The organism is Pseudomonas sp. 2 (genome assembly GCF_056627435.1).
In genome coordinates this window covers 57,672-112,512 of the sequence record NZ_JBWXNG010000007.1, presented here as the reverse complement: position 1 = coordinate 112,512, position 54,841 = coordinate 57,672, and the positions used below count along the sequence as shown (strand labels likewise).

Sequence of the window (54,841 nt, the reverse complement as noted above, 5' to 3'; positions counted from 1 at the left end):
GCGTGTCGCCGCTCTGTTGGCCGAAAAGCCTTGTCCAGATTGGCCGGGCAGGCATAATTCGGCCTGTCCACGCCCAGCGAGTAACCCGGCCTTGAAACCCTGTTCAGACTTCACCCCGCTGCCCAGCAGTTGCGCCAATGGCTCGGTACGCCGGGCCTCCCGGCGCCTGGGGCAGATCTACGATGAAGCCTTCGTCGAATGCGGCCTGAAAGCCACCCAGTATTCGCTGCTGTCGCATATCGCCCGCAGCGGCCAGCCGAAGATGCGTGAGCTGGCCCAGGCGCTGGTCATGGACCTGTCGGCCCTGGGTCACACCCTAAAACCGCTGGTGCGCGACGGCCTGGTCGACCTGAAAGTGGACGGCCACGACCGCCGCTGCCGCCGTGTGATGCTGACCGCGGCGGGCCAGCAGAAGTATGAAGAGGCGCGCAAGGTGTCCGAGCGTGTGTCGCAGATCTTCGACCAAACCTTCGGCGTGGAAGAAACCCTGAAATTGCGCCAAGCCATGGATTTCATTGCCTCAGAAGGTTTTGCCCGCTCGCTGCTTGAGCAATTGCAGGCGAACGAGGTTTGAAACTGCGCGACATCCTGCAGTATCGCCAGACCCCTGCGTAGAAATACGCATGCAGCAGGTGGATCCAAAGTGATATCATAATAACGTCACATTGTCTGACATCGTACCTTTCTGCCTGCACTATTCCGCACAGCCCTGAATTGGCGCCGCGCGGGTGGAGTTATTCATGTTTTTGGCTTTAAGAGCGATCTTTGGCACCCACACGCCAAACGTCGTCGAACAACAATCATTCGAAGCACACAAGCCCTCCTCTACACCTGACTCACACAAGCCTCGGCGGGATCGCGAAGCCCAGAAGCTCTGGCAGGAATGGCTGGAGGATGATGAATGGCGGATGGGCAAACCGGACTAAGCGCCCACTCGACGAGGATCACGCGCCCTTTTTTGGTCCGGATCCGCTGCCCGGCACAGGAAACAATGTATCGACTCTGTGCCGCGAGCTCGTGCGCACCGGGGCCATGGCGGCCGACTCTGCCAGCTTGGTCGCCATGTCCCAATGCCGGGCCTCCTGCCCTTCAGGCTTGCCTTCGGTTTCCCAGATCAGTTGCGCGAGTTGACGGACGGCCTCCTCGTCGACATTCATGCCTGTTCCCCCATGACTTGCGTGCACAGCCGACCACAATGCCAACGCTGTGCCATCCCCCTTATTCCTGATCACCACAGGTTCGAGGTATTCACCTCTGCGATAAGGGTACGCGACCGTTCTGGCAGAACTGTGAACCTGCCTGAAGCAAGGCGCGAACCGTCCCCCTGCACTTCTGCGCATCGTCGTGATGCCTCGACGGCGTATCACGCTTGCCTGCCTTCAGCGCGGACCGCGAATGAACAGCATGCTGATGATCAGCCCCACGCCCGCCGCCGCTCCAACGGCGGCCCAGGGGTTGGCCTTGACGAAGTTCTGCGTGTCTTCCATCACCCGGGTCAACGGTGGGACCTGCGCCCTAAGTGGCGTGTCCAGCGCCACCTCAAGCTCGGCCCCCTCGAGAAACTCGGCCAACCGCTCGCGCGCCTGCGCGGTCCGGTCTTCATGCAACGCATCACCCGCCGCCAGCAACGCATTGGTCTCTTCGAGAAATGCATTCAATTGGGCACGGGTCTTCTGGTACAGGTCTTCGTTTAACGTTTCGGCGACGTTATTAAGCATCTGGGTCATGGCATACACCGGATCAGGGCTGTTGAAACCGGTTGACCAAGCGTTCACAGAATTCGTTCAGCAGTAAATCCAAGAAAATATGCCAATTGAGAAAATGTTTTACGGTGGGCTTTTTCCCTCAGCGGTTCAGATGACGACGGTCGATGCGAACCTGATCCTGAGCCGCTTTCTGCAGCCGAAAACGATGCACATCCCGTCCAGAACGCTCAGGAATGGATACGTCTGATTCCTGAACATGCTCGCAGTAACCGCAGCTCAGGAGACCGCCAGCGCGTCTGCGGCCCTCTCGATGGCAATAACCGCGTGTGCAACGTCATTTGAGTCATAGACGATGTCGTTGAGCATCGACTCGATAGCCGTTTGACGGAGGACGTCCAGATCGACGCCCTGATCCTGCGCAGACAGCAGCACGGCCTTGAGCGCCATCTTTAATGACTTTTCGGTGTTTTCTCTCATGCTATTGTCCGGTTCATGAATGACGGTCGGCGCGAGAAGCTGACACGCGCAGCCCCATGCGTCGGCGTGCAAGCAACAAGCGTAGGCTATGGACGGCATAAAATCCTGAGCCTTGAGAAGGCAACTACCGATGCAGCCTTCATTTTGACAACGGCAACCTCAGCTCCAACTGCAGGCCCGTCGCGTACCAGGTCTTGACCACCGCCCCGCCTGCCGATGAGACGATCCGGTCGATCAGCTGCGAGCCAAACCCCTGTTTTGATGGCGGACCATCGATGACAGGCCCGCCGGATTCTCGCCATCTGATCTCAAGCCACTGGTCACCGGTTTCCCAGCCGATCTCGATCATGCCTCCTGGCGTGCTGAGCGCTCCATGCTTGGCAGAATTGGTCGCAGATTCGTTGCAGGAACAACGCCAACGTATTGGAAAGCTCGACATCCAGAAACTGCTCGGCACCGACCACCTGGCACTGCTCTCCGAAGGGGCGCAGCACTGAATCGGCCAAGGCGTGAAGATCGAGTTTTTCGAGACCGGATCGGGTGAGCACTGCGTCAGACGCTCGGGACAACGCACCGAGCTTCTCGGTCATGATCCTGCCGATCTGGCTGGGATCACCTGCGGCACGCGCCTCTCTGTCGGCGATCATCACCAGAGCATTCGTGACAGTAAAAACGTTCTTGATCCTGTGCTGCATTTCAAAGGTCAGGATCTGCTCCCGAGCCAGTGAATCTTCCAGCTTTTTTCAAGAAGTGTCTTCTCAGTAACATCCCGCGAAACGCATACGATCGAGTCGACATCGCCATTCGGGCCCAGGACGGGCGTTAGCAAATTATCCCAGAATGTCACGACTCCAGAACCTTCGCTGTACCCCGAAAACCGTGAGGGAGCTCCACCGGCTGCCGCTGCCAGCGCCTGATAAGCGATTTCATGGACTGGCTGGGGTAAACGGGGAATCCAGGCGATACCGCTGATTTCCGATTGCTTCAAACCCAGCGCATGACTCCCCGACTTGCTGAGCGCGATCAACCTTCCCTCGGGTGTCAACACCTTGATGCAGTCAGGTGATGCATCAAGCATTGCCTGATGCAGATCGGAAGATGGATGCGACTCGGCAGCACGGCTTTGCGTGGTTGACTGGCTGTCTATCGAGCTTTCTTCTTGCATGAATCGCCTCTTGCATTGGCCTAGACAGTCAAGGGGCAGATTAAGGTGATGCCGTGGAAGTTACAACTCTGGTACAAGAGGCCGACTGACTTGCAGCGCGCCACGAAACGAACGCATCTGATTTCGTGGCGCTGACCAGCGATGCGCCAAAAGAATCGCAGTCCAGCCCTACTCGGGCATTTTGTCACCGCTCTCCTTGCCCGGAACCGCTTCGCGGGACACGGGGTCGTTGCTTGTCCTGGCAGGATGCAACGGATCTACCTGCGGGTCGCTGACGTCGGGCGAGTCAGGATCAAACCCCAGGTCCTTATCAACGTTGCCATCGGTGTTGGCAGTGCCGTTTTCACGAGGGACCTGTGAGTCCTGATCCGAGCCCGGATTGCCAGGCGGCGGATTCCAATCCGCGGGGCGACCGCCAGTGCCCTGCTTCGGCTCAGAGGGGGCCTGTTCCAGACCCGAGCCATGCCCCTCGCCCGTATCAGGTTTCTTCTCATCCGGGCCGGGATATGCAGCGTGTGGCCCATTGTTGTCGATGCTCATGTCGTTCTCCCGAGTGAGGCGCAGAATCTGCGCGCATACCTGTGGGAAAAGCGGCTTGCCCGGTCGTGCAGTGAGATCGACGAGTGGCCATAAAACAGCTTCGACAGTTGCCGAGGCGGACTGATAGGCGCTCGCGAGCTTGATCGCTTCGCTGACGTAGACATGAACCCGTCGATGCGAGGGCTGGCCCGGTGCTGGATGAGGTCGTGGCGTTCATTCGTGGTCAGGATCTGGTGTCGGAAACGTCTAATGACCGATGAAGCGCTGACGCAATGATTGACGAGGGCTCGAGTCAGAAATCGTACCGCACGTTCATCATCAGATTACGCGGCGCTCCGTAGTGCCCGTAACTGCCCGAGAATCCTGCGTAATATTTCTCGTCCAGCACATTGTTGAGATTCACCGTCGTCGAGAGATGATCGGTCAGACGATAACGCGCCATCAGGTTGACCACGGTGTAATCGTCCTGCCCCACGCGGCTGTTGTAGCGGCTGAAATACAGCGAATTGCTGGAGTTCCAGCTGGCGCCACCGCCCACCGTCAAGCGATTCCACTCGCCGGGCATTTCATAGGTGCTCCACAAACGAAAAGTGTCGAGCGGCAATTGCGTGGTCAGCCGCTCACCGTCGGCGTCTTCGGTGCGAGAATGGCTGAAGCTGGTCTGCAACTGCCAGCCCGGGGTCAACTCACCGGCCAGTTCCAGGTCGATACCTTTGGTCTTGGCACCGCTCACCGCCTTGTAAGCATCGTCATCCGTGCCGGGCACCGTGAAGCCTGCGTCGAGCTCGGCGACGTTGTCGCGCTTGATCAGGTAAGCCGCCACGCTGGCGTTGAGTCGGCCATCGTAGAACGCGCCCTTCCAGCCCAGTTCATAGTTTTTGCCCACCACTGGGTCGAGCACCTTGCCGGTGCGATCCTGGCCCGACTGCGGCTTGAAGATGTCGGTGTAGCTGACGTAGACCGACTGCTCAGGCGTCAGGTCGTAGACCACGCCGGCGTAGGGCGTGACCACGCCACGCTCGGTCATGCTGTAGTCCAGCACGTACCCCGAGGCGATGCTTTTGGAGTAGTAGTGGTAACGGTAGTTGCTGGCCCGAGCGCCGAGAATCAGGTGCAGGCTGTCGGTGAAATTCAGCCGCGTGGCGGCGAAGTAACCGCTTTGCTGGGTGTCCACGTCGTAGTCGAGCGATGGTGCGAAAGTGTCTTTGTCAGGCTTGGGCAGCTCGTTGTTCCAATTGTCGAAATCCACCTGCACGGTCGGCCCGGTCAGCGCGTAATGGTGGTTGACGTAGTCGAGGTAGTTGCCACCGAAAATCAGCTCGTGGGTTTGCCCGAACAGTTCGAAGGGGCCCTGTAGCGTGACATCTACCGCCTTCTGCCGCTGATTGGCTTCTGAGGAGGATTGGCTGATGTTCGCGATGTTAGCGGGCGTGATATAGGAGGCGCCCGTCGAGCTCTGGTAGAACCCGGTGCGCGTGTCTCGATCGACCTCCATGTAGGTCGTTGCCAGCTTCAATTGCCAATCGTTGGCCAACTGGTGCTCGATGCCGAGGGTGTAGTTGTTGGTGTCGAAGCGATCCGAGTTCCAGCGCGCACCGGAGCTGGTGGAACGGGAAAAATCAGTCTGCTGGCCGTTGGTGTAAAGCAAGGGCACGCCCTGCGCCCCCGTAGGCCGGTAGCGCTGATGATCAATACTGAAACGCGCAACGGTGTCCTCGCTCAGATCAGCTTCGAGCACCCCGTACACAATGTCGCGATCCTGCTCGTACCAGTCCATGAAGGTGTTGTTCAGTTGCTTGGCCGCCACCATGCGCCCGCGTACGTTGCCGGTGTCCGTCAATGGGCCGGAGACATCCGCCTCCAGGCGCTTGTAATCCCATGACCCGACACCGCCCTGTACGTGAGCCTGAAAATCCCGGGTGGGCCGTTTGCGTATCACGTTGACGACGCCGCTGGGGTCTCCGGCGCCGGTCATCAGGCCGGTGGCTCCCCGCACGACCTCTACCCGGTCATAGATCGCCATGTCCATCAGGGTACTGGGCATGGTACGCGTCTGGTTTTCCTGGTAGGTGGTGACGCCGTCGTACTGATACGTATTGATGGCGCTGCCGCGCGAGTAAATGTTGAAACGCTCGCCGCCATCCTGAGACATCGTGACGCCCGGCGTCTGGTTCAACACCTCGGAGATGCTCTGCAGATGCTGATCGTCCATGCGCTGGCGAGTGACGACACTGATGGTCTGTGGTGTTTCGCGGATCGACAGGTTCATCTTGGTCGCGGTGCTGGTCGAGCCGGTGGTGTAGGAGCCTGTGCCCTCAGTCGTTTCACCCAGCACGTAGCCCGACACGGACGTGGCGCCCAGTTCCATGGCGCCGTGGGACGGGGCCACCGTCAGCAGGTACACACCGCTGGCTTGCGGCAGCGCCTGCAGGCCGCTACCCGCCAGCAACACGGCAAAGCCCGCGTCAACGCTGTACTGGCCGAAAAGTCCGGCTGACTGCCGCCCCTGGGTCAATGCCGCGTCGAAGCTTAGCGCCACACCTGAAGCGCTGGCGAAGCGGCTCAAGGTTTCGGTCAGCGAACCGGCGGCGATGCTGTAGCTGCGACTTTCACCGACGCTGGTGGACGACGCCAGTGAGCAGGCAGGCCAGGCAATACCCGCTCCCAGCGTCAGATGGATGGCCAAGGCCAGTGCGGTATGCGGTCGTTGGGTAAAACTCACGGTTCCCTCCCCGAGAACACTCGTTGATCACGTTCGGGAGGTAGGCCGAATGAGGCGCACAAAAAGTGCAAAGTGCAGCCCACTATTTTTTCAGCGCTGTGCGGTGCGGGCCGCCACGGTCACCCAGTAGCGGGTACGGCTGATGATCTCGACCGGGAAAGCAGCCTGCAGCGCCAGCAGCGCGTGGTCAGTGTTGTCGATGGGGAATGCGCCTGAAACTTTCATTCCAGCCACTTGCGGGTCGCATCGAAGGATACCCGGGCGATACCGCGACAAACGCTCCAGCAAGCTCGCCAAGGGTTCATCGATCGCAATAAGGCTGCCCTGCTCCCAGGCCGCCACACTGGCATCGGTCGCACGGATCGGCTCAATGCCGCCGGGCCCGAATCGAGCCTGCTGACCGGCATCGAGTCTGATGCCTGGCCCGGAGCCGACAGTCAACTGCACGGCCTTTTCGAGCACCGCCACATTGCTGCCACGGTCATCCACGCTGACGGTAAAGCGGGTGCCCAGCGCCAGCACTCGACCATGGCGCGTCTGAACCATGAAGGGCCGCCGCTGCGGATCTGCCGCAGTCGTCACCAGCACCTCGCCGCCTCGCACGGTCAACAAGCGCTGGCGGGCGTCGAATTGCACATCCACCGACGTGTCGGTATCGAGCATCAGCCGGGTGCCATCTGCCAGCTGGATGGCTCGCCGTTCTCCCACCCCGCTGCGATAGTCGGCCATCCATTCCCGGCGCACATCACTGCGCCAGACACCTGAGCTCAGCGCACCGGCACCGCACAGCCAGGCGAGCCCGTAGAGCACGTGACGTCGAGATCGCGAGACACCCAGCAGCGTTGATGACGCCACGCGTTGTGGCATGTTTCCCATCGACTGGCTGACGCTCTGCATGCGCGCCCAAGCCCATTGATGCACATCGGCAACGTCGTGCCACTGCTGCCATTGCTGACGCTGCGTGTGACTCGCTTCACCCGAGGCCAACAACGCGTACCAGCGCGCCGCTTCCCGGATCGCCTCACGCTGCGCCGCGCCTGGTTGGTCGCTCATTCGGCCCATTCCAACTGCATCAGGCAACAGTGCTCCATCGCCTTGGCCATGTGGTTGTTGACGGTTCGAACCGAAAGCGAGAGCCGCTCGGCGATTTGCCGATAGGTCAGCCCATCGAGCTGAGACAGGATGAACACCTGCCGCACCTTGTTGCCGAGCCCTGTCAGCATCCGGTCGACCTCAAGCAAGGCTTCAAACAGGATGGCTTGTTGCTCCAGACTCGGTGTTTCGGAGGGCGGCAGGCTGGCCAATGTGTCCAGATACACCTGTTCCAGAGAGCGGCGCCGGAACAGGTCGACCATCAAACCTCTGGCGACCGTCGACAGGTACTGCCTGGGCTCGCGGATATCCTGGGCGTTGCTCGCCCGGAGCAGTTTGACGAAGGTGTCCTGGGTGACATCTGCCGCATCGCTGTGGCACCCCATGCGTCTGCGCAACCAGGTTTGAAGCCAGGAATGGTGTTCAACGTACAGCTTGCCAACAGCGTTATGCGAGACAGATAGCACAGCAGTAAAGCCCGACGACCAGATGGGAATGGATTGCATTATTATTTAGTAACACCTGTCAGGCAACAAAACTCTTCGCGTGCCGCTTCAGACAATGGTCGACGTACAGACAAGATCGATGGCGCGTTATGGTTTCTGCTGCCACCGAGGGCTGCATGGCATATCCTTGGGCCACGCAATCAACCTCCAGGCAGTGAATTGAACGATGGGTTTTGAACAACTAGCTGAGTTACGTGACCGCCTTCGCGCTGAAAAAGCGCCGGCAAAGACCGACAAAGCGATACCTCCCAAACGAAAGCCTTCCCCGCCGGCAAAACCTCGAAATCAGGACCCGGCAGTGGAGGCGATCTGGCCACTGCAAAAGCACTTTCCGCAGGCTTTCCCCGTCAATCCGGCACCGAAGGTGCCTCTCAAAGAGGGCATTCTCAAGGACGCTGAACAACATCTTGAGCTGCTCGGCCTGACCCTCGAGCAGCTCAAGCTGGGCATCTCGACCTGGTGCCAGGGAACCCGGTACTGGAAAAGCATGGTGGAAAATGCCCAGCGCCTGGACTTGAACGGTCAACCGGTCGGCGTCGTGACTGCATCTCAGGCACTTCATGCAAAACGGCAGGCTTCACGGCGACATCAGCAAGTCCGACGCGATCGCGCAACGCCACAAGCCAGTGCCCCTGCACCCACTGTCGATGCTGCGGTGCCGCCACCAAAGGGCTGAGGTCGCCGGTGCTCAGCGAACGGCTGACCGTCTATTGAGCACTCAGCCGGGGGAGCCGCTTGCGTCTGGTGTCAAGGTGTCGTATTTCGACGACAGTTCGACGCAAGCAGACTGTCGCCGCCCCGACGAACTTGCCAGGATCAGATACCTGACTGCACCTGCACCGTTCGGACTGGCTTCTTGCGCAAGCCCGTCATGAAGCGTGCCTTCCAAGGATTTTCACAATGGCCCACGTCGTTTCGCTGCACCGCTATCCCATCAAAGGATTCCAGGGCGAAACGCTGGATCGCGTATTGCTGATCTGCGGGGAAGGCGTGCCGGGTGACCGCGCTGCCGGCATCACTCGAGGTGCAGTCGCAAAGAATGCAGCGCCATTCCACCAGCTTACGACTAATGAGAACCTCGTGCATTTTCATCCCGGCGACCACGCAGGTCGATTGACGCTGCGTGCTCGGGACGCGGACGACGGCGACGATCTATTGAATGACTGCGCACGTCTGCGTGAGTGTTTTGGTGAGCAGGCATCCGTCATTCACCGAGCGGATCGCTTGGGGCATTGGGACTTCGATGATTCGATGCTGTCGATCATCAACCTTGCGACGGTCAGGGTTCTGTCGCAGAGGTTGGGCGTGTCGGTAGACCCCATGCGCTTTCGCGGCAACATCTATATTGAAGCTGAGCCGTTCTCGGAGTTCGACTGGCTCGGTCGGGGCGTTCGGTTTGGCGAGGCCTGTCTATCCATCATCCGACCGATCAAACGTTGCAGGGCCACTTCTGTGAACCCCGAAACGGGCGATGTCGACATGAACACCCCTGCGCAGCTGAATCGCCACTTCGGACACATGTATTGCGGTGTGTACGCGCAGGTCGAGCGCGCAGGCACACTGTTTCCAGGCAATCATGTGGCCGCAACCGACGAGCGCTTCCCCGCCAAATTGAGGGTGGCAACCACTGTTCCGAAGGCTCCGCCGATGGTCTCCTGGCCTCGTCCCGCCAGGCTGGTTGAGGTGATCGAGGAAGCAGCTGGTATTCGCTCGCTGTGGCTGGAAGATCCACTCGCCTCGCTGGGTTCGCTTGAACAGATAAAGGCTGGCCAACACGTCGCTCTCCATGGACTTACCACTTCTGGTGTGTGGCGGCGCTATACGATCTCGGGACGGGATGGCGACCGCTTGAGGATTACCGTCAAGCGTGAAGCCGGCGCAGGGTCTCAAGCGATTCATGGGCTTGAGGTTGGGCGGCTGATAAGCATGAGCGGGCCATTCGGCCCAGAGACTCTGGATGTCGATAGCCCGGCCATTCTCGTCTTGAGCGCAGGTATCGGTATCACACCCACCATCACCAAGCTGGCAGCACTCGCAGACGGCGAGTATCAGAAACCTGTGAAGGTTGTGCACAGCGTTCGCTTCAGCCATGAACTGGCCCTCTGGGACGAAGTGGTAGCCATCACTTCACGACTGAGCCATTGCTCCACCTCATTGCATGTCACTCGAGACGCCGTTGGGGTGAAGAACGCCGCCACAAGCCGCCCGGACATCATTGAGCTGATTGCCGAAGCTGCGCGGATGAACGCCGCTATTCACGTCTGTGGCCCCGAACGATTCCAGGCAGAGGTATTGGCCGCTGCGACCGAGGCCGGCGTTGCAGAACACCTGTACATGGACAGTTTCGTTACCCCCGACAGCGCTGTAGAGATGCGAGCGATCCCGCAGAGCGGGCCATTCAATGTGACCTTCAAACGATCAGGGGTCTCGGCCAAGTGGCAGCCTCAGGACGGGCCCTTGTTGAGCTTCGCCGAGTCGAAAGGCCTGGTGATACCGGCCCACTGCCGCGCAGGGTTATGCCAGACGTGTGAGTGTGTTCTGGTGGAAGGTGACATCTTCTCCCTTGCCGAACCTTCTCGGGCCAGAAAGGGGCATGCGCTCTTGTGTGCTGCAGTCCCTGAGAGCGACGTGATCCTGGATTGTTGAAGGCCGCGACATCCGGATCAAACGTTCAAACACCGCCACCAGCAATGAGGGTTGAGTGATTCACAACAAGCGCGATGGGATCGAGCAGGCTTCATATCAGCAGACAAACAGAAAGGCCAGCTGGGCGCTGGCCTGTCCTACCTTCATCGCACGGAAATGCCGAAAGATTGAGTCACTGAAGCATGGCCGCGAATTCTGCTTTGTTTTTTTGGTAATACGCCTCGACCACTGCATCAACACCTTTGTCCCTCGCCTCATTCATCATGTTCTGCAGATCATCTTGCTTGAGTTTGTAGTGACGGAAGAAATTGGCGACTTTGGGATTCTCTTCAGCGAAACCTTTGCGGGCAACGACATGGATGTCCTCAGGCCCGCCGTAGATGCCTTTGGGGTCATCCAGGTAGCGTAGACCAGTCAGCTTGGCGAACATCCAGTGCGGGCTCCAGGCATTGATCGCCGACCACTCGCCACGTTTGGTTCTACGATCTGCTTCTGTGATCATGCCCGTCTCAGAAGAAGCTACGAGCTTCCACCCGTCGAGGCCATATTCCTTGATCGCCTGCTGCCCCAGCTTGTACTGGCCGTTGCCGACCTCCGAGGTCAGCAACTGACTGCCGAATTTTTCTTTCATACCGGGCTTGGCCAGATCGCTGATGCTTTTGATGTCATCCGACACGAGCGCCGGCACTGCAATACCCACCTTGCCCTGGTATTCGATGCCAAGATCGTCAACCTTGTCTTTGTACTTCTTCCAAAGTTCGCCGTGGGAGGTCGGAAGCCAGACCATTGGCACGATATCGATTTTGCCAGCCGAGAGCGCTTCAAACTGGATAGTGATGGCTGCCTGCTGCAGTTTCACTTCCTGGTTGGCCTCTTTTTCCAAGATGACCTTGGCAAGCTTCGCGGCAATCTCTGCGTCGGCCCAGTTAACCCAGCCGATCTTTACTGGCTCAGCTGCCTGAGCAAAAACGCTAATAGTGGCCAAAGCCAGTCCTGCAAGCCAGCCGCTGACTCCCCGTTGGTTTATGTGAAATCTCTGCATGGGTAACCCCTCATTTTTATCGTTCGATTTCTTATGGGCAGACAAAGCGCATCCGGATCGTGTGGTTCAGCGGGACGTGCTCTGAGAAGAGGTTACCGCTTGGGAATCAAGGCGTATAACGAGTTTTACGAGCGGCTAGTGATGAGGTGGGCTCATCGAAGACGAGGCCGATGAGCAGCGCCCGTTGCGCGTTTCGCACCAGGTTCACCCTCCGAATTATTCAGGTTAAACCTCGTACCTGACCTCTTTCGACGGAGGATGGCCTACGAGTGCCAGATAGCAACGGCTGAAGTGACTGGCCGAGACGAAACCACAGGCTAGCGCGACATCTACCATCTTCATCTTGGAGTTTTGAATAAGACGTTGGGCAGCCGAGACCCGCAGATGCAGGTAATGCTTCTGAGGTGTGGTGTTGAGTTCTTCCTTGAACAGTCGCTGGATTTGCCGAGTGGACAGGCCAACTGAAGCAGCGAGTTGAGTGGGCTCCAGAGGCTCCTCAAGGTTGGCCTCCATCAGCATCACGACATTTCGCACAGGGGAACTGATCGGCTGCTTTTCCAGCGGGACAACCTGGGAAAAGCGCGACTGGTCGTAATCCAGGAGCGCGACTACTCCATCTGCTAGAGCCTCGTCGAATGCCGCCGACAGCCACCTCACCATCATTTGAAACGCCCCAGCAGGAGTAGCTGCTGTGAGCCGGTCTCGATCACAGACCGCAATCTCTTGAGTCACGCTGGCATTTGGAGATTGCTCAGCCAAAGCAACTCGTTGCTCGGAATGTATCGCGCAACGGTATCCGTCCAACAAGCCCGATTTACCCAGATACCAAGCGCCATTCCAAATGCCACCCAAGGCGACGGGAAATCGTGCAAGCCGCTGCAGCAAACTGGCGAGCCAAGGAGAAACCATCCTGGGTGTGCGCAAACCACCGCAGACAATCATCAAATCCAAACTCGAGATTCGGATGTCTGTGAGGGGAGTATCAGGCCTGATGGGGATCGCGAGATCACTCATCACCTCAGACTCAGTTCGGCTGAAGATCTGCACTCTCACTGATCCTGGCCGGACGAGGTTTGCGGTGGCCAAGACGTCGAGCGATTGGGAAAAACAGGTTAACGAAAAATTTTCCAGCAAGAGAAAACCTATGTTGAAAGGTTTTCGATGCAGTCCGCTGGGCATTTCGGAGGCACGCTGTGATCTGCCAGCTGCAAGGGAAGCGTTACTCATGATCGGCCTTGAGAGTTTGAACTGGCATGGAACGGAGGGTAACGACCCTCCGTTCGCTCAGGCATCAACTGGTGACGATCAACGACGAGTCCTTTAGGCGATCCATCATGAGCTCGGTGTACCAATCAACGAATTGGCACACACCAATCTCGATCAACGGCGAGTATGGCCCTGGAGTGTAAGCGGGAGATGTCACTCCCACTTGGGCACCTTCGACCAGACGGCGGTCTTGATCATTGGTCGCCATCCACACCTTTGTGAGGCGCTCAATGTCGTAGTCGACCCCTTCCTGGGCGTCTTTCGGTACAAGCCATTTTGTGGTGACGACTGTCTCACCTGGGCCAATCGGCAGGACACGGAAGCTGAGCGCGTGGTCGCCCAAAAAATGGTTCCAAGTAGACGGATAGTTGAAGTACAGCAACGCTCCAACGTTATCCACGCCACTACGATCCAGCCGCCTCGCTACAGCAGGCTTTCCGTCCATGGTGTAGCTACTCGCGCCGTTCGTGAGCGGGATGCGGGTCATGCGAAACTGCCCCGCCGGATCCATGATCAAGCGACTGGCCAATCCACCCGCTTCACACGTATCCCAGTACGCCGCCAGTTCCGGATTCTCTGGCCCACCCACTCCCTGAACCGAAGGATCCTCGATGTAGGAGTTAAGCAGTTCCGGGTGCGTACCATCACAGTGGTAACACTCACGGTTGTTTTCGAAGACCAGCTTCCAATTGCCTTTTTCCACAAGGTTCGCTTCAAAGGCTACCTTGCAGTCCTCAAGGTAATGGGGGCCGATGAAAGGAGAAACAGCGCTTCTGAACTTCTCGAAGTCGGGAGCGGTTTTGGCTACACAGACGTAGATATAGCTGTGCACCACCTCGCAGTGAGCGGGTGTTAGCTCATGATCCGCTGGATTGAAATCAGGGCCCATGTTGCCTGCGTAAAGGAGCTTGCCATCCAGCTCAAAAGTCCATTTATGATAGGGACAAACAAGCTTTGCCACTTTGCCCTTTTCTTCGGTGCAAACCTTCGAGCCACGGTGCCTGCAGGCGTTGTGAAATGCACGGATGTTACCGTCCTTACCTCTTATAACAACTATAGGGTAGTCCCCGATTTGCAGCGTTAGGTACTGACCAGTTTTCTCAATCTCAAAAGTATGGCCAGCAAAGATCCATTCGCGATGCCAGATATTTTCAAGATCCTGACGATAAACTTCAGCGTCGGAATAAACGGCACCTGGAAGGCCGTGCTGTGCTTTTCTTTGTTTTAACAGGTCATATACCACGGTCTTAGCGTGCATCTTATTTTTGACTCCTAGCGTCAAGCATTCTGCAATAGGTGTAGCCGCCAGCACAGAGGACATTCAGAGCCTGTTTTTCACGTGCTTCTACACGCTGGATAAATCAGATACTCTGCCGCAGCGGATGCGTGACGCATCCTCCCGCCGTTCTGGGAACAGTGTAGGAGCAGCCTAAGAGCTTCTAGAACCGACATTTTCGATGAGCTACTGATGAGATCTCGTAATGGTTAAACCCACAGACCCCGATCAAAACCTCATCAAACTCCCGTCTTTGCGGGCAGTAAAAGCCTTCGTTGCAGCCGCCAGGTACCAGAATTTCACTCGTGCAGCGGAAGCCCTTTGCGTCACGCAGGGAGCTATCAGTCGCCAAATACGCGAGCTGGAAGACCACCTGGGCACAGAACTCTTCAAGCGAGCAGGGCGCGCCGTGGAGCTCACGGCCACAGGGTCGGTGTTCTACGACGTCGTCCAGCTTTCATTCACAAGTATCGGCCAGGTCGCCGAGCGAATTCGCAGCAATAGCAGCGCTAAGCACGTCGTAACGCTGTGCTGCTCTCACGCCTTCGCCAATTTCTGGCTGGCACCACGCCTCCCCGATTTTTTCGAGAAGCATCCGGAAATCGACCTCAACCTGGTGGTGACCCAAAACTTCCTTACAATGGAAAGCGGTGTCCATCCCGACATGATCATCTGCAAGCTGATGAAGAGCCACGATGGCTACCATAGCCAACCGCTTATGTGCGATGTGATCTATCCAGTCTGCACACCCCAATATCTCCAGGCCCATCCAGAGCTTCATTCAATTGAAGAGCTTCGTGATGCGGCGCTTCTCAACCTCAGCCCTTTCGGACGCTCCCAAGTGGCAGAGCATGTGGACTGGAACCTGTGGCTGGCATGCCACAACATCGACTTGAAAGGTCGTGCCAGCGACGCCCCGCACTTCTTCAACGCCAACGACTACAACCTATTGATTCAGCTAGCACTAAGTCATCAAGGCGTAGCGCTGGGCTGGCATTATCTGGTTGCCCCGCTGCTGGAGAAGGGGTTGCTCGTCAAACCCGTTGAAGAGCAGTTGGTGCATCAGGACACGCTGCACTATCTGAATTTCAACGAGGACAAAGCGCGCGATTCGAGCTGCTGCACCCTGCGGGACTGGCTTCTTCACCAATTCAGCCATGAAATGGGCATCAGGAAACCATGAGCCCAGCTCATCAGTAGACTCGCATAAAAGTCGTTTTTTAGATTTCTCTGCCCCCCTTATCCTTCACCTCGACAGCTGAGAAGCACTCGTCGGGGTGACTCAAAGCATCTTTCTTTCGCCATGCGGAGAATCCCCTTCTATATAAGGACTGGGGACACAACAATAAAATTTCGCGTGCTGCATCCGTATCAAAAGCATTTAGTTTTTTGATATCAGCTTCGATCTTTATTGTTCCACTGCCAACTTATTCAGCTCTGTAGCTGCGTGCGGCCTATTACGCCCAAACGTCCAGCATGCAATGTATTTGATTGGGAAAATATTATGACGCAACTCAAGACGCATGAAGAATATCTCGCTATTGCCAAGGCTATTGTTTTCCCGGCTAAGGCATTGATTAACGGTGAAGAGCGTTTGGCAGTTTCGGGGGCTACTTTCACCACGGTTAATCCTGCCAATGGTGAAGTGTTGGCAGAAATCGCCGCGTGCTCCGCTGAGGACGTGAATAGTGCCGTGGTCGCAGCTCGCGAGGCCTTCGATGATGGCCGCTGGTCAAAGTTGCACCCTTCAGCTCGCAAGCAAGCACTGCTGAAGCTCGCGAGCCTTATCGAGGCTAACTCAGCAGAGCTGGCTGTGATGGAGAGCCTTGATAGCGGGAAGACCATCTTCGACTGCGTCACTGTCGACGTCCCTGAAACCATCAATTGCCTGAAATGGCATGCCGAATCCGCCGACAAAATTTACGACCAGGTTTCTCCGGCTTCTGACGCGCATATGGCCTTGGTGATTCGAGAGCCAGCCGGTGTCGTCGGCTTGGTGCTGCCGTGGAACTTCCCGCTTCTGATGCTCGCCTGGAAGATCGGCCCAGCACTGGCTGCGGGATGCACGCTGGTGGTCAAGCCTGCCGAAGAAACGTCCTTGACCGCTCTGCGAGTCGCGCAACTGGCGGTCGAGGCTGGCATTCCAGCCGGCGTCTTCAACGTCGTTACCGGGGGCGGCGCAGAGGTCGGAGAGCCCATTGGCCGCCACCCTGATATCGATGTCGTTTCCTTCACCGGCTCGACAGAAACGGGTCGTCGCTTCCTGAAGTACTCCTCGGAGAGCAACCTCAAAGAAGTCACCTTGGAAATGGGTGGAAAAAACCCCTGCATCGTTCTGGATGACATCAGCGATTTCCAAGGCGTGGCCTCACACATCGTCAACGGCTCCTTCTGGAACATGGGCGAGAACTGCTCCGCGATCTCAAGGCTGATCGTGCATGAAGCCGTCAAAGCACCTCTGCTGGAGGAGATCTACAAGCTGGCGAGCGAATGGCACGTCGGTGAACCACTGGATCCCCAACACCGTATCGGCCCACTTGTATCGACTGAGCACTTCAGCAAAGTCAGTTCTTACCTCGGTAACGGCGACAAAGTGCTGTACGGCGGCGAGACCAGCAAAGGTCGCTACGTGCATCCCACCATCATTGAAGTTACGAGCAACGACGCTCGGCCAGCCAAGGAAGAAATCTTTGGCCCTGTACTCAGCGTAATCACAGTCAGCAGCCTGAAAGAGGCTGTGGCCATCGCCAACGATACCGAGTACGGACTCGCGGCATCTGTCTTCACCGACAACGCGAAACGCGCTGTACGTGCTGCACGAGCGCTCCGGGCTGGGACGGTCACTGTTAACTCTTTCGGCGAAGGTGACATCACCACCCCGTTCGGCGGCTTCAAGCAGTCAGGCTTCGGTGGCCGAGACAACTCGATCCACGCTCACGATCAGTACACCCAACTGAAAACAATCTGGCTGGATCTGTCCGGCGACGAAGAAGAGGTTTGATTCAATGTCCGCATTCGCTTTCTCCGGCATCAACCTGGCAATCACTACTCCGTTCGACGCGCAGGGGAAGATTGACTACGCCCGTTTCGAGGCGTTGATCGAGCGTTATATCGCTGCAGGTGTGAATGGCTTTGTACTCAGCTCGGGTACCGGCATGCATGTTTACCTGAGCAAGGAAGAATCGAAGGAATTGGTGTCAGTCGGCGCCAAAGCGATTGGCGGTCGGGCTCGTGTGATCGTTCAAACTTCCGCTCTTCTGGCGGATGAGGTCATCGAGCGTACTCGCCATGCTGCTGAACATGGGGCTGACGGCGTGATGGTGCTGCCGCCCTTTTTCGAAGGGCCGACAGACGATCAAGACATCATCAACTTCTATTCGACTGTGTCTGAGGCCGGTTTGCCGATCATTGGCTACAACGTCCCTCAAGCCGTCGGGATCGAGGTCACGCCTGCACTGTTTGAACAACTGAGCAAGATCCCGAACTTTGCGTCGGTTAAAGACAGCAGCGGCGATCTCGCGGCGCAAGCATCGTTGATCCGTACCGGCCTGCCGACCATGAACGGTGCAGACCCTCTGGTTCCCTACGCACTGTTTGCCGGCGCCGCTGGCCTGATCTGGGGCGGCGCGAATATGGCCCCCAAAGCCTGCGTTGCTGTAGTCAAGGCTGCTCAGCAACAGGATTGGGCACGCGCTCGTGAAATCTGGCGCGCACTGGAGCCGGTCATGTCGCTCATCTGGCAAGGCGACTACGTGCAATCCGTTTACGCGGGTGCAGAGATCGCAGGCTACGGCGCAGGCGCACCTCGCCGTCCACTGTCTCGACTGAGCCAGGACAAGCTCGGCGCACTCAAGGCTGCTCTGGAGCCACTGATCGCGTTCGAGTCAGACCTCGCCTGACGAGATGGAGAGCACTCATGTACGTCGCTAAGAAATTTCCCAAAAACAATAGCCTGTCTGCATGGGTCGCCCTGCTGCCTCGCCGCACCCCAAAACCAGCGCTAGCCGGCGCCGAGACAGTAGATGTCGCTGTAATTGGCGCAGGCTTTGCCGGCCTGTCTGCAGCCAGACGCTTGTCGCAATTGGACAGCAACTTGAAGGTTGCAGTGCTGGAAGCTGGTCTCGTGGGTGAAGGTGCCACTGGACGAAACTCAGGTTTCATCATTGACCTACCTCATGAAGTCAGCTCGGAGGACTTCGGTGATACTTCGACCGAGCGTGCCAAGCGCGACATCACCCTCTACCGCTCCGCAATAAGCCTCGCCACTGACATGGCCCAAGAGCTCGGCTGGGGTCGAGAGGTTCTTGATCCCTGTGGACGATACAGCGTGGCGATCAGCGAAAAAGGTGATGCGCACATCAAGACCTACGCTAAGCAACTCGCAGGCTTGGGTGAGGCTCACGAAATTCTTGATGCCAACGGTATCTTCGCGGTGACCGGCAGCAAAATTTACACCTCTGGCCTCTACATGCCTGGGACTGTGATGGTGCAGCCCGCCGCCTATATCCGGGCAGTAGCCGACAGTCTGAAAGCTCCAGTCAAGCTGTATGAAAACTCGCCTGTACTTTCTTTTGAGAAGCAGTCGGGTGGCTGGCTGCTGAAAACCAAAACAGGTTCGGTATCTGCCAAACGGATCATCCTCGCAACCAATGGGCACGCTCAGAGCTTCGGATTGTTCCCGAACCAGTTGCTGCATGTTTTCACCTATGCATCGATGACCGAGCCTTTCGATCCGAAGCGGTTGAGTGGTAAACGCGATTGGGCTGCTACCCCGGCACTGCCAATGGGCACGACGGTTAGGCGGGTCAGCGGCGAAGATGGAGATCGGCTGTTGATCCGTTCGCGATACTCCTACCACGCAGGCTTGGAAATCAGCGACGGTGATGTTCAAAGCGCCGGGCGAGTGCACGACGGAAAATTTGCAGACCGCTTTCCAGGCCTTGCCGGCGTGAGGATGCAGTACCGCTGGGGTGGGCCGATGGCGCTTACCTGGAACAGCGTCCCACTGTTTGGCGAGATCGAGCCAGGTCTGTTTTCCGCATGTGCCTGCAACGGCCTGGGCGCATCCAAATCAAGTGCCGCAGGCATCGCTGCCGCAGAGGCCGCAATGAATCAGAAGTCGGTGTTAGTCGACATTCTTTCCAAGTATGACGCACCCAAAAAGCTCCCGCCGCAGCCATTTCTCAGTATGGGTGCCAAAGCCGATCTGAAGCTACGTGAGTGGCGCGCTGGACGAGAGTGATTCGAAATTAAATAGCCTGCCAATCAGTCGTTAAAAGTTTTCAGCAACATCGCTTTAGCGGTAACAACCATAACAACACCCGCTGCGTGCCTGACAGGGCATCAACTTACCTTCGCTGAGGAAAAACTATGAAGACAATCTGGAAAGCGTTTATTGCTCTTGTGATGATGGCCGCCATCATCCTACCGCTGCAGGCAGAAGAAAAATCGATCACGATGGGGACTATGGCATGGGAAGACATGTCTCCTATGGCATTGATAACAAAAAAAGCACTTGAAGATCAGGGCTTCACTGTAAAACTCACTGAATTTTCCGAGTGGGGTATTGCTTATGCCGCTTTGACCAAGGGTGATATTCAGCTGTTGGTATCCCAGGTTAACTATCTGGCTCAAGACTACTGGAACAAAAGCAAGAACAAGCTTGAGCGAATTTCCCCTGTATCGGACGGCCTATACCAAGGTATTGCTGTACCCAAATACGTCACTGCCAACACAATTGAAGAGCTTAATGCCAACGCTGACAAATTCGGCGGAAAGATCATCGGCATCGAGCCAGGCTCAGGCCTGATGCGTGACGCTACCAAAGCTGTGAAGGACTACGATCTGAAGCTGCAGTTGATCGAGGGTAGCTCGGCGGCTATGACGGCTGCGCTGAAGTCGGCGATTGACCGCAAGGAATGGATTGCCGTTACGCTCTGGGATCCGTCTTGGATGTCGATGAAGTTTGATGTCAAATACCTGACCGACTCCAAAGGTGTATTTCCACCTTCGCAATCCTACTACTGGATCGCACAGAAAGGATTCTCGGAAAAAAACCCTCAAGCTCGTGAGGCTGTAGCCAGCATCTTTATTCCAATTGCAGATATTCGCGCTATCAATGGCGACATACGTGACGGAAAATCTGTAAATGAGTCTGTAGATGCATGGGTCGCTAAAAATAAAGACCTGATGGCGCGCTGGGAAAACAACAAGAAAAATTGATTCAGCCAGATTGGCATTTATCAAGCTGCCGAACATTCAATGAGCCTGGCTTTATAAAGCTTCAATGGGATTGCTATGACTACTCCAAATTCAAACGTGAACGAAGTGCTGGTGAGCTGTCAGTCAGTATGGAAAATATTCGGCGATAACTCCTCTGCCGCAATGAAAGCAGTCGTCGAAAAAGGCCATAGTAAGAAGCAGATTCTCCAGGACTACAGTTGCGTTGTAGGTGTGTCGGACGTAAACCTTGAGGTTCGCCGTGGTGAGATCTTTTGCATCATGGGATTGTCTGGCAGCGGTAAATCAACGCTGATTCGGCTATTGAACAAACTCATCACTCCGAGCTCCGGCAAGGTCATGGTCAAAGGACGTGACCTCTCAAGCCTCAACGCGAAGGACTTGCGAACCGTCCGAGCTCGGGACATCGGAATGGTGTTCCAGAGCGTTGCGCTCTTACCCAACCGCACAGTCTTGGAGAACACCGCATTTGGTCTGGAAGTACAAGGTGTGCCGAAATCTGAGCGGCTCAAAACTGCTCAGGAAGCGTTAGCCAAGGTCGGCCTGAGTGAGTGGGTTCATCGCTATCCAAGCGAGCTCTCTGGGGGGATGCAACAGCGCGTCGGCCTGGCTCGCGCGCTTGCCGCAGACCCAGAAGTGATCCTCATGGACGAGCCGTTCAGTGCGCTCGATCCGCTGATTCGCCGACAACTCCAGGATGAATTCCGACAGCTAACCAAAGAGCTGGGCAAGTCAGCAGTCTTCATCACCCATGACCTGGAGGAAGCCATCAGAATCGGTGATCGCATCGCGATCATGAAGGACGGTGTGATCATTCAGGTAGGTACGGCAGAAGAGATCGTGCTCAACCCAGCGGACGACTACGTGGAAGAGTTCGTCGCGGGCATTTCGCGGTTGCATCTGATCAAGGCTCACTCTGTGATGACCCCAGTGCAAACTTTTGTGGCCGGCAACTCCGGACTCGACCTTTCGAAGCTCGCAAAGGCCTCACCGGATGCTGATATCAATCAGCTCATTGAACTCGCCATGAAATCGAACAGAGATGCTGTTGCAGTGGCTGACAACGGCACGGTAATAGGCGTGATTACGTTGCGAGACCTGCTCCGTGGCGTACAGGGGATCCCCAACGAGTTTCTCTCTCCTTTGGCATCCCAGTTGGAGACAGCGGTATGAACACGCCAGACTTTTCCGAAGGCTTCGACGGAGCCGTAAACACGGCTCTTGAATGGCTTTCAGACCAAGGCTCGTTTGTCTTCGACGCGATCAATGAGTGGCTGACCGGAATCTATAAAGCCATCTTGTGGTGCGTTGCAACGCCTCCGCACTATGCGCTGATTGTCGTACTGGCAGCCATGGGATGGAAGATGGTCGGAACGAGGTTCGCAGTGGCTACAGCTGTTGCGCTCGCATTCACGGACTTCATGGGGCTATGGCCAGAAACGGTCAGCACACTCGCGTTGGTGATGAGCTCAACGGTGTTGGCGCTCATAGTCGCAATACCACTCGGGGTCGTTGCAGGTCTGACACCTTCATTTGATCGGGTGGTCGATCCGTTTCTTGATCTGCTTCAAACGATGCCACCTTATATCTACCTCTTGCCGGCGATTGCGCTTCTGGGATATGGGCCTTCGACCGCGCTGTTGGCGACGTTCATCGTCGCGCTGCCACCCGCTATGCGCCTCACATCATTGGGTATTCGGATGACTCCGAAAGAGTTCATTGAGCTAGGTGACGCGAGCGGCGTAAGCGCAATGCAGATGTTTTTCAAGATCCGTTTGCCTTTCGCATTGCCCAGCATCATGGCGGGCATCAACCAAAGCCTGATGATGGCATTTGGGATGGTCGTTATCGCCGGCATCGTCGGATCGGGTGGGCTAGGCGAAGCGATCTACGGCGCCATACGAACGCTGGACATCGCCAAATCGATCAATGCATCCATCGCCATCGTAGTGCTTACGCTGATTTTGGATCGATTGGCGCAAGCGATGGCCAAGACACGCACAGGTACAGCCCAATGACTCTGCAATTCTCCCCTGGTCAGTATTTAGCGCCGGCTGTGGACTGGCTTAACACCCATTTGCATGGCTTTTTCAACGCGATCAGCGTCGCCGTTGGGTTTCTGCTCAGTTGGGTGGAGAAGGCGTTGTTAGCCCCACCCCCCTATTTGTTCATCGCTATAGTCGTGGCGGTGGCGGTGATCTGGATCAACAAAAAGGTCGCAGTTTTCGCGCTTGCGATGTTGGCGTTCTGCCTGTGCTCCGGGCTATGGGTTGCGTCCATGCAGACCATCGCGCTGGTGTGCGTGGCAGTGCTGATTTCTGTTTCGATTGCCTTCCCCCTGGGAGTCCTCGCTGCCCGCGTGAAAAAGGTTGATGACGTCATTCTTCCGATCCTCAACATCATGCAAACAGTGCCACCGTGGGTCTACCTGATTCCTGCTGTGATGCTGTTCAGCCTCGGGCGGGTTCCGGCGATCATCGCCACCATTGTGTACGGCATTCCTCCGATGCTCAGGCTCACGTCATTAGCATTCAAGCAATTACCGAAAGACTTGCTAGAGCTGGGCCAGGCTTCTGGCGCGTCTCCTCGGGATATCATGTTCAAAATCGAGCTGCCGACTGCCGCACCCACGCTATTGGTTGGTTTGAACCAATGCATTCTCATGTCATTGGCCATGGTTGTACTGGCAGGTCTGGTAGGTGCCGGTGGCCTCGGAGCGGAGGTAACACGAGGGTTGTCTCGGATGGAGATGGGGCTGGGGCTGCGTGCAGGCCTTGCCATTGTTGCCATCGCATTGTTGCTGGATCGACTGTCTCGCGGCGTTGTTCAGCGGCACTCTTCGAAAAAGTTGGCCTGAAATCAATTTTTCCCAGGTCCATAGAAACACGTGTGGCGCCCTTGCGAGGTCGCCACCGGGTGCACGCTGAACGGAAACTGACTTCGGATCCCACCACTCGGCTGAGTAAGGTCAATAGCCCCAGCTAACGGGCGTTTCAAGGCTGGCCCCAAAGATATTAGATACCCGTTGCCTGCAAAATGGGTTGGCCTGGATGAAGGCGCGGGTCAGGGCGTATCACTGGAGGACCGGAACGCATCGCTTGGCCACAAGAGCGGCAGCGTCACCCGTCACTGTTCTACCGCAGAGCCTGGACGATTGATTGAGGAAGCGAACAAGGTGCCAGCCACGGATTCGCGAGGACCGGCACTGACGATCTTGAAGAGGAAAACGGGATGCCCCCCCGCAAAAGTCCCCACGCATGAAAAAGCCCAACCTGAAAAGATTGGGCCAAATCATTGAAATATATGGTCGGGACGGAGTGATTCGAACACTCGACCCCTAGCACCCCATGCTAGTGCGCTACCGGACTGCGCTACGCCCCGACTAGGCGTGTATCTGTTTCGCTTCTTGTGAAAGCGTTGAGGAATATACCCTAAGCTTTTGAAACATGGAAGTATTTTGATGAAGCTGCATCAGTTGCGCAGCACCACCAGCACATCTTCCAGTTCGGCAATCATCTGCCGAATCAGCTGCTTGTACTGCAGGGAATCATCCTTGACCTCATCACTGGAAAGTCGCAGACGCGCCCCGCCGATGGTGAAGCCCTGATCGTAGAGGAGCGCGCGGATCTGCCGGATCATCAGCACGTCCTGGCGCTGATAATACCGGCGATTCCCGCGGCGCTTGACCGGGTTGAGCTGAGGAAATTCCTGTTCCCAGTAGCGCAAAACGTGCGGTTTTACCGCGCAGAGCTCACTGACCTCACCAATGGTGAAGTAGCGTTTGCCGGGAATGGGCGGTAGCTCGTCGTTATGACTTGGTTCCAGCATAAGCCTCAACTCGGGCCTTCAGTTTCTGCCCTGGGCGAAAGGTGACCACACGGCGAGCCGTAATCGGAATTTCTTCCCCTGTCTTGGGATTTCGACCCGGTCGCTGGCGTTTATCTCGCAGGTCGAAATTGCCGAATCCGGACAATTTGACCTGCTCGTTATCCTCCAGAGCGTGCCTGATCTCCTCAAAGAACAGCTCAACCAGTTCCTTGGCTTCTCGTTTATTCAGGCCTAGCTCTTCGTACAGACGTTCGGCCATCTCAGCTTTCGTCAGAGCCCCCATACGCTACTTCCTTAACGTGGCGTTTAACCTTTCCTCGAGCGAGGTGAGAATTTGCTGCGTCGAAGCATTTACCTCATCGTCAGTAAGAGTGCGCGATGGATGTTGCCAGGTCAAGCCAACGGCAAGGCTTTTTCTATGCGGATCAATGCCTTTACCCTGATAAACATCAAACAGGCTGAGGTCTGTGAGCCATTGCCCTGCATTTTCACGAATTACATCCATCACGGCAGTGGCCGCAACCTCGCGATCGGCCAGCAGCGCCAGGTCGCGACGCACTTCAGGGAAGCGCGACAATTCGTGGAATTTCGGCAGACGCCCTTCCACCACTTCCGCCAGCACCAGCTCGAACACGAACACCGAACGGTCCAGACCCAGGGTCTTGGCCAGCTCCGGATGCAGTGCGCCGATGTAACCGACTTCGCGGCCATCGCGCTCGATGCGGGCCGTCTGGCCAGGGTGCAGCGCAGGATGCTTGCCCGGTACGAAACGGAAATCATCCAGCGCTCCGGCGAAGCCCAGTACTGCCTCGACGTCGGCCTTGACGTCGAAGAAGTCCACGGCGTCGCGGCCCTGTGCCCAACCTTCCGGCAGACGGCTGCCGCAGATCACACCTGCCAGCATAGGCTGTTGTTGCAAACCTTCCAGTTGCCCCACGAAACGCAGGCCACTTTCGAACAGGCGCACGCGGTCCTGCTGGCGGTTGAGGTTGTGCTGCAGCGCCTTGACCAGGCCCGGCCACAAGGACGAGCGCATGGCCGCCATGTCTGCCGAGATCGGGTTGGCCAGCAGCAGAGGCTCGACGCCCGGGCTGAACAGCTCGAACCACTTCTGGTCGATGAAACTGTAAGTAATTGCTTCCTGATAGCCGCGAGCGACCAGCAGACGACGCAGCGCAGGCAGATCACCTTTCGCTTCGGCACGGGCTTGCGGCGCCAGACGCGCCTGCGGATAACGAACCGGCAGGCGGTTGTAGCCGTACAGACGGGCCAGTTCTTCGATCAGGTCGACTTCCAGGGAAATGTCGAAGCGATGGCTTGGCACTTCGACGCGCCACTCACCCGCCGCTTGCGCGGACACCGCAAGGCCCAGACCGGCCAGCAGGCGCTCGACCTCGGACGCTTCCATCTTCATGCCGAGCATTTGCTCGATGCGCTCGGCGCGCAGGGTGACCGGCGCAATTGAAGGCAGGTGCTGCTCGCTGACGGTTTCGATGACCGGGCCGGCTTCGCCGCCGGTGATTTCCAGCAGCAGGCCAGTGGCGCGCTCTATGGCTTCACGGGCCAGTTGCCAGTCCACGCCACGCTCGTAGCGGTGCGAGGCGTCGGTGTGCAGGCCGTAGGAACGGGCCTTGCCGGCGACCGCGATCTGGTCGAAGAAAGCGCTTTCCAGGAAGATGTCGCGGGTGCTCGCGGTGTTGACGCCGCTGTGCTCGCCACCCATGACACCGGCAATCGCCAGTGCGCGTTGATGGTCGGCAATGACCAGAGTGTCGGCGCGCAGGCTGACTTCCTGGCCGTCCAGCAGCACCAGTTTCTCGCCTTCTTCTGCCATGCGCACACGAATGCCGCCGTTGATTTCGGCGAGGTCGAAAGCGTGCAGCGGCTGGCCCAGTTCGAGCATCACGTAGTTGGTGATGTCGACGGCGGAGTCAATGCTGCGCACTTCGGAGCGACGCAGGCGCTCGACCATCCACAGCGGGGTCGGGCGCGACAGGTCGACGTTGCGAATGACACGACCCAGGTAACGCGGGCAGGCAGCTGGCGCCAGCACTTCGACCGGGCGCACTTCGTCGTGGACCGCAGGGACCGCCGCCACTTGCGGGCGAGTCACCTTGGCGTCGTACAGGGCGCCGACTTCACGGGCCAGGCCCGCAACCGACAGGCAGTCGCCACGGTTGGGCGTCAGATCGACCTCGATACTGACATCGTCCAGCTCAAGCCAGGCGCGGAAATCCTCACCAACCGGTGCGTCGGCAGGCAGCTCCATCAAGCCATCGTTACCCTCGCCCACTTGCAGCTCGGCCTGAGAGCAGAGCATGCCGTTGGACTCGATGCCGCGCAGCTTGGCCTTCTTGATCTTGAAGTCGCCCGGCAGCTCGGCGCCGATCATGGCGAACGGAATCTTCAGGCCCGGGCGCACGTTTGGCGCGCCGCAGACCACCTGGAAGGTTTCCGAACCGTTGCTGACCTGGCAGACCCGCAGCTTGTCGGCATCCGGGTGCTGTTCGGTGCTCAGGACTTCGCCGACCACCACGCCGCTGAAGACGCCGGCAGCCGGGGTGACGCTATCGACCTCAAGGCCGGCCATCGACAGACGAGCCACCAGCTCGTCGCGGGAAACTTGCGGGCTGACCCAGCCACGCAACCATTGTTCGCTGAATTTCATGCTGTTCTCCTAATGATTTGACGTGGGTGAGCCCTAGCGGAATTGCGCCAGGAACCTCAGGTCGTTGTCGAAGAACAGGCGCAAGTCATTGACGCCATAACGCAGCATGGCCAGACGCTCGGCCCCCATGCCGAAGGCAAAGCCCTGGAACTCTTCAGGGTCGATGCCGGACATGCGCAGCACGTTCGGGTGCACCATGCCGCAACCCATGACTTCCAGCCAGCCGGTCTGTTTGCAGACACGGCAGCCCTTGCCGCTGCACATCACGCATTCCATGTCCACTTCGGCCGAAGGCTCGGTGAACGGGAAGTAGGACGGGCGGAAACGCACCGCGAGTTCTTTTTCGAAGAACACGCGCAGGAACTCCTCGATGGTGCCCTTCAGGTCGGCGAAGTTGATATCGCGGTCGACCAGCAGGCCTTCGACCTGGTGGAACATCGGGGAGTGAGTGATATCGGAGTCGCTGCGATACACACGGCCTGGGCAGACGATGCGGATCGGCGGCTTGTTCGCTTCCATGGTGCGGACCTGTACCGGCGAGGTGTGGGTGCGCAGCAGCATGTTGGCGTTGAAATAGAAGGTGTCGTGCATCGACCGGGCCGGGTGGTGGCCTGGGATGTTGAGCGCCTCGAAGTTGTGATAGTCGTCTTCGACCTCGGGGCCTTCGGCGATGCCGTAGCCGATGTGGGTGAAGAACTGTTCGATACGTTCCAGAGTCCGGGTGACCGGGTGCAGACCGCCAGTGGTCTGTCCGCGGCCAGGCAGGGTCACGTCAATCGACTCGGCGGCGAGTTTGGCGGCAAGATCCGCTTCCTCGAACGACGCCTTGCGCGCATTGAGAACCTCTGTGACACGCTCCTTGGCAACGTTGATCAGGGCGCCGACCTGCGGGCGCTCTTCAGGCGGCAGGTTGCCCAGGGTCTTCATCACCTGAGTCAATTCGCCTTTCTTGCCGAGGTAGTGGACCCGGATTTGCTCCAGGGCATTGATATCTTCGGCGCTTTGCACAGCCTCAAGTGCTTGAGAGACCAGCGCGTCCAGGTTTTCCATGTACAGACTCCAGATACGAAATAGGGGAAGAGCTTACAAGGCTCTTCCCCTATCCATGACGTTTAACACCGAACCCCGAAGGGTCCGGTGATTGCCGGGGACTTAGGCCAGCGAGGCTTTAGCTTTCTCGACAATCGCAGCAAACGCCGCTTTTTCGTTCACTGCCAGATCAGCCAGAACCTTACGGTCGATTTCGATCGACGCTTTTTTCAGGCCAGCGATCAGACGGCTGTAGGACAGGCCGTTGATGCGAGCACCAGCGTTGATACGAGCGATCCACAGAGCGCGGAACTGACGTTTTTTCTGACGACGGTCGCGGTAGGCGTATTGGCCTGCCTTGATTACCGCTTGCTTGGCAACGCGGAACACGCGGGAGCGTGCGCCGTAGTAGCCTTTAGCAAGTTTCAGAATTTTTTTGTGACGCTTACGGGCAATGACGCCACGCTTTACACGAGCCATGAGTAACTTCCTCTATCTTTGATCAAAATTAACGAAGGCGCAGCATGCGCTCGACTTTTGCCACGTCAGATGCGTGCAGCAGGCTGCTACCGCGCAGTTGACGCTTACGCTTGGTCGACATTTTGGTCAGGATGTGGCTCTTGAAAGCGTGCTTGTGCTTGATGCCATTCGCGGTTTTCAGAAACCGCTTAGCTGCACCACTTTTGGTTTTCATCTTTGGCATGTTCGGATACTCCGCATTCAGTTGATAAACATAACCGCAAGGCCTGCCGTGCCCTGGAGGTTATTTCTTTCTTTTCGGGGCGATGACCATGATCAGCTGGCGTCCTTCCATCTTAGGATGCTGTTCGACCGAGCCGTATTCAGTCAGGTCAGCCTCGACCCGCTTCAACAACTCCATCCCCAGCTCCTGGTGGGCCATCTCACGACCGCGAAATCTCAAGGAAATCTTGGCCCTGTCCCCGTCACTCAGGAAACGTACCAGGTTGCGTAGTTTTACCTGGTAATCCCCTTCCTCCGTCCCTGGACGAAACTTGATTTCTTTAATCTGAATCTGCTTCTGGTTCTTCTTCGCTTCGCTGGCCTGCTTCTTCTTCTCGAAGAGGTGCTTGCCGTAGTCCATCACCTTACAGACAGGTGGCTGGGCGTCTGCGGAGATTTCCACCAGATCCAACTTCGCTTCTTCAGCTATACGAAGCGCTTCATCAATCGAGACGATGCCAATCTGCTCGCCGTCAGCGCCAATTAACCGAACCTCGCGTGCCGAGATATTCTCGTTGATCGGGGCCTTCGGTGCAGCTCGTTTATCTTGTCTCATTTCACGCTTAATAATAATTACTCCAAATCTTGGCGACCACGCCGGGAAACCGCTTGCGCGAGCAGCGCCGAGAACTGGGCGACCGGCATGGAGCCAAGGTCTGCGCCTTCACGGGTACGCACAGCGACAGTTTGCGTCTCAACCTCCCGATCCCCGATGACGAGGAGATAAGGAACCTTGAGCAAAGTATGCTCGCGGATTTTAAAGCCAATTTTTTCATTTCTCAAGTCAGACTTGGCACGGAACCCGCTTTCATTGAGATTTTTTTCGACCTCGAGGGCGAAGTCGGCCTGCTTGTCGGTGATGTTCATGATCACCGCCTGAGTCGGCGCCAGCCAGGCAGGGAAAACGCCGGCATAGTGCTCGATCAGCATGCCGATGAAGCGTTCGAACGAACCGAGGATCGCGCGGTGCAGCATGACCGGGCGCTTGCGGTTGTTATCTTCGGCCACGTAGCTGGCGTCCAGGCGCTCCGGCAGGTTCGGGTCGTACTGCAGGGTGCCGCACTGCCAGTTACGGCCCAGGCAGTCGCGCAGAGTGAACTCGATCTTCGGACCGTAGAACGCGCCCTCGCCCGGCTGGTATTCCCACTCCAGGCCCGAGTCATTCAGTGCGTCAGCCAATGCACCTTCAGCGCGATCCCACAGTTCTTCGGAACCGACACGCTTGGCCGGACGAGTGGACAGCTTCATAGCGATATCGGAGAAGCCGAAGTCCTTGTAGACGTCCAGGGTGAGTTTGATGAAGTCGGCCGCTTCTTTCTTCACCTGATCTTCGGTGCAGAAGATGTGCGCGTCGTCCTGCACGAAGCCACGCACGCGCATGATGCCGTGCAAGGCACCCGACGGCTCGTTGCGGTGGCAGGCACCGAACTCGGCCAGACGCAGCGGCAGGTCGCGGTAGGACTTCAGGCCCTGGTTGAACACCTGCACGTGGCACGGGCAGTTCATCGGCTTGACGGCGTAGTCGCGGCTTTCCGACGAAGTGGTGAACATGTTCTCGGCGTAGTTGGTCCAGTGGCCGGAACGTTCCCAGAGAATACGGTCGACCACTTGCGGGGTCTTGATTTCCTGGTAGCCGTTCTCGCGCTGCACCTTGCGCATGTACTGCTCGAGCACCTGATAAACGGTCCAGCCATTGGCGTGCCAGAAGACCATGCCCGGCGCTTCTTCCTGCAGGTGGAACAGGTCGAGCTGCTTGCCGATCTTGCGGTGATCGCGCTTCTCGGCTTCTTCGATGCGCTGGATGTAGGCCGCCAGTTGCTTCTTGTCAGCCCAGGCGGTGCCGTAGACACGCTGTAGCTGCTCGTTCTTCGCGTCGCCGCGCCAGTAGGCGCCAGACAGTTTGGTCAGCTTGAACGACTTGAGGAAACGGGTGTTCGGCACGTGCGGACCGCGGCACATGTCGACGTATTCTTCGTGGTAGTACAGGCCCATGGCCTTCTCGTCCGGCATGTCCTCGACCAGGCGCAGCTTGTAGTCTTCGCCACGGGCCTTGAACACTTCGATCACTTCAGCGCGCGGAGTGACCTTCTTGATGACGTCGTAATCTTTCTCGATCAGCTGCTGCATGCGCTGCTCGATCGCCGCCAGGTCATCCGGCGTGAACGGGCGCTCGTAGGCGATATCGTAGTAGAAGCCGTCCTCGATCACCGGACCGATGACCATCTTCGCGGTCGGGTACAGCTGCTTGACTGCGTGGCCCACCAGGTGCGCGCAGGAGTGGCGGATGATTTCCACGCCTTCCTGATCTTTCGAGGTGATGATCTGCAGGGTCGCGTCGGCGTCGATGACGTCACTGGCGTCGACCAGTTGGCCATTGACCTTGCCGGCAAGGGTTGCCTTGGCCAGGCCTGCGCCAATGGATGCGGCGATCTCGGCTACGGAAACCGGGTGATCGAAAGAACGTTGACTGCCGTCGGGAAGAGTAATGGTTGGCATGGCGCCTCCTCTCCTAGTGGTGACCCCTACCAAAGGTCACGTGGGTTGGGATAGAGCCAGTACGCGATTCGGTGGTGTACCTGCCTCACAGTGGCAGGAGCCCGAGGGCCAACCGTTTGACCGAACCAGAGTGACTGGAATGTACGAAATCGAAATCTGTTGCCCAGGCACGAACCTGGCTGCGCAAGCCGCTAGAACTCTGCAGGACGCGCATCCTAGCACAGCCAGCCCGCTTGGCGACGGTAAAGGGAGCGCTCTGGATCAATAATCTTTTCTGCAAATGCTGTGAGAAAACGCCGATCACTGAACTGGGACGATTCCTTGTCGTCAGATTTACCGAGGCCCGTTAAAGACTTGCGCCAACGCAGGTCCCACCGACAAAAGGAATCAACCATGAAGCTTCTACGTGTTGCCGCCCTCCTCGCCCCAATCGCCCTGGCGCTGCCGCTCAGCGCTCACGCTGCCATGGACGCCAAGACCAGGGCCACCTACATGAGCGAATGCACGGCCGCGGCCACCCAGAACAATCAGGGAATGAACGCTGCCGCCGTCAAGGCCCATTGCGAGTGCGGCGCCCAGCAGATCGACAAGAACTTCTCGGACAAGGAGATCGCTTCGCTGAATGACAAAACGACGCCTCCTACTACCGAAATGACCTCTCGCCTGCAAAATGCGGTGGCGCAAAACTGCCTGAAGGGCAAAAAATAAAAAATTTACACTGCGCTACACATACGCTCCCCGTGGCGCACTGAAAATTTTCCAGCAAAATGCTGAAGCCCGCGATATTCGCGGGCTTCAGACGTTTCAGAAGAGCGCCGAACACAATCTGATTCGGCCAGAAACAGGGCAAGGGCAAATCAATTCGACGTATCTATTTGCGGCATTGGCGCAAAGTTCTCGCTGAAAAAGTCCAGCCTTCACACAATTCGACTATGATAGCCCGCGTGTGCCCAGTTGGCCTGAGCAGCACAGCACTACTGAATATCATGTTTTTGGAGATACACCATGTCTAATCGCCAAACCGGCACCGTAAAATGGTTCAACGATGAAAAAGGCTTCGGCTTTATCACTCCACAGGGTGGCGGCGACGACCTGTTCGTACACTTCAAGGCTATCGAAGCTGACGGTTTCAAAAGCCTGAAAGAAGGCCAGACCGTTTCCTTCGTGGCTGAGAAAGGCCAAAAGGGCATGCAAGCCGCTCAGGTTCGCCCGGAGTAATCCGAGCGCGCTGAAAAAACCCCGTCACTGACGGGGTTTTTTATGCCTGCAAAACGGCTCAGCCGCAGTTGACGCGATTGACCGTGGCGGCCTGGTCGGTATTGAGGTTCAGGCGATCGGAGCGGTACTCCATGGTGATCATGTCGTTGGGGCCCAGCACCCGGGCCGTCTGCGCGCCCGCCTTCACCCGCGCCTGTTCCAGCAAGGCTGGCGTGGCCGGTTTGCCAACCGCGAACTGCGCGGCGGCTGCATCACAGCGGGAATGACCGGTTTCGGTAGTGGCGCTGCCTTCGGTGGGCTTCGACGATTCGGATGTCGTGCTACAACCTGCCAGCAGTGCTGCTACCAGAACCAGACCCGATGATGCGTATTTCCAGGGCATACAGCCTCCTTGTATTTACATGAACCAGAACCTCTGCGACAGCACCTCGCCCGCTTGGTTTCACCCTTGGCGGCAAACCCCGGCGGCTGGCTGCGCCAGAAAGGCTGGCAGTTTGCCCGAGCAGGTCCTCTGCCCGGGCAGGCAAATCGTCACAAAACGTTAGCCAATGCTGCCAGCACCTGCCTTTGGATCAGTTCTCTTCAGTAAAGCCTGGAACGGCGTTTAGCCTGCAGATCACTTCAAACGCGCCAAACGCTCGGTCAACAGATCGAAGAACCCTTGCGCGTCGCCGTTCTCGATCCAGAACACGTTCTTGGGCTGGCCCAGGGTGTCGTACCAGTCGGCGACGGTCTGGCCAAAGCCCGGCCCTTCGCGACTGTCGATGACCACGTTGATCTGCTTGCCGGTGAACAGCTCGGGCTTGAGCAGCCAGGCGATGACGCTGGCGTCGTGCACCGGCCCGCCAGGCAAGCCGTAGTGCACCATGTCGGCCTTGACGTACTCGTTGAGAATGTCGCCCACCAACTTGCCCGCATTGTTGTTCAGCGCTTCGATCTGTTTGAGGCGCTGTTCGCTGGTGAGAATCTTGTGGGTCACGTCCAGCGGTACGTACGTGAGTTTCACGCCGCTGGCGAGTACCACCTTGGCGGCATCGGGGTCGGCGTACAGGTTGAACTCGGCCACCGGCGTGATGTTGCCGCCGTTGAAATGCGCGCCGCCCATGACCACCACTTCCTTGATGCCCTGGGTAATTTCAGGGGCCTGGATCAGTGCCAGCGCCAGATTGGTCTGCGGCCCGAGCATGGCGACGGTGATGCTGTGTGGCGCGGCCTTGCTCAGGGTGTCGACCAGATACTGCACGGCGTTGCCCTTGGCCAGCCCCTTCTTCGGCTCGTGCACCTCAACGCCCGGCAAGCCTTCCTTGCCGTGGATGTTCTCGGCGTAAATCGGCGGACGTACCAGCGGCCGCCCGGCACCCGCGTAGACCGGCACCTCTTCACGCCCTGCCCACTCGCGAGCCAGGCGCGCATTGCGCGAGGTCTTGTCGATGCGCACGTTGCCGGCGACGGTGGTGATGGCCAGAACGTTGAGTTCATCCTTGGATGCCAGCGCCAGTAGCAACGCCACCACATCATCGGCGCCCGGGTCGGTGTCGATGATCAGATCACGTCGTTCGGCAGCCTGGGCCGCAGTGGCAGAGAAAAGGGCCAACAGTGCGATGCTCCGAAGCAGATCGAGAAGGAAAGGACGGCTTTTTTGCATGTGAAACTCCCTGTTTCATGGGTATGAGTCGAAACGACGCGATCAGAAGACCACGCCCGCCACCAGGGCGATATTGGTGTAAGGCTGGCACTCCCCCGTGCGCACGATGGCGCGGGCAGTGCGGCTCAACTGCTTGAGCGCCTCGTGGCTGACCACACGCTGCTCACCCAGGGCACCTTCGGCATTCAACCGGTCGAGAACGCTCAACGCCGGTGGCTGCTTGAGGCGGATTTCCTCGGCCAGCACATGGCTTTCCACCTGCATTTCCGCCAGTACGGTATCCAGCACGCTGACAAAATCGGGAACGCCGCGGGTCAGGGCCAAGTCGATCAGTTCCACTCCGGGCGGCACCGGCATGCCGGCGTCGACGATCATCAGCACGTCGCCGTGGCCCAAGGATGCGATGACCCGCGACAGGGCAATGTTCAACAACGGAGTCTTTTTCATGGCTTGTAACTCCGCACTTCGGAGAGGGTCGGAATGGAGGGCTGTGCACCCGAACGGGTGACAGACAGGGCCGCTGCGATCTGTCCGAAACGTATCGCGTCGGACTCGGATTTTCCGTCGGCCAGCGCCGCTGCAAAACCGCCGACAAAGGTGTCGCCCGCTGCGGTGGTGTCCACGGCCTTCACTTTAGGGGCCGGAAAGTGCTCGCTGCGGCCATTGCTGGCGAACAGCGCGCCCTGCTCGCCCAGCGTCACCAGCACCTTGCCGACGCCTTGGGCCAGCAGCGCATTGGCGGCCGCTTCGGCGCTGGCCACGCTGTCGACCGGCAGGCCGGTGAGCATCGTCGCTTCGCTTTCGTTGGGGATCAGGTAATCGATCCACCCATACCATTGGTTCGGCAACGGCCCGGTGGCAGGCGCCGGGTTGAGGATCACCGTCTTGCCCAGCTCGCGCCCGCGCTTGAGCACATGGCCCACGGTGGCCTCCGGCACTTCCAGCTGGCAGATGATCACCTCGGCCTGCTGCAGCAGACTATCGAAGCGGTCGACCACCTCGGCACTGACATGCCCGTTGCCGCCCGCGACGATGACGATAGCATTCTGGCTGCTGTCATCGACCACGATCAAGGCAACTCCGGTCGACTCGTCGGCGACGGCAGTCACGGCCTGGCAATCGATGCCTTCGGCCAGCAGCGCAGCGCGCAACTGCTCGCCATAGGCGTCGCCACCGACACAGCCGACCATCGCCACGCTCGCCCCCAGGCGCGCGGCCGCCACGGCCTGGTTGGCACCCTTGCCGCCCGGCACCGTGACGAACGATTGCCCGGCCAGGGTTTCCCCGGCGCGAGGCAGGCGCGGCGCACGGGTCACCAGATCCATGTTCAGGCTGCCCACTATCACTACTTTTGCTTGCATGACGTCAATACTCTTCAATCCGGCCCGGGGCCGGTTCAGCGAAACTCGTTGAATGCGTTGGTCGGCGGCGCCGTGGACTCGCGCACCACCATGCTCGGCGCGACAATCGCCTGCTGCACCGGCGGCGCCTCGCCGCGCGCGGAAATCCGGCGCAGCAAGACTTCAGCGGCACGCTCGCCCAACTGCAGGATCGACTGCCCCACAGTGGTCAGCGCTGGATAGACGAACTGGCTCATCTGGATGTCGTCGAAACCCACCACCGACAGATCTGCCGGTACCTTGACGTTGCGCTCGGCCGCCGCGCGCAACACGCCGATGCCGACCATGTCGTTGGCGGCGAAAATCGCAGTCGGGCGATCGGTCTCCAGCAACTGACAGGCCGCCCGATAGCCACTGGGGCCGGTGAAGTCGCTTTCGACGATCCAACTGTCCTGTACCGCGACAGCAGCCTCCTGCATCGCCCGCCGGTACCCGGCCAGACGCATGCGCGCGACGCTGGTCTGGGCAGGGCCGCAGATGCAGGCGATGTGACGGTGACCCAGTTGCAGAAGGTGCGAGGTCGCCAGATAAGCGCCCAGTTCGTGGTCGATGCGCACCAGGTCCGCAGTAATGTTTTCCAGATCCCGGTCGACGATCACCAAGGGTGTGCGGACCGCCGCCAGGCTGTCGACCAGGCCGTCGTCACCGCCCACTGACGACACGATCAGGCCGTCCACACGCTTTTCCAGCAACACACGCAGGTAGTTGCGTTGCTTGTCCAGGTCGTCATCGGAGTTGCAGAGGATCACGCAGAAGCCATTGCGTTCGCAGTAGTCCTCGATGCCGCGGGCCAGTTCGGCGAAGTACGGGTTGATGCCGTTGGGAATCAACAGGCCGATGGTGGCCGTGGATTTGGCTTTCAGCGAACGGGCGACGGCACTGGGCACGTAGTCCAGTTGTGCAATCGCCTCTTCCACTTTCTTGCGCACCCCGTCACTCACCGGACGAGTGCGGTTCAGAACGTGCGACACCGTGGTGTAGGAAATGCCCGCGAGGGCGGCAACGTCTTTGATGGTGGCCATGTCAGCCTCGCCGTTTAGCGCGATGGCTGCGGTAGGTGTCGAGGATCACTGCCACGACGATCACCGCGCCGGTGATGATGCGTTTGGTCGGTTCGGTGGCGCCGATCTGCGCAAGGCCTGCCGCCAGCACCGAGATGATCAGCACGCCGAAGAAGGTGCTGATCACCGAACCACGGCCGCCCATCAGGCTGGTGCCACCAATCACGACCGCTGCGATGACCTGCAACTCCAGACCGGAGCCTGCGTTGGGGTCGGCGGCTTCCAGACGGGAAATCTGGAACAGCGCAGCAATCCCCGCCAGCAGCCCCATCAGGGAAAACACCAGGATCTTGTAGGGCTTGGGATTGATCCCCGCCAGACGCACGGCTTCTTCGTTGGTGCCGATACCGATCAGGTAGCGACCGAACACCGTGCGAGTCAGCACCGTCTGAGCGGCGAAGATCACCACAAGGGCGATCACGAACGAAGGCGAAATGCCAAACGCCAACGGGTTGGACAGCCAGGCAAACGAGTCGCCGATGTAGGCGGTGCGCGAATCAGTCAGCTGATAGGCCAGACCCCGTGCCATTTCCAGCACGCCCAGCGACACGATGAACGACGGAATGCGCCAGGCCACGGTAATCGAACCGGTCAGGGTGCCCGCCGCCGTGGCGCAGACAATACCCAGCAGCGCCGCCGGCAGTACGCCCCAGCCCCAGCCGAGCATGGCGACGCTCACGGCCGACGCCGCCAGCGCCAGCACCGAACCGACCGACAGGTCGATGCCGCCGATGATCAGAATGAAAGTCATGCCCACCGCCAGCACCATCAGATCGGGGATCTGGTTGGCCAGGGTGCTGAAGGTTTCATAAGACAGAAAGTGATCGCTGAGCAGCGAGAACAGCACGATCATCGCCAGCAAGGCGCCGGCCAGGCCCAGATAGGTGCCCAGGCCAAAATAATTGCCGCTGCGCTTGCCCACGGAAGGCAGCGCGGCTTGAGTGGTAGAAGTTTTCATCAGGCAGTCCTGGGCGCGGCTTCAGCGAGCAGCGCATCACGTTTTTGATATCCGGCGAAGGCCGCGGCGAGCAGTTCGTCCTGGGTCCAGCTGTCGCGCTCGAAGGTGTCGATCAGGCGCCCTGCAGAGAGCACGCCGATGCGGTCGCAGATCAGCATCAACTCGCGCAGATCGCTAGAGACCACCACCAATGCGCGGCCTTGGCGGGTCAGCTCGCCCAGCAGTGCGTAAATGTCGAATTTGGCGCCGACGTCGATGCCGCGAGTGGGTTCGTCGAACAGCATCACTTGGCAGTCGCGCTCCAGCCAGCGGCCGATCACCACCTTCTGCTGGTTGCCACCAGACAACTCCGACACCAGTTGCGTGGGGCTCGAGCTGCGAATGCGCATGGCTTCGACCTGACGCCTGGCCAGGGCCATTTCCGCAGCGCCGTTGACCACGCCCGCACTGGAAATCGCCGGCATGTTGCCCAGCGCGATGTTGGCGCTGATCGACTGCGACAGCAGCAGGCCCTCGCCCTTGCGGTCTTCGGTGATCAGGGCGATGCCATGGCTGACGGCATCGACCGGCGAATCGATGCGCACTTGCCGCAGCGGGCTGCCCACCTGCACCGAACCACTGTCGGCGATGTCGGCGCCGTAGATCAGGCGCAGCAATTCTGTGCGTCCCGCACCAATCAGGCCGGAGATGCCGAAAATCTCGCCCGCCCGCACGTCGAAGGACACATCACGGACCTTGTCCGAACGGCTCAGGCCCTTGACCGACAACGCCACGGCACCGATCTGGCGTTTGCCCAGGTCGATCTGTTCGCCCAGCTCGCGGCCGACCATCAGGGTCACCAACTGGTCGCTGTTGTAGTTGGCCATGGCATCGACGCAGACCAGCTTGCCATCGCGCAGTACAGCGATGCGCTGAGCCACGCGGGCCAGTTCTTCCAGGCGGTGGGAGATATAAATGATGGAAACGCCGCGCTCCTGCAGGCGGGTGATCTGCTCGAAGAGCATCTCCACTTCCCGGGCCGTGAGCATGGCCGTCGGCTCGTCGAGAATCAGCACGTGGCAATCGCCGATCAGGTTGCGGGCGATTTCCACCATCTGCTGATGGCCGATGCCCAGCTCGCTCACCAGCGTGTCAGGATCGATGGCGTCGAGGCCGACCTGGGCCATGGCCTTGATCGCGTCTTCACGCAGCTTTTTACGATTGATGAAACCGGCCCGACTGGGCAGGTTGTCCAGAAACAGGTTTTCGGCCACCGACAGGGTTGGCAACAGGTTCAGCTCCTGCATGACCATGCGCACGCCGAGCTTTTCGGCCTGTGTGCGGCTGGCCGGCTGGTACGGCTGCCCCTGGAATTGCATCTGGCCGGTGGTGGGCGTGACCAGCCCACCGATGATTTTCGACAAGGTACTCTTGCCTGCACCGTTTTCCCCGGTCAGGGCCAACACTTCCCCGCGCATCAACTCAAGGTCGATGTCGCCGAGCACAGGTTGGGCGTAGGTTTTGCCGATGCCGCTGACAGACAGAACAGCGGCCTTTGCAGACGCTGACATAACACGCTCCACGCGCCTGCCCCGGCGGGCAGACGCTGCTTACAGATGATGGCGACGAATCGCGCTTATTGCGGCTTGGTGACCAGCTCGACCGGGGTCTCGATGACGCCGTCCTTGATGTCGAGCTTGTCGCCCTTGACCATTTTCAGCGCGGTATCGATGCCGAACACAGCCTGCCGGGCGGCGAACTGGTCAGCCGTCGCGAGCACGCGACCATCCTTGAGCATAGGCTCGATTGCCTTGATGTTGTCGTAGCCCACGACCTGGACCTTGCCGGTCTTGCCTGCGGTCTTGACCGCAGAGACGGCGCCCAGCGCCATGCTGTCGTTGCCGGCCAGCAGTGCTTTCAGATTCGGGTGCGCGGTGAGCATCGCAGCGGCAACAGCGTTGCCCTTGTCGATTTCCCAGTTACCCGACTGGGTAGAGACGATCTTCATCTGCGCGCCATCCATCGCATCCTTGAAACCGGCGGTGCGCTGCTGGGCGTTGGTGGTGGTCGGCACGCCTTCGATGATGCCGACTTCGTCACCCGCGCTCAGTTGCTTGGCCAGGTAGTCACCCACCAGCTTGGCGCCCTTGCGGTTGTTCGGGCCTACGAACGGCACTTCGATGTTCTTGCTTTTCAGCACGTCAGCATCGAGCTGGTTGTCGATGTTGACGACCTTGATCCCGGCATCCATGGCCTTTTTGATCACCGAAGCCAGGGCTTTGGAGTCAGCAGGCGCGATGACCAGCGCGTCGACCTTCTTGACGATCATCTGGTTGACGATGTCGATCTGCGCCGCGGTGTCGGATTCGTTCTTGATGCCGTTGGAGATCAGGTCGAAGTCGGCCGAATGTTGTTTCTGGTAGGCCTTGGCGCCGTCTTCCATGGTCAGAAAGAATTCGTTGGCGAGGGATTTCATCACCAGCGCGACGACAGGTTTTTTTGCGTCGTCGGCGTGGGCAGCAGAGAGAGGCAGGGCTACAGCGCCAGCGGTGAGCATGGCTACGGCAAGAAGACGTGCAGCGAATGGCAGCTTCATGGAATCACTCCGATATTTATGATTATTGTATCGGCAACGAATGCGGGGTTTCAGGCGAGCGTGAGCCCTTCGCAAACGTTTGCGTGATCGAAACTATGGGCAATCAGGCAACGCTTTGTCAATCTGCAAAGTGTTGCATCCTCTCTGCGCGTTAGATCTCGTCTCATCCCGCCGTAAAAAAGTACCGTAAAACAGTCATTTGTGAGCATAGCCTCATCTGAAATATTATTATTTGCTGGCCACTGGCCTACAGACGCAATTGCTGCGCTACTATGACCGCCGCGAGGTATCGCCACACAACCAGCAGCGCTAACAGTTTTTTTCGGATGGATGGGGGGAGTAAAACGATGGACCCGGCCGCAAAGGACAGTCGTACCGAGGAAAAGTCAGATCCGGCTTCGGACTTCATTGCATCGATGATCGCTTCCCTTCCCGGCGTGGCATGCGTGGAAAAAAGCCGGGAGGCTCAACGGCACTGGTATGAGTCCCTGTCGGAGATCGAGCAGATGCACGTGCGCGACAAGATCCGCGCCGAAATCTCGCGCATCAGGGCCGGTTTCGGCAAGCGCACCGAATCGATCCCGGCACCTGCCGTGCGCCTGCGCGACTACGGTTGAGCCAGGCGTCAACCCAGCCGCGAGCTTGAGCGTCGCACGATCTTGATCGAATGCTTGACGTTGGGCTTGCGGGTCACGCTGATCGCCCGCTGGGTCACCGTGTCGATGGTGATGTTCCAGAAACCGGTGCTGGGCACCACGATCTTCGCCGGAAACCGGTCGAACGCGCCGCCGTGATAGGTGTGGCGCCCGCCATTCTTGAAACTGCGGAAATTGGCGTCGTTCATGAGGCGGATGTTGCAGGTGTTCGAACACTCGATGACCACGATGTCGTCTTCGTTGAGGTGTTCGCGCTGATGAATGAATTTCACGGAATGTTTCCACAAGGATAAAGGCTCGGGCGCCAGAATATCACGACGCCCCGCGCCCTCGCCGCACCCTCGGGACCGTCAGTCCTCCTCCTTCACCGTCGCCACTTCGTCGGCACGTACCCTGACGGTCTTGCCGGAAATGTCCTGGAACTCATAGAAGCCGTCCTTGCTCTTGGTCTTCGGCAAATCCTTGGTCACGTATTGTGTGCCGTTTTGCAGCGTCACCACCGTGGCGGTCGAACAACCCGCCAGCCCTGCGCAACAGATCAGCGCCATGCAAAGCCCTAACCCTTTGATCTTCATGACAACTCCTTTATTTGCGAACCTGGCGAACCGAATCGCCAACAGAGAATCTGATCGACACGATCGACTTTGGTTCGCGGGCGCAGGGCAATGATCAGCATCAACGGACGACATCGCCGGAAGCATTTGCCTACGTCGATGTTGCGAAACGTCCGACACTCAAATACTGTATGCACATACAGCAATAACAAGGGACTTTCCTGTGTCTGACGCCACTGTTGCAACTGCTTCGTCCGGCTCCTACGAACGCCTGGGCATGCGCATCCAGAAAATCATCAACGCCCCCACCGCACAGCGCTCCCGCTCTGCCCTGATCTTTCGCCTGGCCGATGAGCAGGAAGATGACTGGAGCCAGCTGCTTGAGGAAATCGCCGAGAACGACAACGTCACCCTCGCCTGGCGAGATGACGGCGGCGTACAGATCTTCTGGACGGTGCCCAAGGAAGACTGACTGACGCAGGTTCCGCCCGACGCCTCCCCGCAATCCCCTGTCCTTCCAACACGCCGACGAGCCTGGCGCTCGTTCGGCTTTCATTCGAATCAGCCTGTAGTGGGTAAAGATGTTCAGATTTTTTGTTTCGTTGTTGCTGGCCCTTTCTTTTCTGCAAAACGCATCCGCTGACGTCAATATCGGCACCTGGAACCTGGAGCACCTGAGCGTGCGGCCGAACAAGGATTTCCAGGGCATCGCCAAGGTCGCCCAGAAAGTGGACTTCCTCGCCGTACAGGAACTGATGAATGAAGAGGCGCTCGACGCGCTGGCCAAGGAGCTGAGCAAGCAGACCGGCAAGCACTGGAGCTCGATGGCCTCCCATGCGGTGGGTCGCAAGTCCTACAAGGAAATGTACGGTTTCGTGTGGCGCGACGATGTGGTCGCCTATGAAGATGGCGCAGTGACCTACCTCGACCGCAAGGACACCTTCGAGCGCGAGCCCTACTCCGCCCGCTTCAAGTCGCTCAAGGACGGCACCACCTTCGTCGTGGCGACGGTGCACATCCTGTACGGCAAGAGCCAGGCCGACCGAGCCTCTGAAATCACCGCCCTGTCCGATTACTGGGCGTGGTTGAAAGACACCTACCCTGGCAACAACCCGATCATGCTGATGGGCGACTTCAACACGCCGCCGACGTCACCGGCATGGAACAACCTGGACGCCAGCGCCCGGCCATTGGTGCTCAATGGCGCGAGTACGCTGTCAACCACGGACGGCAAGTTCTCGAATCTGTATGACAACATTTTCGTCAGCAAAAACTCGGCGATTCGCGTCAGCAACGTTCAGGTATTCAACTATCCCAAGTTTCTGGGCATGACCCACGCACAAGGTCGCGACAGCATCTCGGACCATGCGCCGGTGTTCATCACCGCCAACTTCAGCGGCGCCAGCCCGGCCACTGCGGCGGCGCCCACCAAGACCGCATTGCCCAACCCGATGAAGCCTGCAGCCGCCGCCAATGACGGCGCGAAGAACCTGACCGTGGCGATTCGCGGCAACAAGACCACCAAGGTTTATCACCGCCCGGGTTGCCCGTCATACGACTCGATCGCGGAAAAGAACCGCGTCGAATTCGCCAGTGCGGCGGCAGCTGAAGCCGAGCATTACCGTCTGGCAGGGAACTGCCACTGATCGAGGAACTGACCCGGGCGCCTTAGCATGAGCGCCCGGAACCGGCCGGTCTGACGCAAGCTACTTGCGGGCCAGGTCGTGCTGGATGCAACCGTCGTAATAGGTTTGTCTCACCGCAGAAGGCCTCAAGCGCGAGGGGCTCTTGTAGGTTTGCTCGGTGATCCCGATCGCCATCTTGCGCATCCACGGCTGAGTGTATTTTCGCGCCTGCAATTTCTTGCGGGCACTGTACAAGGTAGTGCCTGACAATTTGGACTGCTGCGCCGTCTGCGCCACGCCAGCGCCCCATTTGCAGACCTGAAGATCCTGCTTGCTCACTGTCCGGGCCTGAGCAGGCAATGCCGCTGCCATCAACATCAACGTCATCACGCCAAAAACCACTCTACGCATATGCCCTCGTCCCGGAATTGCCTGAAAAGAAAGGATTTTTCCAGAAAACCTGCTGATAGCGGGCCATCAGATTGCCTTTTTCGACAAATCATTTCCGGAATCCGATTTTGCCGATGCACTGAAGATGCCGAAAGATGCAGATACCTATCCAAAAACATGCAGTTACATACTGATTCAATCCTTCGAATACGTGCGCCTATTCAAACAGATATGGCACATGGCCGCTTATCGGCGAGCGGTTCAAAAGATCATCCAACAATGCAATTCTCTGGCAGTCGGTAGCCTTGCGGGGGAAAGCGCAGCTACTCGTCTCAGGCAGAGAAAACGCATCACGATTCCAGGCCTCTTTTTTGGCAACGCGCCTGTATCGGTCTCGAAATGAAGTGACAGCACCTCCGATGCATCGGCGGATCAAGCTGTCTGGTACATCAGGAAGTACTCAATTTCAGCGCGGCGTGCACCACGCCCAACAGGCCAAGATGATGAATGACTCCAGGGATTTTGAAATTCATTACCAGTTTCGCGGCGAATCCAGACAGTTCTCCCATCACGCCCGGCACTTGTGCGAGCGCGAAGCCTTGCACTTTGCGACCCTGCACGCCGGTGTCGGCGACCTTGACGGCACCTTCGCCGCCGGCCCCCTGCGCCTGGCCATGCGCCAGGCAGAAGGGCTTGGCGTGACTCAGGTTCAGTGGAAACTGGCATTGGCCGAATAAAAGTCCAAACCATCGCGGGATGCGGCGGTCGGTATCTACAAGCAGCGCTCATCAAACCAGCAAAGCGAGGTAGGTATGACCATCGACAATACGCTGAAGAAAGAGGTTCTGACCCGACTGTTGCACGCGCATCCGGCGGGCCTTGGCAAGGAGGTGCTGGACAATTACCGGGGCGAGAATGCCGTGGCCGACACCCTGGAGCATCTGCAGCAGGCGGGCTTGATCCACGACGGCTGCGTGGGCAAGCCGACCAGCGGTGAGCGGACGCTGAGGTATCCGGTCAAGTTGAGTTCTGCGGGGGTTGAGGTGGCCAAGCAGCTTCAGGGGTGAATCAGGAGCAACCTGAGCACAGCCCAGTAGCAGCCCAGCTTGCCATCGGGTCCTCTTCAACATCACTCCCGCTGGCGAGCTGTGCTGCTGTAGCGCGTCGGGTCATGCACCCGATCAAAGCAACTCTGGCTCTATCCGATCCCGCCCAGCCATTTTCGCCGCATACACCCCGGAATCCGCACGCAGCAGCAACGAATCCCCGCCCTCGCCCTTGCGCCAGCTGGCGATGCCGAAGCTGGCGGTGACGCGCCCAACCCCGTCCACCGGCTCGGCCCGCAGGGCGGCCCACAGTTCCGAGGCCAGTGCATAGGCCTGGTCGCCATCGGTGTCCGGGCACAGCACCATGAACTCTTCTCCGCCCAGGCGGCAGAACACGTCGGTGCGGCGCAAGCGGTGGCACAGGCGCTTGCAGATGGCCTGCAGAACGTGATCGCCCACCGCGTGGCCCATCTGGTCGTTGATGCACTTGAAGTGATCGATGTCCAGCATCACCACGGCAAAGACCCCGCCATGGCGCTCGACGCGCATCAGCTCGGCCTGCAGCCGCTCCTGGAAATAACGGCGGTTGTAGACGCCCGTCAGGGCGTCGGTCACCGACATGGTGCGCAGCTCTTCTTCGACCCGCTTGCGTTCGGTGATGTCCAGACACACCGCGAGATAACCAATCCACTGGTCGTGCTCGTCGAGCACGGGGCTGACCTGCATGTTGACCCGCAGACTGCTACCGTCCTTGCGCACGAAGGTCCAGTCATGGGCCTGGTGGCCATGCTCCTCGACCGCTTCGACCAACATCGCCTCGCAGGTCTTGATCGAGCGCCCGTAGCGCTGGCTCAGCTCGCAGACGTGTTCGTCCAGTTCGCTGGACAGGTGCAGCTGGCGCAGGGTCAGTTGCCCGCACACCTCGGTGCTGCTGTAGTCGAGCATCCTCTCGGCACCGATGTTGAACGTGGTGATCACCCCCTCCAGGTCCGTGGCGATGATCGCCACCTGGGTCGCGGCGTCCAACACGTTGCGCAGCTGGCCGTGGGCGCTGCGCAGTTGTTGCTCGCGCTGGCGCAGCATCAGGGTGCGCTGCTCGACCAGGCGCAAGGCGCGCTGGCGCTGGCTGATCAACACGTAGAGCAAGGCGCTGAGCATGAAACTGAGCAGCGCACCGAGCACCACCACACTGTCATTGGATGAAGGGTTGGTGCCGATGAACAGCGCGGTCGGGCGAATCTCGAGGCGATAGTCACGCCCGGCAAAGTTCAGGATCTGACTGACCTTGAGCTCGCTGCCTGCCGCCTGAGCGGCAGATTCGTACAACACATCCGGGGTTTGCCCGTCTGTGATGTCCTCAAGGATCAGTGAGAGGTTGTCCTGCTCGGTGGGCGGCAGGCCTTCGGTCATCATCTTGCGCAGGCTGATCACGGCCATCAGGAACCCTTGCAGCGTGCCAGAACCGGGCACGCCCAGCTGCGGGCGGCTGATCACAGGCGTCACCAGCAGCACGCCTTTGCGGTTCTCTTCCTCGAGCCCCACCAGTTCCATGCGCGGCGACGCTGCCATGCCGTCGGAATGAAGTGCACGCGCCAGCGTGGCCTGGCGGCGGCTTTCGGAGCTCACGTCAAAACCCAGCGGCAGCGCAACGGTGCTGCGGCTTTGGGTATAGCGCACGGGAAAGTACAGCGGCCGTGATTGCGCGGTCTTCAGGCGCTCATGTTCATCGAGCTCGCGAATGGAAAAATCCCTCAACCCCGCAGCCTGCGCGTTGCGCTCGAATTGCGCGCGGTCGGCGTCTATCACTCTGGGCGCCCATGAGTACGCCTGGGTCAGCATTAACAGCGGACGGGCGAAACCGTTGAACTCCTCTTCAGAGACATCGTCGGAAAAGACGAAGAAACGACGCAGCCCATCGAGACGGCGAATCTGGCCTTCGAGGCGGTCCTGGATGCGGCTGACCCGCTCATTGGCGAGCAACTCGAAGCGCTGACGCAACTGGCGCTGATAGACCTCGACATTGGCCAGCGCCAACATCGCGGTCAGCACCACGCCTGCCGAAAACACGAGCGACGCCACCACCCAGGAGGAAGTGTCGACGTTGATCAGGCCAAGGATCTTGGCGCTTGCCCGGTTTGACGACATACGCAGAACTCATGACGCCACAGTGCTGCCACAACGCGCGGTCAGGCTTCATTTATAGCGATTAGCCATTAGTTTGCCTAGTGCTGTGCGTCGTCCTGTTTAGAACCGGCGATGCGCTGGCCGGGGCTGGCCAGCGCATCGAGGCCTATCACTTGGCAGTGATTTTCCAGGCGCGGTGGATTTTCCCGTTGCGGGCGAAATCCGGGTCGATGGTCTGCTGGGTGATTTCCTCCACCGAGTAGCGCTCGGTCAGGTTCTCTTCCAGCTGGAACTTGCGGAAGTTGTTGGAGAAGTACAGCACCCCGCCCTTGGCCAGTCGCGCCATGGCCAGGTCGATCAATTGCACCTGATCGCGCTGCACATCGAACACGCCTTCCATGCGCTTGGAGTTGGAGAAGGTCGGCGGATCGATGAAGATCAGCTCATATTCGTCGCGGTTCGACTCCAGCCACGCCATCACATCGCCCTGCTCCAGACGGTTCTTGTCGGAGAAACCGTTGAGCGAGAAATTGCGCCGCGCCCAGTCCAGGTAGGTCTTGGACAAATCGACGCTGGTGGTGCTGCGCGCCCCGCCCTTGGCCGCGTGCACACTGGCGGTAGCGGTGTAGCAGAACAGGTTGAGGAAACGCTTGCCCGCCGCTTCCTTCTGGATGCGCATGCGCATTGGCCGGTGGTCGAGGAACAGGCCGGTATCCAGGTAGTCGGTCAGGTTGACCAGCAGCTTGATGCCGCCTTCCTGCACCTCCTGGAACTTGCCCTGGGCGCTCTGGCGTTCGTACTGCTTGGTGCCGCTCTGCCGCTCGCGGCGTTTGACCACCACCCGGCTCTTGTCGATGTTCAGCGCCTGGGGAATGGCCGCCAGGGCGTCGAACATGCGGATCGAGGCCTTTTCCGGGTCGACGGATTTCGGTGCGGCATACTCCTGAACGTGAACCCAGTCGTGATACAGGTCGATGGCCATGGCGTATTCCGGCATGTCGGCATCGTACACGCGGTAGCAATCGATGCCTTCGCGCTTGACCCATTTACCCATCGCCTTGACGTTCTTTTGCAGACGATTGGCGAACATCTGCCCGCCCTCGCTCAGGCGCGGCTGCTCGACCACCGGCGCCGGGGCTGGTTTGATCGGGTTGCCGTTCTTGTTGAACTTGCGCTCCTGCGGTGCGTCCGGCAGCTGGTCATAAGCGGCTTGCTCGCGCTCGGCCTGACGCTGTTCCGGGGTGCGCCGCTCACCAGTGACGAACTGGTCCGGCTGCACCTTGATCAGCAGCAGCTTGCACGGCAAGGCGCCGTTCCAGAACGCATACTGTTTATGGCTGCGAATGCCCATGCGCTTGCCCAGGTCCGGCGCACCGGTGAACACCGCCGCTTCCCAGTTCAGGCAGGCTTGGCGCAGGCGCTCGCCCAGGTTCTGGTAGAGGTACAGCAGGCTGGCTTCGTCGCCCAGGCGCTCGCCGTACGGCGGGTTGCAGATGACCAGGCCTTTTTGGTTCTGGTCCGGACGCGGCTCGAACGTACCGACTTCGCCCTGGTAGATCTTGATCCAGTCCGACAGGCCCGCACGCTCGACGTTGTTGCGGCCCGGCTGAATCAGGCGCGGGTCGGCTTCATAGCCGCGAATCCACAGCGGCGGTTTGGCCAGGCCTGCTTCGGCCCGGGCCAGTGCTTCGTCGTGCAGCTTGCGCCAGAGCGCTGGCACGTGGCCCAGCCAGGCCGAAAAGCCCCAGCGCTCGCGCTTGAGGTTGGGTGCAATATCGGCGGCGATCATCGCCGCTTCGACGAGGAAGGTGCCCACACCGCACATCGGGTCGGCGAGCGCCCCGCCTTCTGCGGCGATGCGTGGCCAGCCGGACCGGATCAACACCGCCGCGGCGAGGTTTTCCTTGAGTGGCGCTGCGCCCTGCTGCAGGCGATAGCCGCGCTGGTGCAGGCTGTGGCCGGACAAATCCAGCGACAGAATTGCCTCGCCACGGTCCAGACGCAGGTGCACGCGCAGGTCCGGGTTGAGTTTGTCGATCGAAGGCCGCGCGCCGTCGGCAGTGCGCAGTTTGTCGACGATGGCGTCCTTGACCTTCAGCGCACCGAAGTGGGTGTTGTCGATGCCGGAACCGTGGCCGCTGAACTCGACGGCCAGGGTGCCATCGGGCTCCAGGTGATCGGCCCACTCGATGTCATGGACGCCGTAGTAGAGGTCCTCGGCGTTCTTCATCGGGAAACGCTTGAGCACCAGCAACACGCGGTTGGCCAGGCGAGACCACAGGCACAGCCGATAGGCCGTTTCCATGTCGGCACTGCCACGGATGGTCGAGGTGTGCTCGCGGATGTCTTCGAGGCCCAACGTGGTGGCCTCGTCAACGAGCAGCCCTTCGAGGCCTTTGGGGCAGGTGAGAAAAAGTTCGAAACGGTCCGACATGTGTATTCCAGGCCATAGGCTCTTGAGCGGCGAGACAACGCATTGCCCCGCCCGATTGAAACAGACGTCTTTCGTGGAGAACGTCTGCGCGGCACACCGGTTGTGCCTTTGCCGCGACGATACGGTTCGCCTGCAGCGCTTATGCTCGCCAGGAACCCCCAGCGCGCACTTTGATATTAAAAAACCACTATTCAGCCCGACAACGGAAGTAATAAAAAGTCACATCCTTGACCCTTCGTCGTTTTAAATCTGACGTCAATCCGCCACCATTTGCACATGAGAATGACTTGCAAATTTCATGAAGACCCTCGTTTCAGGGCGGTTCGCTGAAAAAACACACTCGAAACGATTCAGCACTTATGGTCTTTATGCCTCAAGAATGACGTTCTTATGACAAAACGGTCATTCACAACGTACCGCCCAATGGTTAGAAATCACCTCAGGCCATCGACGCAACGACGGTGGCACAGGGCCCGCGACGCCGGCAGCGGGCATTAAAGGCAGAAGATTTCTGCCCGACCTCAACCTGAGGTCTCCAGGGACATTACAGTCAACAAACGAGGGCAACACCCTATGAGAAGACTTAAGCGTGATCCGTTGGAAAGAGCTTTTTCGCGCGGATATCAATACGGCGTAACTGGTAAATCCCGTGAGCTTTGCCCATTTACTCTACCGTCGGTACGTCAAGCCTGGATAAACGGCTGGCGCGAAGGCCGAGGCGACAACTGGGACGGTATGACCGGCACTGCGGGTATCCACAGACTCAACGAACTTCACGCGGTCGGCTGACACTCAAACAGCACAGGAAAAATCCGACTTATCAAAGGTTTCTTCAAACAGAGAGATCCGACAATCAGATTCGCTTTTTAAGATAACCATGCGCGTCCCATCCGGACGGCGGGCTTAGGCCCAAAGAGGGGCTCCATTTCGGAGCCCCTCTTTTTTGTGTCTGAAAAACCGAGCGAGGCTTAGCGCGACATTGCCGCGATCGCGTCCACCGACTCGCGAATCAGCGCCGGGCCCTTGTAGATGAAGCCCGAGTAGATCTGCACCAGGTTGGCCCCCGCCGCAATCTTCTCGGCGGCGTGCTGGCCTTCGGTAATTCCGCCCGCTGCGATGATCGGCAACTTGCCGCCCAACTCACCGGCCAGCACCTTGACGATGTGGGTGCTCTTCTCGCGCACCGGCGCACCGGACAGACCACCGGCCTCATCGGCGTGCGGCAGGCCTTCGACGCCCTCGCGGCTCAGGGTGGTGTTGGTGGCGATCACTGCGTCCATGCCCGACTCCAGCAAGGCACTGGCCACCAGCACGGTTTCTTCATCGCTCATGTCCGGGGCGATCTTGATCGCCAGCGGCACGCGCTTGCCATGGATGCCGGTCAGCGCTTCCTGACGCACGCGCAGCGCTTCGAGCAACTGCTTGAGCGAGTCACCGAATTGCAGGCTGCGCAGGCCCGGGGTGTTGGGCGAGCTGACGTTGACGGTGATGTAGCTGGCGTGGGCGTAGACCTTGTCCAGGCAGATCAGGTAGTCATCCACCGCGCGCTCGACCGGGGTGTCGAAGTTCTTGCCGATGTTGATGCCCAGCACGCCGTTGTACTTTGCGGCCTGCACCCGGCTGACCAGATTGTCGACGCCCAGGTTGTTGAAGCCCATGCGGTTGATGATGCCCTCGGCGTGGGGCAGGCGGAAAATCCGCGGCTTGGGGTTGCCCGGCTGAGGACGCGGCGTGACAGTGCCGATCTCGACGAAACCGAAGCCCAGCTGCGCGAAGCCGTCGATGGCCGCGCCGTTCTTGTCCAGCCCTGCGGCAAGGCCCACGGGGTTCGGAAACTGCAGGCCCATGACCGTCACCGGCAAACGCACCGGCGCCTTGTTGAACAGACTATTAAGCCCCAGACGACCGCCTGCGCCGATCAGGTCGATGGACAGATCGTGGGAGGTTTCCGGGGAGAGTTTGAACAGTAACTGGCGGGCCAGGTTATACATGGGCGGGCGCGGCTCGATTGCGGCTGAAGTCAGCGGGCGATTATAGACGTGCACAGGGGTGAGTGCGAGGCATCTCGGCAACTTTGCGCGCCCGCCCGCAATCACTGGCATATCGCTTGCTAGTTGCACTGTATCCGGCTCGACCCAACGGCGGGACCTGCCCGGGACAATGGCGTCGTGATCGTCCGGAAGCCATTCCGGGGGATGCGGCGTTTTTTTATGGAAGATCGGCAGCGCCCGCGCGCACCGCCCTCTTCATGCGGAACCACGATCATGAACGACAGCCCCAACAGCCCACTGGCCTGGATCAACGGCAGCGACGCGCCGGAACTCGGCAGCATCGAGGTCGGCTTCATGGCCCTGACCGACAGCGCCTCGCTGATCGTCGCCGCGACCCAGGGCTTCGCCCAGCATTACGGCCTGAACATCAACCTGCGGCGCCAGCCTTCGTGGACCGCCCTGCGCGACAAGCTGGTGAACAACGAGCTGCATGCCGCCCACAGCCTCTACGGCCTGATCTACGCCGCGCAGCTGGGCATCGGCGGCCCTGCCACCGACATGGCGGTGCTCATGGGCCTGAACCAGAATGGCCAGAGCATCAACCTCTCCAGCGCCCTGAAGCACGAGGGCGTGATCACTCCTGAGGCACTGGAAACACGCACGCACCAAAGCGAGACAAAACTGACCTTCGCCCAGACCCTGCCCACCGGTAATCACGCGATGTGGCTGTATTACTGGCTGGCCAGCCAGGGCATTCACCCACTGCAGGACGTCAACAGCGTCGTGGTGCCGCCCGCACGCATGGTCGACCACCTCCAAGCCCGGCGCATCGATGGCTTCTGCGTCGGCGAGCCGTGGGGCGCACGGGCGGTCAGCCAGAATCTGGGCTTCACCCTGGCGACCTCGCAGACCCTCTGGCCGGATCACCCGGAGAAGGTCCTGGGCTGCAACCGTCAGTTCGTCGAGCAATACCCCAACACCGCCCGCGCGCTGATCATGGCGGTGCTGGATGCCAGCCGCTTCATCGAAGACAGCCTGGAAAACCGCCGCAGCACCGCGCAGATGCTCAGCGGCACCGATTACGTCAACGCGCCGGTGGAGGACATCGAAGCCCGCTTGCTGGGCGAATACACCGACGGCCTGGGCAACCACTGGCAGGATCACCATGCCCTGAGCTTTCATCGCAAGGGCCAGGTGAACATGCCGTACCTGTCCGATGGCATGTGGTTCATGACCCAGTTCCGCCGCTGGGGCCTGCTGCGCGAAGACCCTGACTACCTGGCCGTTGCCGGGCAAGTGCAGCAACTGGCGCTGTATCGCCAGGCCGCCGAGGCGCTGGATATCCGCGTGCCCGCCAACGCGATGCGCAGCAGCCAGTTGATCGACGGCAAGGTCTGGGACGGCAGCGACCCGGCCGGTTACGCCGCAAGCTTCAAACTCCATGCGCTGGCCAATCCGGCGCTTGTCGCCAACGATCACTGAGGAGACGCCGACATGCTGCGAATCCTTTTGATCAACGACACGGCAAAGAAGGTCGGCCGCCTGAAGACCGCGCTCACCGAGGCCGGTTTCGAGGTAATCGATGAATCCGGGCTGGTGATCGATCTGCCCCAGCGCGTGCAGGCGGTGCGCCCGGACGTGATTCTGATCGACACCGAATCCCCCAGCCGCGATGTGATGGAGCAAGTGGTGCTGGTCACCCGCGACCTGCCCCGGCCGATCGTGATGTTCACTGACGAGCACGACCCGGGCGTGATGCGCCAGGCGATCAAGTCCGGGGTCAGCGCCTACATCGTCGAAGGCATCCACGCACAGCGCCTGCAGCCGATTCTGGACGTGGCCATGGCGCGCTTCGAAAGCGATCAGGACCTGCGCGCGCAATTGCAGGCGCGGGACCAGCAACTGGCCGAGCGCAAACGCATCGAGACCGCCAAGGGCCTGTTGATGAAGATGAAAAGCTGCAACGAGGAAGAGGCTTACACCTTGATGCGGCGTCAGGCCATGAGCCGGCAGCAGAAGCTGATTCAGGTGGCCGAGCAGATCATTGCGATGAGTGAGTTGCTGGGCTAGAGCACTTCGCAGCGCCTGCAGACGCTGTTTCTGGCCGAAGGCCGTGGGAGCCGGCTTGCTGGCGAAGGCGTAAGGTCAGACGCCACATTATCGAATGGACCGACGCATTCGCCAGCAAGCCGGCTCCCACAGGTTGATATTGCAAACACTCCTTGCTGGCCCATGTTTTGCTTTACAGATTTCACAGGTAACCAACGGCGGTTGCCCCACTTTCGACAAAGACGTCGCACACCCCTTCGCTTCGGGCGGACCGGGTGGCGACGTTTTTTCGTTTTGGCCCCAGAGAACGGGCCGGGTGGAGCGCCGTGCCGGTGCTTCACCTGCAAGACCTGACCCGTGACGGTGCAACGCGCCTGGCACAACGATGATTTCCTGCAGATGAGGTGTTAGATGAATACAAGCTTCTGGAACGCCGGGCACAAACCCACACTGTTTGCAGCCTTCCTCTATTTCGACCTGAGCTTCATGGTCTGGTACCTGCTGGGCCCTCTGGCGGTGCAGATCGCCACCGACCTGCACCTGACCACGCAACAGCGCGGCCTGATGGTCGCCACACCGATCCTGGCCGGCGCCATCCTGCGCTTTCTGATGGGCATGCTCGCCGACCAGCTGTCGCCCAAGACCGCAGGCATCATCGGCCAGGCCATCGTCATCGTTTCGCTGTTCTGCGCCTGGCAACTGGGCATCCACAGCTACGAACAGGCGCTGTTGTTGGGCATCTGCCTGGGGATGGCCGGGGCGTCGTTCGCCGTCGCCCTGCCCCTGGCCTCGCAGTGGTATCCGCCGCAACACCAGGGCAAGGCCATGGGCATCGCCGGGGCTGGCAACTCGGGCACTGTGTTCGCCGCATTGATCGCGCCAGTCCTCGCCGCAAGCTTCGGCTGGAACAACGTGTTCGGCTTTGCCGTGGTGCCGCTGGTGCTGACGCTGCTGGCGTTTTCGCTGATGGCGAAGAACGCCCCCGAGCGGCCAAAGGCCAAATCCATGGCCGATTACTTCAAGGCCCTGGGCGATCGTGACAGCTGGTGGTTCATGTTCTTTTACAGCGTGACCTTTGGCGGTTTCATTGGCCTGGCCAGTGCCCTGCCCGGCTACTTCAACGACCAATACGGCCTGAGCCCGGTGACCGCCGGCTATTACACCGCCGCCTGCGTGTTTGGCGGCAGCCTGATGCGCCCGCTGGGCGGCGCACTGGCCGACCGTTTTGGCGGTATCCGCACCTTGTCGGGGATGTACGCGGTGGCTGCAATCTGCATCGCCGCCGTGGGCTTCAACCTGCCCAGTTCATGGGCGGCGCTGGTGCTGTTCGTGGCCGCCATGCTCGGCTTGGGTGCTGGCAATGGCGCGGTGTTCCAGCTGGTGCCGCAACGCTTTCGCAAGGAAATCGGCGTGATGACCGGCCTGATCGGCATGGCCGGCGGCATCGGCGGCTTCCTGCTGGCGGCAGGCCTGGGCGCGATCAAGCAGAACACCGGCGACTATCAACTGGGCCTGTGGCTGTTCGCCCTACTCGGCGTGCTGGCCTGGTTCGGCCTGATGAACGTCAAGCGTCGCTGGAGAACCACCTGGGGTTCGGCCGCCGTCACCGCGGCGCGTGTCTGAGCCTGCGATGAATCAGCCACTGACGCTTACGCCCGAATCTGCGGCTAGCCTG

At 59.1% G+C, this 54,841-nt stretch carries 59 protein-coding genes, 1 tRNA gene and 1 pseudogene (1 of these 61 running past the window's edge); 25 read left to right on the top strand and 36 right to left on the bottom strand.

The window, feature by feature from the left end; translation table 11 throughout:
* The first annotated feature begins 91 nt into the window (after window positions 1-91).
* The gene (locus AC1MEK_RS13675) at window positions 92-574 is read left to right on the top strand and encodes a MarR family winged helix-turn-helix transcriptional regulator (protein ID WP_480396818.1); all 483 of its coding nucleotides are present in this window, start codon (window positions 92-94) and stop codon (window positions 572-574) included.
* A gap of 166 nt (window positions 575-740) precedes the next feature.
* Entirely contained in the window at window positions 741-926 is a 186-nt protein-coding gene (locus AC1MEK_RS13670; protein WP_480396817.1) for a hypothetical protein, read from the top strand.
* Between the two features lie 18 nt (window positions 927-944).
* Here AC1MEK_RS13670 and AC1MEK_RS13665 read toward each other — a convergent pair whose 3' ends face one another.
* The 10 genes from AC1MEK_RS13665 to AC1MEK_RS13620 all read right to left on the bottom strand — a co-directional run bounded on the left by AC1MEK_RS13665 (window position 945) and on the right by AC1MEK_RS13620 (window position 8,208).
* Window positions 945-1,157: a DUF2934 domain-containing protein gene (locus AC1MEK_RS13665; protein ID WP_480396816.1), complete on the bottom strand. Its 213-nt coding sequence runs from the start codon at window positions 1,155-1,157 to the stop codon at window positions 945-947.
* Window positions 1,158-1,379: 222 nt separating this feature from the next.
* The gene (locus AC1MEK_RS13660; RefSeq protein ID WP_480396815.1) at window positions 1,380-1,727 is read right to left on the bottom strand and encodes a glycine zipper domain-containing protein; all 348 of its coding nucleotides are present in this window, start codon (window positions 1,725-1,727) and stop codon (window positions 1,380-1,382) included.
* 255 nt (window positions 1,728-1,982) lie between these two features.
* A complete protein-coding gene (locus AC1MEK_RS13655) occupies window positions 1,983-2,183 on the bottom strand; it encodes a hypothetical protein (protein WP_480396814.1) in 201 nt (66 codons plus the stop codon).
* A 139-nt stretch (window positions 2,184-2,322) separates the two neighbouring features.
* A complete protein-coding gene (locus tag AC1MEK_RS13650; protein WP_480396813.1) occupies window positions 2,323-2,532 on the bottom strand; it encodes a hypothetical protein in 210 nt (69 codons plus the stop codon).
* Entirely contained in the window at window positions 2,504-2,878 is a 375-nt protein-coding gene (locus AC1MEK_RS13645) for an HWE histidine kinase domain-containing protein (protein ID WP_480396812.1), read from the bottom strand. The genes AC1MEK_RS13650 and AC1MEK_RS13645 overlap by 29 nt, the downstream gene beginning before the upstream one ends.
* Before the next feature lie 8 nt (window positions 2,879-2,886).
* Entirely contained in the window at window positions 2,887-3,348 is a 462-nt protein-coding gene (locus AC1MEK_RS13640) for a PAS domain-containing protein (RefSeq protein WP_480396811.1), read from the bottom strand.
* Between the two features lie 168 nt (window positions 3,349-3,516).
* Window positions 3,517-3,888 carry a DUF6021 family protein gene (locus AC1MEK_RS13635; RefSeq protein WP_480396810.1) on the bottom strand — a complete coding sequence of 124 codons (372 nt, stop codon included), beginning with the start codon at window positions 3,886-3,888 and terminating at the stop codon, window positions 3,517-3,519.
* Window positions 3,889-4,180: 292 nt separating this feature from the next.
* On the bottom strand, window positions 4,181-6,610 hold the full coding sequence (locus tag AC1MEK_RS13630) for a TonB-dependent siderophore receptor (RefSeq protein ID WP_480396809.1): 2,430 nt from the start codon (window positions 6,608-6,610) through the stop codon (window positions 4,181-4,183).
* Window positions 6,611-6,700: 90 nt separating this feature from the next.
* Window positions 6,701-7,663 (bottom strand): FecR domain-containing protein, encoded by a 963-nt coding sequence (locus tag AC1MEK_RS13625; protein WP_480396808.1) that lies wholly within the window; start codon window positions 7,661-7,663, stop codon window positions 6,701-6,703.
* Window positions 7,660-8,208 carry a sigma-70 family RNA polymerase sigma factor gene (locus tag AC1MEK_RS13620; RefSeq protein WP_480396807.1) on the bottom strand — a complete coding sequence of 183 codons (549 nt, stop codon included), beginning with the start codon at window positions 8,206-8,208 and terminating at the stop codon, window positions 7,660-7,662. Before AC1MEK_RS13620 ends, AC1MEK_RS13625 begins: the two co-directional genes overlap by 4 nt.
* 166 nt (window positions 8,209-8,374) lie before the next feature.
* On the opposite strand from AC1MEK_RS13620, the gene AC1MEK_RS13615 reads away from it, so the two are divergent.
* Window positions 8,375-8,884 (top strand): ProQ/FinO family protein, encoded by a 510-nt coding sequence (locus AC1MEK_RS13615; RefSeq protein ID WP_480396806.1) that lies wholly within the window; start codon window positions 8,375-8,377, stop codon window positions 8,882-8,884.
* Between the two features lie 224 nt (window positions 8,885-9,108).
* Entirely contained in the window at window positions 9,109-10,854 is a 1,746-nt protein-coding gene (locus AC1MEK_RS13610) for an MOSC domain-containing protein (protein WP_480396805.1), read from the top strand.
* Between the two features lie 172 nt (window positions 10,855-11,026).
* On the opposite strand, the gene AC1MEK_RS13605 is transcribed toward AC1MEK_RS13610, so the two are convergent.
* The 3 genes from AC1MEK_RS13605 to AC1MEK_RS13595 form a co-directional block, all read right to left on the bottom strand.
* Complete coding sequence (locus AC1MEK_RS13605) at window positions 11,027-11,896, bottom strand: glycine betaine ABC transporter substrate-binding protein (protein WP_480396804.1); 870 nt, start codon at window positions 11,894-11,896, stop codon at window positions 11,027-11,029.
* Window positions 11,897-12,121: 225 nt separating this feature from the next.
* The gene (locus AC1MEK_RS13600; RefSeq protein WP_480396803.1) at window positions 12,122-13,123 is read right to left on the bottom strand and encodes a GlxA family transcriptional regulator; all 1,002 of its coding nucleotides are present in this window, start codon (window positions 13,121-13,123) and stop codon (window positions 12,122-12,124) included.
* A 64-nt stretch (window positions 13,124-13,187) separates the two neighbouring features.
* Window positions 13,188-14,420, bottom strand: a complete 1,233-nt coding sequence (locus AC1MEK_RS13595) for an aromatic ring-hydroxylating oxygenase subunit alpha (RefSeq protein ID WP_480396802.1) — start codon at window positions 14,418-14,420, stop codon at window positions 13,188-13,190.
* A 223-nt stretch (window positions 14,421-14,643) separates the two neighbouring features.
* Between AC1MEK_RS13595 and AC1MEK_RS13590 the strand changes: the two genes are divergently transcribed.
* The 9 genes and pseudogenes from AC1MEK_RS13590 to AC1MEK_RS13550 all read left to right on the top strand — a co-directional run.
* Window positions 14,644-15,621 carry a LysR substrate-binding domain-containing protein gene (locus AC1MEK_RS13590; protein WP_480396801.1) on the top strand — a complete coding sequence of 326 codons (978 nt, stop codon included), beginning with the start codon at window positions 14,644-14,646 and terminating at the stop codon, window positions 15,619-15,621.
* A 321-nt stretch (window positions 15,622-15,942) separates the two neighbouring features.
* Window positions 15,943-17,439, top strand: coding sequence for an aldehyde dehydrogenase (locus AC1MEK_RS13585; RefSeq protein WP_480396800.1), 1,497 nt, complete (start codon window positions 15,943-15,945; stop codon window positions 17,437-17,439).
* Between the two features lie 4 nt (window positions 17,440-17,443).
* The gene (locus AC1MEK_RS13580) at window positions 17,444-18,337 is read left to right on the top strand and encodes a dihydrodipicolinate synthase family protein (RefSeq protein ID WP_480396799.1); all 894 of its coding nucleotides are present in this window, start codon (window positions 17,444-17,446) and stop codon (window positions 18,335-18,337) included.
* Between the two features lie 17 nt (window positions 18,338-18,354).
* Window positions 18,355-19,680: an NAD(P)/FAD-dependent oxidoreductase gene (locus AC1MEK_RS13575; protein WP_480396798.1), complete on the top strand. Its 1,326-nt coding sequence runs from the start codon at window positions 18,355-18,357 to the stop codon at window positions 19,678-19,680.
* Window positions 19,681-19,808: 128 nt separating this feature from the next.
* A complete protein-coding gene (locus AC1MEK_RS13570) occupies window positions 19,809-20,660 on the top strand; it encodes a glycine betaine ABC transporter substrate-binding protein (protein ID WP_480396797.1) in 852 nt (283 codons plus the stop codon).
* A 75-nt stretch (window positions 20,661-20,735) separates the two neighbouring features.
* Window positions 20,736-21,851: a quaternary amine ABC transporter ATP-binding protein gene (locus AC1MEK_RS13565; RefSeq protein ID WP_480396796.1), complete on the top strand. Its 1,116-nt coding sequence runs from the start codon at window positions 20,736-20,738 to the stop codon at window positions 21,849-21,851.
* Window positions 21,848-22,696 (top strand): ABC transporter permease, encoded by an 849-nt coding sequence (locus tag AC1MEK_RS13560; RefSeq protein WP_480396795.1) that lies wholly within the window; start codon window positions 21,848-21,850, stop codon window positions 22,694-22,696. Before AC1MEK_RS13565 ends, AC1MEK_RS13560 begins: the two co-directional genes overlap by 4 nt.
* Window positions 22,693-23,535: an ABC transporter permease gene (locus AC1MEK_RS13555; RefSeq protein ID WP_480396794.1), complete on the top strand. Its 843-nt coding sequence runs from the start codon at window positions 22,693-22,695 to the stop codon at window positions 23,533-23,535. The genes AC1MEK_RS13560 and AC1MEK_RS13555 overlap by 4 nt, the downstream gene beginning before the upstream one ends.
* Before the next feature lie 210 nt (window positions 23,536-23,745).
* Window positions 23,746-23,910 (top strand): annotated as a pseudogene (locus AC1MEK_RS13550) (tyrosine-type recombinase/integrase); the annotation flags it as partial.
* Between the two features lie 72 nt (window positions 23,911-23,982).
* Here the strand turns inward: AC1MEK_RS13550 and AC1MEK_RS13545 are convergent.
* The 9 genes from AC1MEK_RS13545 to thrS all read right to left on the bottom strand — a co-directional run bounded on the left by AC1MEK_RS13545 (window position 23,983) and on the right by thrS (window position 31,440).
* Window positions 23,983-24,059 (bottom strand) — tRNA-Pro (locus tag AC1MEK_RS13545).
* A gap of 90 nt (window positions 24,060-24,149) precedes the next feature.
* The gene (locus AC1MEK_RS13540) at window positions 24,150-24,506 is read right to left on the bottom strand and encodes a MerR family transcriptional regulator (RefSeq protein ID WP_480396793.1); all 357 of its coding nucleotides are present in this window, start codon (window positions 24,504-24,506) and stop codon (window positions 24,150-24,152) included.
* Window positions 24,487-24,789, bottom strand: a complete 303-nt coding sequence (gene ihfA / locus AC1MEK_RS13535; protein WP_002553164.1) for an integration host factor subunit alpha — start codon at window positions 24,787-24,789, stop codon at window positions 24,487-24,489. The genes AC1MEK_RS13540 and ihfA overlap by 20 nt, the downstream gene beginning before the upstream one ends.
* Window positions 24,790-24,792: 3 nt before the next feature.
* Window positions 24,793-27,174, bottom strand: a complete 2,382-nt coding sequence (pheT, locus tag AC1MEK_RS13530) for a phenylalanine--tRNA ligase subunit beta (RefSeq protein WP_480396792.1) — start codon at window positions 27,172-27,174, stop codon at window positions 24,793-24,795.
* Window positions 27,175-27,207: 33 nt separating this feature from the next.
* Window positions 27,208-28,224, bottom strand: a complete 1,017-nt coding sequence (gene pheS, locus AC1MEK_RS13525) for a phenylalanine--tRNA ligase subunit alpha (RefSeq protein WP_480396791.1) — start codon at window positions 28,222-28,224, stop codon at window positions 27,208-27,210.
* Between the two features lie 102 nt (window positions 28,225-28,326).
* Window positions 28,327-28,683, bottom strand: coding sequence for a 50S ribosomal protein L20 (gene rplT, locus AC1MEK_RS13520; protein WP_010222414.1), 357 nt, complete (start codon window positions 28,681-28,683; stop codon window positions 28,327-28,329).
* A 28-nt stretch (window positions 28,684-28,711) separates the two neighbouring features.
* A complete protein-coding gene (rpmI, locus tag AC1MEK_RS13515; RefSeq protein WP_027620572.1) occupies window positions 28,712-28,906 on the bottom strand; it encodes a 50S ribosomal protein L35 in 195 nt (64 codons plus the stop codon).
* A 60-nt stretch (window positions 28,907-28,966) separates the two neighbouring features.
* Complete coding sequence (infC, locus tag AC1MEK_RS13510) at window positions 28,967-29,518, bottom strand: translation initiation factor IF-3 (RefSeq protein ID WP_480397022.1); 552 nt, start codon at window positions 29,516-29,518, stop codon at window positions 28,967-28,969.
* Window positions 29,518-31,440 carry a threonine--tRNA ligase gene (gene thrS, locus AC1MEK_RS13505; RefSeq protein WP_480396790.1) on the bottom strand — a complete coding sequence of 641 codons (1,923 nt, stop codon included), beginning with the start codon at window positions 31,438-31,440 and terminating at the stop codon, window positions 29,518-29,520. The genes infC and thrS overlap by 1 nt, the downstream gene beginning before the upstream one ends.
* Before the next feature lie 393 nt (window positions 31,441-31,833).
* Here thrS and AC1MEK_RS13500 point away from each other — a divergent pair, with 393 nt between their 5' ends.
* The gene (locus tag AC1MEK_RS13500; protein ID WP_480396789.1) at window positions 31,834-32,148 is read left to right on the top strand and encodes a hypothetical protein; all 315 of its coding nucleotides are present in this window, start codon (window positions 31,834-31,836) and stop codon (window positions 32,146-32,148) included.
* A 297-nt stretch (window positions 32,149-32,445) separates the two neighbouring features.
* Window positions 32,446-32,658, top strand: a complete 213-nt coding sequence (locus AC1MEK_RS13495; RefSeq protein WP_017904083.1) for a cold-shock protein — start codon at window positions 32,446-32,448, stop codon at window positions 32,656-32,658.
* A 58-nt stretch (window positions 32,659-32,716) separates the two neighbouring features.
* Here the strand turns inward: AC1MEK_RS13495 and AC1MEK_RS13490 are convergent, their stop codons facing one another.
* The 8 genes from AC1MEK_RS13490 to AC1MEK_RS13455 all read right to left on the bottom strand — a co-directional run bounded on the left by AC1MEK_RS13490 (window position 32,717) and on the right by AC1MEK_RS13455 (window position 40,297).
* The gene (locus AC1MEK_RS13490) at window positions 32,717-33,040 is read right to left on the bottom strand and encodes an I78 family peptidase inhibitor (protein WP_480396788.1); all 324 of its coding nucleotides are present in this window, start codon (window positions 33,038-33,040) and stop codon (window positions 32,717-32,719) included.
* 234 nt (window positions 33,041-33,274) lie between these two features.
* The gene (locus tag AC1MEK_RS13485; protein ID WP_480396787.1) at window positions 33,275-34,303 is read right to left on the bottom strand and encodes a nucleoside hydrolase; all 1,029 of its coding nucleotides are present in this window, start codon (window positions 34,301-34,303) and stop codon (window positions 33,275-33,277) included.
* Window positions 34,304-34,345: 42 nt separating this feature from the next.
* Window positions 34,346-34,750, bottom strand: coding sequence for a D-ribose pyranase (gene rbsD, locus AC1MEK_RS13480; protein WP_480396786.1), 405 nt, complete (start codon window positions 34,748-34,750; stop codon window positions 34,346-34,348).
* On the bottom strand, window positions 34,747-35,664 hold the full coding sequence (gene rbsK, locus AC1MEK_RS13475; RefSeq protein WP_480396785.1) for a ribokinase: 918 nt from the start codon (window positions 35,662-35,664) through the stop codon (window positions 34,747-34,749). The genes rbsD and rbsK overlap by 4 nt, the downstream gene beginning before the upstream one ends.
* A gap of 35 nt (window positions 35,665-35,699) precedes the next feature.
* Complete coding sequence (locus tag AC1MEK_RS13470) at window positions 35,700-36,725, bottom strand: LacI family DNA-binding transcriptional regulator (RefSeq protein ID WP_480396784.1); 1,026 nt, start codon at window positions 36,723-36,725, stop codon at window positions 35,700-35,702.
* Between the two features lies 1 nt (window position 36,726).
* A complete protein-coding gene (locus tag AC1MEK_RS13465; RefSeq protein ID WP_480396783.1) occupies window positions 36,727-37,722 on the bottom strand; it encodes an ABC transporter permease in 996 nt (331 codons plus the stop codon).
* Window positions 37,722-39,272, bottom strand: coding sequence for a sugar ABC transporter ATP-binding protein (locus AC1MEK_RS13460; RefSeq protein ID WP_480396782.1), 1,551 nt, complete (start codon window positions 39,270-39,272; stop codon window positions 37,722-37,724). The genes AC1MEK_RS13465 and AC1MEK_RS13460 overlap by 1 nt, the downstream gene beginning before the upstream one ends.
* Window positions 39,273-39,337: 65 nt before the next feature.
* Window positions 39,338-40,297 (bottom strand): substrate-binding domain-containing protein, encoded by a 960-nt coding sequence (locus AC1MEK_RS13455; RefSeq protein WP_480396781.1) that lies wholly within the window; start codon window positions 40,295-40,297, stop codon window positions 39,338-39,340.
* Between the two features lie 347 nt (window positions 40,298-40,644).
* Between AC1MEK_RS13455 and AC1MEK_RS13450 the strand changes: the two genes are divergently transcribed.
* On the top strand, window positions 40,645-40,914 hold the full coding sequence (locus tag AC1MEK_RS13450; protein ID WP_480396780.1) for a hypothetical protein: 270 nt from the start codon (window positions 40,645-40,647) through the stop codon (window positions 40,912-40,914).
* Between the two features lie 8 nt (window positions 40,915-40,922).
* Here AC1MEK_RS13450 and AC1MEK_RS13445 read toward each other — a convergent pair whose 3' ends face one another.
* Entirely contained in the window at window positions 40,923-41,225 is a 303-nt protein-coding gene (locus tag AC1MEK_RS13445; protein ID WP_480396779.1) for a DUF1883 domain-containing protein, read from the bottom strand.
* 78 nt (window positions 41,226-41,303) lie between these two features.
* Window positions 41,304-41,528 (bottom strand): YgdI/YgdR family lipoprotein, encoded by a 225-nt coding sequence (locus AC1MEK_RS13440; RefSeq protein WP_480396778.1) that lies wholly within the window; start codon window positions 41,526-41,528, stop codon window positions 41,304-41,306.
* A 256-nt stretch (window positions 41,529-41,784) separates the two neighbouring features.
* Here AC1MEK_RS13440 and AC1MEK_RS13435 point away from each other — a divergent pair, with 256 nt between their 5' ends.
* Together AC1MEK_RS13435 and AC1MEK_RS13430 are read left to right on the top strand one after the other, a co-directional pair.
* Window positions 41,785-41,979, top strand: a complete 195-nt coding sequence (locus AC1MEK_RS13435) for a DUF1654 domain-containing protein (RefSeq protein WP_480397021.1) — start codon at window positions 41,785-41,787, stop codon at window positions 41,977-41,979.
* Between the two features lie 109 nt (window positions 41,980-42,088).
* Entirely contained in the window at window positions 42,089-43,153 is a 1,065-nt protein-coding gene (locus tag AC1MEK_RS13430; protein ID WP_480396777.1) for an endonuclease/exonuclease/phosphatase family protein, read from the top strand.
* A gap of 60 nt (window positions 43,154-43,213) precedes the next feature.
* Here AC1MEK_RS13430 and AC1MEK_RS13425 read toward each other — a convergent pair whose 3' ends face one another.
* Window positions 43,214-43,543, bottom strand: coding sequence for a hypothetical protein (locus tag AC1MEK_RS13425; protein WP_480396776.1), 330 nt, complete (start codon window positions 43,541-43,543; stop codon window positions 43,214-43,216).
* A gap of 482 nt (window positions 43,544-44,025) precedes the next feature.
* Here AC1MEK_RS13425 and AC1MEK_RS13420 point away from each other — a divergent pair, with 482 nt between their 5' ends.
* Together AC1MEK_RS13420 and AC1MEK_RS13415 are read left to right on the top strand one after the other, a co-directional pair.
* On the top strand, window positions 44,026-44,259 hold the full coding sequence (locus AC1MEK_RS13420) for a DUF6555 family protein (protein ID WP_480396775.1): 234 nt from the start codon (window positions 44,026-44,028) through the stop codon (window positions 44,257-44,259).
* Between the two features lie 75 nt (window positions 44,260-44,334).
* Window positions 44,335-44,589 (top strand): hypothetical protein, encoded by a 255-nt coding sequence (locus AC1MEK_RS13415; RefSeq protein WP_480396774.1) that lies wholly within the window; start codon window positions 44,335-44,337, stop codon window positions 44,587-44,589.
* Window positions 44,590-44,703: 114 nt separating this feature from the next.
* Here AC1MEK_RS13415 and AC1MEK_RS13410 read toward each other — a convergent pair whose 3' ends face one another.
* Together AC1MEK_RS13410 and rlmKL are read right to left on the bottom strand one after the other, a co-directional pair.
* Window positions 44,704-46,713, bottom strand: coding sequence for a sensor domain-containing diguanylate cyclase (locus tag AC1MEK_RS13410; protein ID WP_480396773.1), 2,010 nt, complete (start codon window positions 46,711-46,713; stop codon window positions 44,704-44,706).
* A gap of 148 nt (window positions 46,714-46,861) precedes the next feature.
* Complete coding sequence (gene rlmKL, locus AC1MEK_RS13405; RefSeq protein WP_480396772.1) at window positions 46,862-49,126, bottom strand: bifunctional 23S rRNA (guanine(2069)-N(7))-methyltransferase RlmK/23S rRNA (guanine(2445)-N(2))-methyltransferase RlmL; 2,265 nt, start codon at window positions 49,124-49,126, stop codon at window positions 46,862-46,864.
* A 573-nt stretch (window positions 49,127-49,699) separates the two neighbouring features.
* Between rlmKL and rmf the strand changes: the two genes are divergently transcribed.
* A complete protein-coding gene (gene rmf / locus AC1MEK_RS13400) occupies window positions 49,700-49,915 on the top strand; it encodes a ribosome modulation factor (RefSeq protein WP_010223328.1) in 216 nt (71 codons plus the stop codon).
* Between the two features lie 179 nt (window positions 49,916-50,094).
* Here the strand turns inward: rmf and AC1MEK_RS13395 are convergent, their stop codons facing one another.
* Entirely contained in the window at window positions 50,095-51,117 is a 1,023-nt protein-coding gene (locus tag AC1MEK_RS13395) for a quinone-dependent dihydroorotate dehydrogenase (RefSeq protein ID WP_480396771.1), read from the bottom strand.
* A gap of 273 nt (window positions 51,118-51,390) precedes the next feature.
* Between AC1MEK_RS13395 and AC1MEK_RS13390 the strand changes: the two genes are divergently transcribed.
* The 4 genes from AC1MEK_RS13390 to AC1MEK_RS13375 form a co-directional block, all read left to right on the top strand.
* The gene (locus AC1MEK_RS13390; protein WP_480396770.1) at window positions 51,391-52,599 is read left to right on the top strand and encodes a CmpA/NrtA family ABC transporter substrate-binding protein; all 1,209 of its coding nucleotides are present in this window, start codon (window positions 51,391-51,393) and stop codon (window positions 52,597-52,599) included.
* A gap of 12 nt (window positions 52,600-52,611) precedes the next feature.
* On the top strand, window positions 52,612-53,187 hold the full coding sequence (locus AC1MEK_RS13385) for an ANTAR domain-containing response regulator (protein WP_480396769.1): 576 nt from the start codon (window positions 52,612-52,614) through the stop codon (window positions 53,185-53,187).
* 390 nt (window positions 53,188-53,577) lie between these two features.
* On the top strand, window positions 53,578-54,789 hold the full coding sequence (locus AC1MEK_RS13380) for a nitrate/nitrite transporter (RefSeq protein WP_480396768.1): 1,212 nt from the start codon (window positions 53,578-53,580) through the stop codon (window positions 54,787-54,789).
* Window positions 54,790-54,796: 7 nt separating this feature from the next.
* Window positions 54,797-54,841: the start of a bifunctional protein-serine/threonine kinase/phosphatase gene (locus tag AC1MEK_RS13375; RefSeq protein WP_480396767.1), read on the top strand. Its footprint extends 1,650 nt past the window's final position; 45 of the gene's 1,695 nt are visible here — the first part of the coding sequence; it begins with the start codon at window positions 54,797-54,799; its stop codon lies off the right edge, out of view.

Coding starts and splice junctions, on each gene's coding strand:
- AC1MEK_RS13670 (WP_480396817.1), top strand. CDS start 741: ATGTTTTTGGCTTTAAGAGCGATCTTTGGCACCCACACGCCAAACGTC.
- AC1MEK_RS13665 (WP_480396816.1), bottom strand. CDS start 1,157: ATGAATGTCGACGAGGAGGCCGTCCGTCAACTCGCGCAACTGATCTGG.
- AC1MEK_RS13660 (WP_480396815.1), bottom strand. CDS start 1,727: ATGACCCAGATGCTTAATAACGTCGCCGAAACGTTAAACGAAGACCTG.
- AC1MEK_RS13655 (WP_480396814.1), bottom strand. CDS start 2,183: ATGAGAGAAAACACCGAAAAGTCATTAAAGATGGCGCTCAAGGCCGTG.
- AC1MEK_RS13650 (WP_480396813.1), bottom strand. CDS start 2,532: ATGATCGAGATCGGCTGGGAAACCGGTGACCAGTGGCTTGAGATCAGA.
- AC1MEK_RS13645 (WP_480396812.1), bottom strand. CDS start 2,878: ATGCAGCACAGGATCAAGAACGTTTTTACTGTCACGAATGCTCTGGTG.
- AC1MEK_RS13640 (WP_480396811.1), bottom strand. CDS start 3,348: ATGCAAGAAGAAAGCTCGATAGACAGCCAGTCAACCACGCAAAGCCGT.
- AC1MEK_RS13635 (WP_480396810.1), bottom strand. CDS start 3,888: ATGAGCATCGACAACAATGGGCCACACGCTGCATATCCCGGCCCGGAT.
- AC1MEK_RS13625 (WP_480396808.1), bottom strand. CDS start 7,663: ATGAGCGACCAACCAGGCGCGGCGCAGCGTGAGGCGATCCGGGAAGCG.
- AC1MEK_RS13620 (WP_480396807.1), bottom strand. CDS start 8,208: ATGCAATCCATTCCCATCTGGTCGTCGGGCTTTACTGCTGTGCTATCT.
- AC1MEK_RS13615 (WP_480396806.1), top strand. CDS start 8,375: ATGGGTTTTGAACAACTAGCTGAGTTACGTGACCGCCTTCGCGCTGAA.
- AC1MEK_RS13610 (WP_480396805.1), top strand. CDS start 9,109: ATGGCCCACGTCGTTTCGCTGCACCGCTATCCCATCAAAGGATTCCAG.
- AC1MEK_RS13605 (WP_480396804.1), bottom strand. CDS start 11,896: ATGCAGAGATTTCACATAAACCAACGGGGAGTCAGCGGCTGGCTTGCA.
- AC1MEK_RS13600 (WP_480396803.1), bottom strand. CDS start 13,123: ATGAGTAACGCTTCCCTTGCAGCTGGCAGATCACAGCGTGCCTCCGAA.
- AC1MEK_RS13595 (WP_480396802.1), bottom strand. CDS start 14,420: ATGCACGCTAAGACCGTGGTATATGACCTGTTAAAACAAAGAAAAGCA.
- AC1MEK_RS13590 (WP_480396801.1), top strand. CDS start 14,644: ATGGTTAAACCCACAGACCCCGATCAAAACCTCATCAAACTCCCGTCT.
- AC1MEK_RS13585 (WP_480396800.1), top strand. CDS start 15,943: ATGACGCAACTCAAGACGCATGAAGAATATCTCGCTATTGCCAAGGCT.
- AC1MEK_RS13580 (WP_480396799.1), top strand. CDS start 17,444: ATGTCCGCATTCGCTTTCTCCGGCATCAACCTGGCAATCACTACTCCG.
- AC1MEK_RS13575 (WP_480396798.1), top strand. CDS start 18,355: ATGTACGTCGCTAAGAAATTTCCCAAAAACAATAGCCTGTCTGCATGG.
- AC1MEK_RS13570 (WP_480396797.1), top strand. CDS start 19,809: ATGAAGACAATCTGGAAAGCGTTTATTGCTCTTGTGATGATGGCCGCC.
- AC1MEK_RS13565 (WP_480396796.1), top strand. CDS start 20,736: ATGACTACTCCAAATTCAAACGTGAACGAAGTGCTGGTGAGCTGTCAG.
- AC1MEK_RS13560 (WP_480396795.1), top strand. CDS start 21,848: ATGAACACGCCAGACTTTTCCGAAGGCTTCGACGGAGCCGTAAACACG.
- AC1MEK_RS13555 (WP_480396794.1), top strand. CDS start 22,693: ATGACTCTGCAATTCTCCCCTGGTCAGTATTTAGCGCCGGCTGTGGAC.
- AC1MEK_RS13540 (WP_480396793.1), bottom strand. CDS start 24,506: ATGCTGGAACCAAGTCATAACGACGAGCTACCGCCCATTCCCGGCAAA.
- ihfA (WP_002553164.1), bottom strand. CDS start 24,789: ATGGGGGCTCTGACGAAAGCTGAGATGGCCGAACGTCTGTACGAAGAG.
- pheT (WP_480396792.1), bottom strand. CDS start 27,174: ATGAAATTCAGCGAACAATGGTTGCGTGGCTGGGTCAGCCCGCAAGTT.
- pheS (WP_480396791.1), bottom strand. CDS start 28,224: ATGGAAAACCTGGACGCGCTGGTCTCTCAAGCACTTGAGGCTGTGCAA.
- rplT (WP_010222414.1), bottom strand. CDS start 28,683: ATGGCTCGTGTAAAGCGTGGCGTCATTGCCCGTAAGCGTCACAAAAAA.
- rpmI (WP_027620572.1), bottom strand. CDS start 28,906: ATGCCAAAGATGAAAACCAAAAGTGGTGCAGCTAAGCGGTTTCTGAAA.
- thrS (WP_480396790.1), bottom strand. CDS start 31,440: ATGCCAACCATTACTCTTCCCGACGGCAGTCAACGTTCTTTCGATCAC.
- AC1MEK_RS13500 (WP_480396789.1), top strand. CDS start 31,834: ATGAAGCTTCTACGTGTTGCCGCCCTCCTCGCCCCAATCGCCCTGGCG.
- AC1MEK_RS13495 (WP_017904083.1), top strand. CDS start 32,446: ATGTCTAATCGCCAAACCGGCACCGTAAAATGGTTCAACGATGAAAAA.
- AC1MEK_RS13490 (WP_480396788.1), bottom strand. CDS start 33,040: ATGCCCTGGAAATACGCATCATCGGGTCTGGTTCTGGTAGCAGCACTG.
- AC1MEK_RS13485 (WP_480396787.1), bottom strand. CDS start 34,303: ATGCAAAAAAGCCGTCCTTTCCTTCTCGATCTGCTTCGGAGCATCGCA.
- rbsD (WP_480396786.1), bottom strand. CDS start 34,750: ATGAAAAAGACTCCGTTGTTGAACATTGCCCTGTCGCGGGTCATCGCA.
- rbsK (WP_480396785.1), bottom strand. CDS start 35,664: ATGCAAGCAAAAGTAGTGATAGTGGGCAGCCTGAACATGGATCTGGTG.
- AC1MEK_RS13470 (WP_480396784.1), bottom strand. CDS start 36,725: ATGGCCACCATCAAAGACGTTGCCGCCCTCGCGGGCATTTCCTACACC.
- AC1MEK_RS13465 (WP_480396783.1), bottom strand. CDS start 37,722: ATGAAAACTTCTACCACTCAAGCCGCGCTGCCTTCCGTGGGCAAGCGC.
- AC1MEK_RS13460 (WP_480396782.1), bottom strand. CDS start 39,272: ATGTCAGCGTCTGCAAAGGCCGCTGTTCTGTCTGTCAGCGGCATCGGC.
- AC1MEK_RS13455 (WP_480396781.1), bottom strand. CDS start 40,297: ATGAAGCTGCCATTCGCTGCACGTCTTCTTGCCGTAGCCATGCTCACC.
- AC1MEK_RS13450 (WP_480396780.1), top strand. CDS start 40,645: ATGGACCCGGCCGCAAAGGACAGTCGTACCGAGGAAAAGTCAGATCCG.
- AC1MEK_RS13440 (WP_480396778.1), bottom strand. CDS start 41,528: ATGAAGATCAAAGGGTTAGGGCTTTGCATGGCGCTGATCTGTTGCGCA.
- AC1MEK_RS13435 (WP_480397021.1), top strand. CDS start 41,785: ATGCGCATCCAGAAAATCATCAACGCCCCCACCGCACAGCGCTCCCGC.
- AC1MEK_RS13430 (WP_480396777.1), top strand. CDS start 42,089: ATGTTCAGATTTTTTGTTTCGTTGTTGCTGGCCCTTTCTTTTCTGCAA.
- AC1MEK_RS13425 (WP_480396776.1), bottom strand. CDS start 43,543: ATGCGTAGAGTGGTTTTTGGCGTGATGACGTTGATGTTGATGGCAGCG.
- AC1MEK_RS13420 (WP_480396775.1), top strand. CDS start 44,026: ATGAATGACTCCAGGGATTTTGAAATTCATTACCAGTTTCGCGGCGAA.
- AC1MEK_RS13415 (WP_480396774.1), top strand. CDS start 44,335: ATGACCATCGACAATACGCTGAAGAAAGAGGTTCTGACCCGACTGTTG.
- AC1MEK_RS13410 (WP_480396773.1), bottom strand. CDS start 46,713: ATGTCGTCAAACCGGGCAAGCGCCAAGATCCTTGGCCTGATCAACGTC.
- rlmKL (WP_480396772.1), bottom strand. CDS start 49,126: ATGTCGGACCGTTTCGAACTTTTTCTCACCTGCCCCAAAGGCCTCGAA.
- rmf (WP_010223328.1), top strand. CDS start 49,700: ATGAGAAGACTTAAGCGTGATCCGTTGGAAAGAGCTTTTTCGCGCGGA.
- AC1MEK_RS13395 (WP_480396771.1), bottom strand. CDS start 51,117: ATGTATAACCTGGCCCGCCAGTTACTGTTCAAACTCTCCCCGGAAACC.
- AC1MEK_RS13390 (WP_480396770.1), top strand. CDS start 51,391: ATGAACGACAGCCCCAACAGCCCACTGGCCTGGATCAACGGCAGCGAC.
- AC1MEK_RS13385 (WP_480396769.1), top strand. CDS start 52,612: ATGCTGCGAATCCTTTTGATCAACGACACGGCAAAGAAGGTCGGCCGC.
- AC1MEK_RS13380 (WP_480396768.1), top strand. CDS start 53,578: ATGAATACAAGCTTCTGGAACGCCGGGCACAAACCCACACTGTTTGCA.